Raw genomic sequence first — 46,912 nt, 5'->3', positions numbered from 1 at the left:
CAGTTGACCGGTACTAATAAGCCGAGGGCTTAACCACACCATATTTGATGGTTTGCGTCCACTGTGTGATTCACAGCAAACGAACAACCACCCCCTACCCGGGGCACATGCTTGCCGGGGTGGGGTTGCTGGTTCGGGGTTTGTTGGTAAGTGTTTCGGTGGTCATAGCGGTGGGGAAACGCCCGGTCTCATTCCGAACCCGGAAGCTAAGCCCTCCAGCGCCGATGGTACTGCACTCGGGAGGGTGTGGGAGAGTAGGACGCCGCCGGACTCAACGTGAAGAAATGGCCCACCCCTGACGGGGTGGGCCATTTCTGCATTCCCGATCTGGTACCCCCGCAACCCACAGGCACGGGCGGGCGCCGGCTGCACCGGAACCACCTTCTGCTTGCTGCCAGCCCGGCTTATGCCAGCCCGACTTATGCCAGCCCGACTTATGCCAACTCGACTTGTGCACGATTGCCTTGTCGGACCGGGCACGTGCCAGGCCCGGCCTGTTCAGCACCCGGCCTGTTCAGCACCCGGCCTGTTCAGCACCCGGCCTGTTCAGCACCCGGCCTGTTCAGCACCCGGCACCTCCAAGGCACCTTGCAGACCGACTTGCGGCGGCCGGCCTACGCGCGGACACCATTTCCGCCGCGGCCCACGCCGCAACCTCACACAACCCCCTCATCCCCCGCCCCCTACCTGCTCTCTTCCAAACCACAACTCCCCACGCTGCCGGTCGGCGCTGCGTGCGTGGGGAGGTGCGGTTCGGTCCGTGCCGCATCTCCGCACGCTGCCGGTCGGCGCTGCGTGCGTGGGGAAGTGCGGTTCGGTCCGTGCCATAACACCGCACGCTGCCGGTCGGCGCTGCGTGCGTGGGGAGGTGCGGTTCGGTCCGTGCCATAACACCGCACGCTGCCGGTCGGCGCTGCGTGCGTGGGGAGGTGCGGTTCGGTCCGTGCCACAACTCCGCACGCTGCCGGTCGGCGCTGCGTGCGTGGGGAGGTGCGGTCCGGTCCCCGCCATAACTCCGCACGCTGCCGGTCGGCGCTGCGTGCGTGGGGAAGTGCGGTCCGGTCCCTGCCGCAACTCCCCACGCTGCCGGTCGACGGTGGACGCGTGGGGAGGTTTGGTTTGGTGCGTGCCGTAGGTTCACACGGCTGGGCGCGTGGGGAGCTCTGGCTTGGTGCTTGCCGTACGTCGACACGGTGCCGAGCGGCGCTTGGATCGTGTGGGGAAATCGGCGGGGGCCCGCCGTAAGGCCACACGCGGCGGCCGCCGCTACTCGCGGGTCTGGGCCTCGGCGCGGATCTCGCGGAGCAGCGCGGCGGAATCCGCCTCCGAGCGGTTCGGGAACATTGCCAACGCCAGGCTGCCGTGGTCCGCCCAACCGCACACCGCCATGTTGCCGTCGCCCGAGGCGGTCGTCCCGCACTTCATCGTGCCGCCCAGGTCGCCGGTCGGCACCTCGTGCAGGCCGGTGACGGCGCCCTCCTCGTCGGAGATCAGCTCGAATGCGGTGTCCAGGTCGCTGCCGGGCGTCCAGATCAGCGTGGTGCCGCCGAAGAACAGTACGCTGCGGTTTGCGGCGGCCGGGTCGGTGTAGACGGCGCCTACCGTTTCGTCGAGGTCTACGTCGGCGGCTATCGCGTTGGTCAGGTACTCCGCGGTGGTCTGGGCGTTGGCGCTCTCATCCAGCTTGAGACCGGCGACCTGCGGCGGCACGGTGAGGGTGGCGTCCTTCTGTGACGTGATGCGCCAGGCGGTCCAGCCGATGACGGCCGCGCCGGCCAGGCCGAGGACCAGCAGAACACCGAGCACGATCAGCCGGGTCCGTGACACCGGGCCCTGCGGCTTGGCGTCGTCGTCGCCGGCCTCGGAGCCGGACAGCGCGAACGGCTCGTCGGCGACGTCGACCGGCTTGGGCTCACTGGGACCGGCGGTGCTCTCGGACATCCGGCGAGCGTAGCAACGGCACCCGAGACCACCGACGCGAATCCGCCGATGCGAGGAGTGGTAAGAGGGGCGGAGACGCCAGCGCAGGTCTCTCGGGTGGGCTCCGTAGACTTGTCGGGTGACCGATGCAACCGACACCCGTACCCCCGACAGCCGGCCGACCGGTGGCCTCTCCGCTCAGTATCAGCCGGGCGAGGTAGAGCAACGGCGGTACGAGCGTTGGGTAGAGGCCGGCTACTTCACCGCGGACTCCGCGAGTGAGAAGCCGCCGTTCACCATTGTCATTCCGCCGCCGAACGTTACCGGCTCGCTGCACATGGGGCACGCGTTCGAGCACACGCTGATGGATGCTCTTACCCGGCGGCGGCGGATGCAGGGGTACGAGGCGCTCTGGTTGCCGGGCATGGACCACGCCGGCATCGCCACCCAGAACGTCGTCGAGCGGCAACTCGCGGCGCAGAGCCTGTCCCGGCACGACCTGGGGCGGGAGAAGTTCGTCGAGCGGGTCTGGCAGTGGAAGGCCGAGTCCGGTGGGGCGATCCTCGGGCAGATGCGCCGGCTCGGCGACTCCGTGGACTGGAGCCGGGAGCGCTTCACCATGGACGAAGGGTTGTCGCGCGCCGTCCAGACGATCTTCAAGCGGCTGTACGACGACGACCTCATCTACCGCGCCGAGCGGATCATCAACTGGTGCCCGCGGTGCCTCACGGCGCTGAGCGACATCGAGGTGGAGCACACCGACGACGACGGCGAGCTGGTGTCCATCCGGTACGGCGAGGGCGCGAACTCGATCGTCGTGGCGACCACGCGGGCCGAGACGATGCTCGGTGACACCGCGGTGGCGGTGCATCCGGAGGACGAGCGGTACCGGCACCTGATCGGGACCGAGGTCGAGCTTCCGTTGACCGGGCGGCGCATTCCGATCGTGGCGGACGAGCACGTGGACCCGGCGTTCGGTACCGGTGCGGTGAAGGTGACCCCGGCGCACGACCCGAACGACTTCGAGATCGGCCAGCGGCACGGGCTGCCCAGCCTGACGATCATGGACGAGCGCGCCGTGGTCACCGTACCCGGGCCGTTTGAGGGTCTTGATCGGTACGAAGCCCGGCCGGCCATCGTGGCGGCGCTGCGTGAGCAGGGCAGGATCGTCGCGGAGAAGCGGCCCTACCAGCACTCCGTCGGGCACTGCGCGCGCTGCAAGACCACCGTGGAGCCGCGGCTGTCGCTGCAGTGGTTCGTCAACACCAAGCCGCTGGCCAAGGCGGCCGGCGACGCGGTGCGGGACGGCCGGGTGACGGTCGAGCCGGCCGAGTTCACCAAGCGGTACTTCGCCTGGGTCGACAACATGCACGACTGGTGCATCTCGCGTCAGCTGTGGTGGGGGCACCGGATCCCGGTCTGGTACGGCCCGAACGACGAGGTGGTCTGCGTCGGCCCGGACGAGGAGCCGCCCACCGGTGCGGGCTGGCGCCAGGACGAGGACGTACTCGACACCTGGTTCTCCTCGGGGTTGTGGCCGTTCTCCACGCTGGGGTGGCCGGAGCAGAGTGCCGACCTGACCAAGTTCTATCCGACCAGTGTGCTGGTCACCGGGTACGACATCCTGTTCTTCTGGGTCGCCCGGATGATGATGTTCGGCCTGTACGCGATGGACGGTGTGCCGCCGTTCCACACCATCGCGCTGCACGGCATGGTGCGCGACCAGCACGGCAAGAAGATGTCGAAGTCGTTCGGCAACGTGGTGGACCCGCTGGACTGGATGGACCGGTTCGGTGCCGACGCCACCCGGTTCACGCTGGCCCGGGGCGCCAACCCGGGCGCGGACGTGCCGGTCAGCGAGGAGTGGTGCCAGGGCTCCCGGAACTTCTGCAACAAGCTGTGGAACGCCACCCGGTTCGCGCTGATGAACGGCGCGACGGTGGCGGGTGAGCTGCCGCCGTCCGACGAGCTGTCCACGGTCGACCGGTGGATCCTGTCCCGCCTGCAGCACGTCACCGCGGAGGTCGACGAGCAGTTCGAGACGTACGAGTTCGCGAAGATCTGCGACACCCTGTACCACTTCGCCTGGGACGACGTCTGCGACTGGTACGTGGAGCTGAGCAAGCCGGTGCTGGCCGGTGGCGGCGAGGCGGCCGACCGGACCCGACGGGTGCTCGGGCACGTGCTGGACCACCTGCTGCGGCTCCTGCACCCGGTGATTCCGTTCGTCACCGAGGAGCTGTGGACCGTGCTGACCGGCGCGGAGACGGTGGTCACCGCGGCCTGGCCGGCGACCGAGACGGCGCGCATCGACGACGCCGCCGAGGAGGAGGTGGCGGCGCTGCAGAAGGTCGTCACCGAGGTCCGGCGGTTCCGTTCCGACCAGGGACTGCGGCCCGGCCAGCGGGTCACCGCCGCGCTGACCGGCCTGGGCAACGTGGGCATCGACGTACACGAGGCCCTGATCCGTTCGCTGGCCCGGCTGGACCGGCCGGCGGCCGACTTCGCCGCGACCGCGACGCTCGCGGTGACCGGCGGGATCACCGTCGACCTGGACACCCGCGGCACCATCGACGTCGGGGCGGAACGGGCCCGGCTGGAGAAGGACCGGGCGGCGGCCGAGAAGGAGGCCGCGCAGTGCCGGGCGAAGCTGGGCAACGAGGCGTTCGTCGGCAAGGCACCGGAAGCCGTGGTCGCCAAGATCAAGGATCGGCTGACCGCGGCCGAGTCGGACCTGACGAGAATTACCGCCGCCCTCGACGCGTTGCCTTCCACGTGAGTACCTATCCCGAGGTGATCGCCGCGCTCGACGGGCGCGGCTTCACCCGCATGGCGTTCGACCTGCAGAAGATCCGCGACCTGATGGACGTGCTGGGCAGCCCGCAGCGGGCGTACCCCTCGATCCACCTGACCGGCACCAACGGCAAGACGTCGACGGCCCGGATGATCGACAGCCTGCTCCGGGCGCACGGCCTGCACACCGGCCGCTACACCAGCCCGCACCTGGAGACCGTCCGGGAGCGGATCAGCCTGGACGGGGAGCCGGTGTCCGAGGAGCGGCTGGTCGCCGTGTACGACGAGGTGGCGCCGCTGGCCGAGCTGATCGACAAGCAGGTGGCGGAGCCGCTGACCTACTTCGACATGACCACGGCGCTGGCGTACGCGACGTTCGCCGACGCGCCGGTGGACATCGCCGTGGTGGAGGTGGGGCTGGGCGGCGAGGAGGACGCCACCAACGTCATCGAGGCCGGCGTCTGCGTGCTCACCCCGATCGGCCTGGACCACACCGAGTGGCTCGGCGACACGATCGAGGACATCGCCTGGGCCAAGGCCGGGATCATCCACAACGGGGCCACGGTGATCACCGCACTCCAGGACGAGGACGCGATGCGGCCGATCCTGGAACGCAGCGCGGACATGGGCGCCACGGTGGCCCGCGAGGGCAGCGAGTTCGGCGTGGTCCGGCGGGACATCGCGGTCGGCGGCCAGATGCTGGCCCTGCAGGGTCTCGGCGGCGTGTACGACGAGATCTTCCTGCCGCTGTTCGGCGCACACCAGGCCCAGAACGCCGCACTGGCACTGGCCGCGGTGGAGGCGTTCCTCGGCGCCGGCAAGGACCGGCAGCTCGAGGTCGACCTGATCCGCGAGGGCTTCGCCATGGTCGACTCGCCGGGCCGGCTGGAACGGGTCCGCAGCGCGCCGACGATCCTGCTCGACGGCGCGCACAACCCGCACGGCATGGCCGCCACGGTGAAGGCGCTGGAGGAGGAGTTCGCGTTCCGGCACCTGGTCGCGGTGGTCGCGGTGCTCGGCGACAAGGACGCCGAAGGGCTGCTCGACCTGCTGGAACCGGTGGTGGCCGAGCTGGTGGTGACGCAGAACAGCTCGCCGCGGTCGATGCCGCTGCAGGAACTCGCCCAACTGGCCACGGAGATCTTCGGTGAGCACCGGGTCACCGTCGCCGACACCATGCCGGACGCCATCGAGGAGGCCGTGGTGCTGGCCGAGTCGAACACCGACGGCGAGCACAGCGGCGTCGGCGTCCTGGTCACCGGATCGGTCGTCACCGTGGCCGACGCGCGGAAGCTGCTGAAGAAATGACCGAACCCCGGCCGTCGGGGCTGCGGAACCCCGAGGCAGCGGTACGCGGACTCGGCGCCGGGACGCTGATCCTGGAGGCGATCGTGCTGCTGCTCGCCATCCAGCCGATCCGGATCCTCGGCGGCGACCTCGGCGGCTGGGGAGTCGGCGCGGTCGTCACGCTGGCCGTGCTGGCGGTCCTCCTGGCCGGCCTGATGCGGCGCCGGTGGGCCTGGCACGGCGGCACCGCGCTGCAGGTCCTGCTGCTCGGCGCCGGGCTGTTCCACTGGTCGCTGACCGCGCTGGGACTGATCTTCGGCGCCGCCTGGGCGTACGCGATGTACGTCCGCCGTACCATCCTGGGCCCGCGCTGACGCCGGTCAGCGCGTGGCCCGCCACTCGGTGATCGCGACGGTGTGGCCGTCCGGGTCGAGGAACGCGGCGGCCCACAGCTCCAGCTTGCCGCCCCGGTTGACCGCACGCGGGCCGTGCTCGAACCGGACGCCCTTGGCCTGCAGGTCCTCGTGCACCGCGGCCAGGTCGCCGACCTCCAGGTTCAGGTGGACGAGGCGGCCGGCCTCGGGCGAGAGGCTGTGCACGGTACGCAGCACCAGACGGGTGTCCCCGGACGCCAGGACCGCGCTGTCCGCACCGCGGTCGATCTCGAAGAAGCCGAGCGTCTCCCGGTAGAACGCGATCGACCGGGCGAGGTCGGTGACCAGCACCGTGATGCCGACACCGTGGATCGCGCCGGCCGGCCCGGGACGGGCGGTGGGGTACGCGGTGATCAGCTCGTCGGCCCGCTCGTCCGGTTCGTAGCCGCGGCTCTCCAGGTCGGCCCACGGACCGCGCTGCCGGGGGGCGGTGCCGTTCTCCGAGGTGTCGCGCGGTGTCGCGGGAGGCTCGGAAGGGGGGTCGGCCGGGGTGTCGTCGCGGGACTTGCGGGTGGCGGCGAGGCCGGCGGCGGCCGCGGCGGCCACGGCGGCGGCTCCGGCAGCGGCGGCTCCGGCAGCGGCGGCCTTGGCGATGCCGCTGCGCTGTTCGGGGACGGCCGCGTGCGCTCCGGCCTGGTTCTCGGCTCCGGTCCGGCGGCCGGCCCCGGTGGTCGCCGCGGATCCGGCTTCGGAAGCGGACCCGGACCCTTCGGAGGCCGGGGTGGACGAGCCCGCGGAGGCCGGGCTGGACGAGGCCGCGGACGTGGGGGAGGGTGCGGCTTCGGGTGCCGGGGCGGACGGTGGGTCGACGGGTGCGGTGCCCGTGTCCGGGGCGTCCAGGCCGCTGATCGTCGGGCGCCGGCCGATCTCGTCGTCCGCGCCGGTCCGCGGGGCCGGCGGCGGGGGTACCGGCTCGGACGCGGCCGGTTCCATCACGAAGGCCGGCCGGGGGCCGGCCGGGGCGGTGTCGGCGGGCGGCGGCGTAATGATGCCGTCGTCCACGGCGTCCCGGGCGGCCGGGGCGGTGAACTCCGGCGGTGCCTCCGGATCGCCGTCCAGCGGTAGGTCGATCTCCTCGTCGGCCGGAGCCGCTGCGGCCGGCCGACCAACGTCGTCCGGCCGATCGACGTCGTCCGGCCGATCGACGTCGTCCGGCCGATCGACGTCGTCCGGCCGATCGACGTCGTCCGGCCGATCGGTGGCGGCCGGGCGGTCGGGTCCGCCGGTGCCGGTGCCGCGGTCGGGTTCGGGGGTGTCGCGTTCGGGTTCGGGGGTGTCGCGGTGCGATTCGGCTGCGGCGGCGCCGGAGGGTGCTGCGTGCGTACCCTCGTCGGGGTCTGCCGTGGGCCTGGTCGCGGTGCGGTGCGGGCGCGGGCTGGGCCTGGTGCCGGGCGGCCGGGACGGGCCCGGAGCGGCGTCCGGTTCGGCGGTGCGGGCCCGGTGCGGCAGCGGGGGCGGGGCCTCGTCGTGGTCGACGAACTGGCCCTCCAGCACCGGCCCGGCGGGCGTCTCCCGGACCACCACGGTCGAGTCGTGCGGTTCGTCCAGGTCCAGGCCGGCCGACGGCGGAGACGGTTCGTCCGGTCCGCGGCCCCAGTCCCGGTCACGGTTGGCCCAGGGCGGAGGGTCCACGTCGCCGAGCAGGTCGTCGTCGACGAAGTCGTCCGGGGACCGGTAGGGCGGGGGTGGCGGGGGATCGCCGTCGTCGCCGCGGTCGGATGCCTGGTCCCAGTCGATCCGCACCCGGCGCATGTCGTCCACGTCCACGCTGATCGGCACCTGGTCGCCCGGGCTCGGCCATTTGACCACCGGCACGCGCGGGTCGCGGACCAGGACCTCGGTGGTCGGCAGGCCGGGCGCCACCACGACGAGCTGCAGCTCCGCCCGGCCGTAGGCGGCGGCCGAGCTGGGTGGCGCGGACACCGCCTTGACCTGGGCGTGTCCGGCGACCCAGGCGCGGGCGCTGCGGCGGGCCACGGTCACCATGCCGAGCGCGACGGCCAGTGCCAGCATGGCCGCGCCCAGGGCGACGATCGCCCAGCTCGACAGGCCGAGACCGAAAACCATCACAAAGAACGCGATGGTGCCCAGCACGGCGGCGACGAGTTTGCGCGCCGGCGCGATGGGTCGGCCGGTTTGGTTCGCCACTGTGGACCTCCCGGGTGTCCCTGTCAGGCTATGGGGCCGCCCGGTCGTTGCGAAAGGGAGGCCGGTCCGGGTCCGACGCGAGGCGGCGGCGGGGGTGTGCGGTGGTTGCCGCCTGCCGCGGGACCGGTACCGATAGGCTGACAGCCCGCGTGTCCGTTTCGCTCCTCCAGGAGGATCTTCGGTGTCCACCCCGCCCAGCGAGCGGTCGCTCGTGCTTGTCAAGCCCGATGCGGTACGCCGCGGCCTGGTCGGCGAGATCGTCGGCCGGTTCGAGCGCAAGGGCCTCGTGATCGAGGCGATGGAGTTGCGCACGATGGACGCCCCCTGGCCGACGCGCACTACGCCGACCACGTGGACAAGGCGTTCTACCCGCCGCTCAAGGAGTTCATGACCAGCGGTTCCCTGGTCGCCCTGGTGCTGGCCGGCGACGGGGTGATCGACGTGGTGCGGGCGATGATCGGGGCCACCGACGGGCGCAAGGCCGCCGCGGGCACGATCCGCGGCGACCTCTCGCTGTCCAACCGGGAGAACCTGGTGCACGCCTCCGACTCGCCGGAGAGCGCGAAGCGCGAGCTGGCGCTCTGGTTCCCCGGCCTGGTCTAGCCCTCCAGCGCGGGCAGGTCCATCCTCGTGCTGACCGCGAGGCGGTTCCACACGTTGATGGTGGCGATGGCGACCAGCAGGTTGCCCAGTTCGGTCTTGTCGAACTGCTGCGCCGCCCGGTCCCACACCTCGTCCGGCACGCCGTGTTCACCCAGTCGGGTGACGGCGTCGGTCAACTCCAGGGCGGCGAGTTCACGCTCGGTGTAGAGCGCGGTGGCCTCCCGCCAGGCCGCCACGCCGAACAGCCGGCGGCTGGACTCGCCCACCTTCAGGGCGTCGGTGCTGTGCATGTCGACGCAGTAGCCGCAGCCGTTGAGGATCGAGGCGCGCAGCTTGATCAGGTGCAGCAGGGTGTGGTCGACGGTGCGGCGGGCGTGCGTCTCCATGCCCATGACCGCCTGGAAAGCCTCGGGTGCGACGTCGGTGAGCGTCAATCGCGACACGGTTTCTTCCTCCTGGTCCAGATCCTTCGGTGACACGGACAGGACGAGACGACGTCGGGCAACGTGACAGTGATGCCGTTCACAGCGTGTCCAGGCTGGCGCGGCGGCGGGACTCCGCCTCGAACACCGTGAGCAGCGCGGCGGCCAGCACGGCATACGCCGCGCCGACCGCCACCTCCCGCCCGATCGCGGGCAGGGCGGCACCGATGCCCCGGCCGGCGGCGAGCACCCGGGCGGCCTCGGCGGCGTGTGTGATCGGCAGGAACCGGCCCGCCGCCGCCATCCAGCCGGGCAGCGCGGCGGCCGGCACGTTCACGCCGGTGAACAGCAGCAGCACGGCCACCGACACGTTCGACACCACCCAGATGTCGCGCAGCCGCAGGCCGACCGCTCCCAGGGCCAGCCCGAAACAGGCGCAGGACAGCGAACCCACCGCCAGGGCCAGCGCCAGGCCGGGCAGGGCGCCGGGCGGGACGCGCAGGCCGAGCAGCAGCGCACCCCCGGTCAGCGTGGTCACGGCGATCAACAGCCCGTTCCCCGCGTACGGGACGGCGCGCCCCAGGAAGATCGCGGTGCGGCTGCGCGGCGACAACAGGACGTGGCCCAGGGTGCCGTAGCGGCGTTCGTTGCCGACCGCCATCGTGCCGCCGAACACGCACGCCAGCGACGCGGCCAGCACCGCGTTGCCGACGATGTAGAAGCGGTCGTCGGCCACCTGCAGCTGCCGGCCCAGGTAGGCGAAGAACAGCAGCTGGAACAGCGGGCCGACGAGCAGCGTGCCGACGAACATGCCGGGCGTGGTCCAGTTGAACAGGGCGCGGTAGGCGATCACCCCGCCGACGGTGAGGAGCCGGAGGCCACTCATGCCAGCGCCAGGGTGGCCGAGGCGCGGGCGCGCCGTTCCACGTACGTCAGCGCGAACGCCCCCAGCACCGCGCAGGTCAGGCCGATGCCGACGCAGAGGGCGGCGGACGGCCAGACCGGCCCGCCGCCGGTGGCCTCGCGCAGCGCCCGGGCCGCCCAGGTGGTCGGCAGGGCCGCGGCCAGTGGCCCGGTCCAGCCCGGCAGCACGGTGATCGGAACCAGCATGCCGGACACCAGCCACACCGGATACTCCAGCGTGTTGGCCAGCGCGTTGGCGTTGCGCAGCAGCACGAACGTGGCCGCCAGCAGCAGGCCGAACAGACCCAGCGACAGGATGCACGCCGGTGCCACCACGGCGAACGCGACCGGATGGGCGAAGTCGAGCCGGATGCCGTACAGCAGGCGTCCCCAGAGCAGCGTGGCGAGGATGGCGTAGGTGCCGGTCAGCGCGGTGGCGAGGGTGATCGGCACGAGCACCAGCGCGGGCCGGCGTGGCGCCAGCATGATCATCTCGAGGGTGCCCTGCCAGCGCTGGTTCTGGATCGCGGCGCCCGACCCGAACAGCACCGACGACCAGACCCCCATCATCCCGGCGCCCACCGCGGCGTCCAGCAGCCGGTCCCCGGCGCCGCCGGACCGGAGCAGGTACACCGCGAGGGTCGCCTGCACCACCGGCACGACCAGGCTGATCGCGATCTCGAGCGGTGACCGGCTGAGGTGCTTGGCGTGCAGGAGCGCGCCGACCGCGATCATCCGGGCCGTCCTCATGACGGCTGCACGATCGCCACGTACGCGTCCTCGAGCGTGGGTTCGCGGGTGCCGACCCGTCCGGCGGCCCGGGCCCGCAGCTCGGCCGGCGTGCCCAGCGCCTGGATGGCGCCGTCCGCGATCACCGCGATCCGGTCGCACAGTTCGTCGGCCTCCGCCATGTAGTGGGTGGTCAGCAGCACCGTGGTGCCGGCCGCGGCCAGGTCCGCGACGGCGCCGCGCAGTTCCCGGGCGGCGACCGGGTCCACCCCGATCGACGGCTCGTCCAGGAACAGCACCTCCGGCCGGTGCAGCAGGCCGCGGGCGATGTGCAGGCGCTGGCGCATGCCGCGGGAGTAGCCCTCGACCCGCTCCCGCTCCCGGCCGGTCAGGCGGACCAGGTCGAGCAGTTCACCGATGCGCCGCTTCTGCTCGCGCGGCGGGACGCCGTACAGCTCGGCGAAGTAGCGCAGGTTGTCCAGCCCGGACAGCCGGTCGTACAGGCCACGGTCGCCGCCGAACACGTACCCGATGCGGCGGCGCACCTCGCGGGTGTCGGCGACCACGTCGTACCCGCACACCCGGGCCCGGCCGGAGGTCGGGATGAGCAGCGTGTTGAGCATCTTGATGGTGGTGGTCTTGCCGGCCCCGTTCGGGCCGAGCAGGCCGAACAGCTCGCCCCGCTCGATCGAGAAGGAGATGCCGCGCACCGCGTCCACCTCGGTGCGGCGGGCCCGGGCCCAGCCGGTGCGGCTGCGGTAGGTGCGGCGTAGATCCTCGGCTTCGACGGCGATCCCCATGCCGCGAACGGTAGGGACCGGGACCGGCCTAGGAAACGGATTCGGCGGCTCCCGAATCCAGCAGGGTGACCAGCGCCGTGCCGGTGGGCTCCAGGCCGTACAGCACCCGGCGCCCGGCCCGGCGGCGATGCACCACGCCCGCCGCCTGCAGCGCGGCGAGGTGCTCCGACACCGTGCTCGGGGCCAGGCCGAGCGCGGTGGCCAGGCCGGTGGTGGTGGCCGGGGTGGTCAGCGCCCGCAGCACGGTGGCCCGGCCGCGCCCGATCAGGACGGCGAGCCGGTCCGCGCGGTCCGCCGGCACCGGCGCCGGCCCGTCGGCCAGCACCGCGGCGCCGCGCGACTGGTACGTCACCATGACCACCTCGGGGTGGTCGCCGGAGCACATCAGCGCGCCGCGGGAGAAGATCAGCGGAACCAGCAGCAGCCGCTGGTTCACCGCCTCCATCGCGTGCTCCAGCGGTTTGACGAGCGTCAGCACCGGCCGCTCCCAGCGGATCCGCTCGTGCAGCCGGGACAGCAGGGCGTCCGGGCCGTCCGCGGCCAGGGCCCGGGCCCGGAGCAGCACCTCCTCGTCCAGGGCGGCGCGCATGGTCGGCCAGTACGGCGCGAGGGCGGCGTCCCAGTAGGCGGCGAGCCCGTCGGCGAGCCGGTCGAACGCGGCCACCGGGTCGGTACGGAACGGGCGCAGGAAATCCGGTTCGCCGTCCGGATAGTGCTTCGTGAACTGCTCCTCCACCAGGTCGGCGGGCGTCTCCCGGAGCGCGTCCAGTTCGTCGGTGATGGTGGGCAGCGCACCGGGCGGGATGCTGGAGAACAGGTCGGGCGAGACCGCGCCGAGCCGGAAGTACAGCTGCACGGGCGCGGTGGCCGGGTCGGTGCGCAGGATCCGCCGGGCCCGCGCGGCCCAGCCGTCGTACGGCCACGGCACCACGTCCGGGTTGCGCTGCAGCAGGGCCAGGCCACAGACCAGTTCGTTGAGCGGGCTGATCGCGATCCGGGTGCGCGCCAGGGTCGGTTCGTCGATCTGGATGCGGATCACCCGTACGAGTTTAGGCATCGTCCACCTGCCGACGGTCCGCCTGTCACGTGCGGCCGGTACTCCGTACCCATGACGTCCATCGACAGACGAACCTTGTTGCGTGCCGGCCTGGCCGGCGGTGTGGCCGGCACGTTCCTCTCCAGTCCCGCGTTCGGCTGGAAGCCCAGCGGGCGGCCGGTGCTGACGCACGGCGTGCAGAGCGGCGACGCCACCGCCGACGCGGCGGTGGTGTGGACCCGGGCGGACCGGCCCGGCCGGCTGTGGGTGCAGGTGAGCCGGCGCCCCGACTTCCGCGGCGCCCGGCTGGTCCGCGGCCCGGTGGTCACCCCGGACACCGACTTCACCGGCAAGTTGCCGCTGCGGAACCTGCCGCCCGGCTCGCGGCTGTACTACCGCGCCCGGGTGGAGAGCCTGGACCGGCCGGGACTGTTCAGCGAGCCGCTGGGCGGGGAGTTCCGGACCGCGCCGGCGCACCGGCAGGACATCCGCTTCGTGTGGACCGGCGACGTGGCCGGCCAGGGCTGGGGCATCGACCCGGCGTACGGCGGCATGCGGCTGTTCGCCGCGATGCGCGCCCGGCGGCCGGACTTCCTGCTGCACAGCGGCGACACGGTGTACGCCGACGGGCCACTGCCGGCCACCGTCGCGCTGCCCGACGGCCGGACCTGGCGGAACCTGGTCACGCCGGAGAAGTCCAAGGTCGCCGAGACGCTGGCGGAGTACCGCGGGCAGTACGCGTACAACCTGCTCGACGAGCACTACCGCCGGTTCGCCGCCGAGGTGCCGCAGGTCAACCAGTGGGACGACCACGAGGTGACCAACAACTGGTACCCGGGGGAGATCCTGGACGACGCCCGGTACACCGAGAAGCGGGTGGACGTGCTGGCCGCGCGGGCGCAGCGGGCGTACCACGAATGGTTGCCCACCCCGCAGGCGTCCGGGCCGCTGTACCGGCGGCTCGCCCATGGCCCGCTGCTCGACGTGTTCGTGCTGGACATGCGTACCTTCAAGGACCCCAACGACGGCAACACCTACCCGGACCCGGACCGGGGCCTGCTCGGCGCGCGCCAGCGCGACTGGCTGATCCGCGGCCTGCGGTCCAGCCGCGCCACCTGGAAGGTGATCGCCGCGGACCTGCCGATCGGGCTGGTCGTGCCGGACGGCGCGGCCGCGCAGGAGGGCATCGCGCAGGGCGACCCGGGTGCGCCGCTGGGCCGGGAGCTGGAGATCGCCACCGTGCTGCGCGCCGCACATCGGCACGGCGTCACCGGGATCGTGTTCCTCACCGCCGACGTGCACTACACCGCCGCGCACCACTACGACCCGGCCCGGGCCGCGGTCCGCGACTTCACCCCGTTCTGGGAGTTCGTCTCCGGGCCGGCGCACGCGGGCGCGTTCGGGCCGAACGCGCTGGACGGCACGTTCGGGCCGAAGGCGGTGTTCGTCAACGCCCCACCGGCCGCGAACACCTCCCCGGCGGACGGTTTCCAGCACTTCGGCGAGGTGAACATCGACCGGGGCGGCAGCCTGCGGGTCGACCTGCGGGACCGGGACGGCGCCGCGTTGTGGAGCACCACGCTGCCGGCGCCGTAAGTCGGATGAAGGAATCCGGGGGTGGCCGGTATCGTTGTGCCCTGCAGGCGACGAACCGGCCATCACCGGGGAGCCTCCGGAAGAACGGACCCCTGTCCTTGTGAAGACGGGGTCCCAGTAGAACCGGGCGGACACCGGACCGCGCAGCATCCGGCGACGAGCGGGCGGGATTCCCCGTCAAGCGAGGTGGTACCGCGGGCGTGAGCTCGTCCTCGCAGTCGAACCTGAGCTGCGAGGAGAACGATGGCCTACCCGAAGCACACCGACGCCGCCGGCGTACCGGCGAGCCCCGACCTGCCCGCCGTCGAGCGCGCCGTGCTGGAGCACTGGCAGGCGGACAAGACGTTCGAAGCCAGCGTCGACCAGCGCCCGGCCGGGCAGAACGGCAGCAACGAGTACGTCTTCTACGACGGGCCGCCGTTCGCCAACGGGCTGCCGCACTACGGGCACCTGTTCACCGGGTACGTCAAGGACGTGGTCCCGCGCTACCAGACCATGCGCGGCCGGCACGTGGAGCGCCGCTTCGGCTGGGACTGCCACGGCCTGCCCGCCGAGGTGGAGGCGGAGAAGCAGCTCGGCATCACCACCAAGGCGCAGATCGTGGCGCTGGGCGTGGAGCAGTTCAACGACGCCTGCCGGACGTCGGTGCTCGCGTACACCCAGGACTGGGAGCGGTACGTCACCCGGCAGGCCCGCTGGGTGGACTTCGCCGACGACTACAAGACGCTCGACCCGGACTACATGGAGTCCGTGATGTGGGCGTTCAAGACGCTGCACGACAAGGGCCTGGTGTACGAGGGCTTCCGGGTGCTGGCGTACTGCTTCCGGTGCGAGACGCCGCTGTCGAACACCGAGACCCGGATGGACGACGTGTACCGGGACCGGACCGACCCGGCGCTGACCGTGCGGTTCCGCCTCGACACCGGGGAGGACATCGCGGTGTGGACCACCACGCCGTGGACGCTGCCGTCCAACCTGGCGCTGGCCGTCGGCCCGGACATCGAGTACGCGGTGCTGGAGAAGGACGGGCAGAAGCTGCTGCTCGGCGCCGGCCGGGTGGGTGCCTACGCCAAGGAACTCGAGGGGTACGAGCAGACCGGCACCGTGCTGGGCCGCGACCTGGTCGGGCGCCGGTACACGCCGCTGTTCGACTACCTCGTCGAGCCCGGCGGCGAGAACGCGTTCCAGGTGCTCGGCGCGGACTTCGTGACCACCGAGGACGGCACCGGCGTGGTGCACATGGCGCCGGCGTTCGGCGAGGACGACCAGCTGGCCTGCAACGCGGCCGGCATCCCGACCGTGGTCACGGTGGACGACCACACCCGGTTCACCGCGCTGGTGCCGGACTACCAGGGCGTGCAGGTCTTCGACGCGAACAAGCCGATCATCGCGGCGCTCAAGGAGCGAGGCGTGGTGCTGCGGCACGACGGCTACACGCACTCGTACCCGCACTGCTGGCGCTGCGACACCCCGCTGGTGTACAAGGCGGTGTCGTCCTGGTTCGTCGCGGTGACCCGGTTCCGGGACCGGATGGTCGAGCTGAACCAGCAGATCACCTGGACCCCGGCGCACATCAAGGACGGTTCGTTCGGCAAGTGGCTGGCCAACGCGCGGGACTGGTCGATCTCCCGGAACCGGTTCTGGGGCTCGCCGATCCCGGTGTGGAAGTCGGACGACCCGCAGTACCCCCGGGTGGACGTCTACGGGTCGATGGCCGACCTGGAACGGGACTTCGGTGTGCGGGTGACAGATCTGCACCGTCCGCACATCGATCAGCTCACCCGCCCGAACCCGGACGACCCGACCGGCCGGTCGGTGATGCGGCGCGTGCCCGAGGTGCTGGACTGCTGGTTCGAGTCCGGGTCGATGCCGTTCGCCCAGGTGCACTACCCGTTCGAGAACAAGGACTGGTTCGAGCACCACTACCCGGGCGACTTCATCGTCGAGTACATCGGCCAGACCCGTGGCTGGTTCTACACCATGCACGTGCTGGCCACGGCGCTGTTCGACCGGCCGGCGTTCCGCAACTGCCTGAGCCACGGCATCCTGCAGGGCGAGGACGGCCGGAAGATGTCCAAGAGCCTGCGCAACTACCCGGACGTGTACCAGGTCTTCGACACGCACGGGTCGGACGCGATGCGCTGGATGCTGATGTCGTCGCCGGTGCTGCGCGGCGGCGACATGCCGGTCACCGAGGTGGCGATCCGGGACGCGGTGCGGCAGGTGCTGCTGCCGCTGTGGAACGTCTGGTACTTCTTCAGCCTGTACGCGAACGCGGCCGGCTACGAAGCCGGGTTCCGCAGCGACTCCACCCACCTGCTCGACCGGTACGTGCTGGCCAAGACCGGTGAACTCGTCGCGGACGTCGAACGGCAGATGGACGAGTACGACATCTCGGGCGCGTGTGCGTCCGTCCGGTCGTACCTGGACGCGCTGACCAACTGGTACGTGCGGCGCTCGCGGGACCGGTTCTGGGCCGGCGACGCGGACGCGTTCGACACCCTGGCCACGGTGCTGGAGACGCTGTGCCGGGTGGTGGCGCCGCTGGCACCGCTGACCGCCGAGGAGATCTGGCGCGGACTCACCGGCGAGCGGTCGGTGCACCTGACCGACTACCCGTCGCCGTCCGGCTACCCGGCCGACCACGAGCTGGTCGCGTCGATGGACGCGATCCGCGACGCGGCGTCGGCGGCGCTGTCCCTGCGCAAGGCGCGCGGGCTGCGGGTACGCCTGCCGCTGGCGAGGCTGACCGTGGCGACCGGGCCGGCGGCGTCGCTGGCCGCGTTCCGGGACCTGCTGTCCGATGAGGTCAACGTCAAGGACGTGGTGTTCACCGACGACGTGGCGACGTACTGCGAACAGGTGTTGACCGTGGTCCCGCGGGCCCTCGGCCCGCGCCTCGGCAAGCAGGTGCAGCAGGTCATCAAGGCGGTCAAGTCCGGCGACTGGGAACTGGTCGACGGCGCACCGGTGGCCGCCGGCGTGACCCTGCAGGAGGGCGAGTACGAGCTGAAGCTGGTGGCCGCGGACGCGGAGAACTCGGCGCCGCTGCCGGCCGGTGCCGGTGTCGTCGTGCTGGACACCGCGGTGACGCCGGAACTGGCCGCCGAGGGCCTGGCGCGCGACGTGATCCGGGTGGTGCAGCAGGCCCGGCGCGACGCCGACCTGGACGTGTCGGACCGGATCGCGCTGACCGTCGCGGCCTCCGGGCCGGTGACCGCGGCGGTCGAGGCGCACCGGGACTTCGTGGCCGCCGAAACGCTGGCCACGTCGCTCACCCTGGGCGACGCGACCGGCGGGTTCGCCGGTGAGGTCGGCGACGGCGAAACGGTAACGGTGACGGTCACGCGCGTGTGATACGTGCCTCCCGGCCCGGACATTTGCCGCCCAAGCGGTGAATGTCCGGGCCGCCGCACCAAGATCAACGCGGATTTCCGGGGTCGCGTCCGATAACCTCACTTCGCCCCCCACGTTCAGTCCCCGACCGGAGGAACCCGTTGCCGCTGCTCTACTCAATCGGCAAAGTCACTGTCGGCAAGGCACTGATGTCCGGCTGGCGGCCGCACGTCGAGGGACTCGAGCACATCCCCGCGACCGGCGGCGCCATCTTCGCCGGCAACCACCTCTCGGTCGCCGACGAACTGTTCCTCGGCGCGGTCGTACCCCGGCACATCGCGTTCTGGGCGAAGGCCGAGTACTTCGCCGGCAGGGGCATCGGCGGCATGTTCACCAAGGGACTCATGCACGGCCTCGGCGCGATCAAGGTGGAACGCGCCGGTGGCCGCGCCGCGCTCACCGCGTTCGACGGCGCCATCCCACTGCTCCGCGGCGGTGACATGGTGGCCGTCTACCCCGAGGGCACCCGGTCGCCCGACGGCCGCCTCTACCGCGGCCGGACCGGCGTGGCCCGGCTGGCGGTGGCGGCCGGGGTGCCGATCGTCCCGGTCGGCATGCTCGGCACCGACAAGGTGCAGCCGATCGGCCAGCCGTACCCGAAACTGCGGCGCAATGTGATCACCGTCCGCTTCGGCAAGCCGATCGAGACCACCGGCCGGGCCGACGACCGCACCTCGCTGCGCGCGCTGACCGACGAGGTCATGGCGGAGATCCAAAAACTGACCGGCCAGGAGTACGTGCCCCGCTACGCGCCGCCGCGCACCACCACACCGCCGACCGCCGAGTAGGCGCGTTCAGCCGCGGGTCGGTGTCGCATCGTCGGCCGGTAGGGATGCGGGTCGGTGTCGCATCGTTGGCCGGCGGGTTGGCGCGTTCAGCCGCGGGTCAGCACCGCATTTCGCAACACGCCGGTCAGTTCGGCGCTGTCCGCCACCGACCGTCGGGTCAGCAGCACCGTGGCGAGGCTGCCGTGGTCGGCCCAGGCGCACGCCACCACGACCCCGCCGCCGGCTCGGCCGACACCGCAGCGCTCGTGCACCCCGGACTCACCGGCGTCGAACCGGGAGACGTCGCGCAGGTCGTACGCGGCCACGAGCCGGTCCACCTCCGCCTCCACGTCGGACTGCGGATGGAACCGGAACCCGGTGGTCACCGCGATGGTGACCCGCTTGCCGTCGGAGTCGCGGTACACGCCCGCGTACACGTCGCCGGAACCGGACTCCCGCAGCCCGTCGGCGAGCCGGTCGGCGGCGCGGCGGCTGGCCCGGTCGTCCCGCAGGCTGAGGTCCGCCACGGTGTCCGGCAGCACCGCCGACACCGGGTGCTGCCCGGCGGCCGGCCAGGTGAAGTAGGCGGGAATGCCGCAGCAGCAGGCGATGCCCGCCAGGGTGAACAGGGCCAGGCGGCGGGGCCAGCGGCGGCGCCGGCGTGGTGGCGGCGGGAGCGGGCGTTCGGCCGTTGGGCGCCGGGTCACGGGAGGCGGGGCGGGCGGGCCGACCCGGCCGCGTTTGCCGCGCGGGGCCGGGGCGCCGCGGCGGGTAGCCGGCGGGGCACCGCGGAACGCCGGGGGCGGGCCGGGTGGCGACTTGGCCGGTGGGCCGCCGCGGAACCCGGGTGGTGGGCCGCCCCGGAACCCGGGCGTTTGGCCGCCGCGGGACGTGGCCGGCGGGCCGCCGCGGAACGCGGGTGGGGCGCCGCCGAAGGCGGGTGGGCCGCCGCCGAAGGCGGACGGGTCGCGTCGGTACGCCGGGAGTGCGCCGGCCTGGGACGCGGGTGCCGGCGGGCCGTCCGGGCGGGGGGTGACCGGGAGGCGGTTCACCGAGGGGGCCGGTTGCGGCTTGGCGCGCCGGAAGCCCCAGCGGCGCTTCGGTGGTGGTGGCTCGGTCGGGGGCGGGGCGGCCAGGGGGAGTGCGGCCGGGTCCGGCCGTGCCTCCTGGGCCGGTGTGGTCGCGGCCGCCGGCCCGTCTACCCGGGTCTTGGGCGGCCCGTCCATCCGCGTCGGGGGCGGCCCGTCGATCCGCGTCTTGGGCGGCCCGTCGATCCGGGTCTTGGGCGGCCCGTCGATCCGGGTCGGGGGCGGGGCGTCCGGTCGGTCGATCCGGGTCGCCGGCCTCGGGTCTGGCTGGCCGGCCCAGGCGGGGAACGGCGGCTGGTCCATCCGGGTCGGGGGGAGCGGCTGGTCCGTCCCGGACGGCGGGAGCGCCTGGTCGAGCCGGGTCGGTGGCATCGGTTCCAGCGGCGTCAGCAGGTCCCACGGGGTGTCCTGTCCGGCCCAGGGGTCGACGGCCGGCGTGGTTCCCCAGTCGTCCTCCGGCTCGGGGTCGGGTGGCGCTGTCCGGCGTAGTGACCACCAGGGCCGCTTGGGGGCAGCCGCCGGCACCGGGGCCGACCCGGCCCAGCGCACCGGCGCGTCCGCGGTCACGGCGGCGATGCCGTCCGGCGGCGTGGCGTCGCGCACCGGCCCGTTGTCCCTGGCCGGCCCGTTGTCTCTGGTAGGCCCGTTATCGCTGGTCGGCCCGTTGTCTCTGGTCGGCTCGGTGTCCATGGCCGGCCCGGCGTCGCCCGACAGACCGGTGTTCTTGGCTGGTTCGGGGGCGCGAGGCGGCCCGCCGTTCCGGGGCGGCTCGGTGTCACCCGGCGGGGTGGCCGCGGCAGACGGCGTCGGGTCACCCGCCTGGGTGAAGCGGTCCGGTGGCGCGGCACCGGTGTCGGCGGGGACGGCCGGGACGCTGCCGCCACCGGGCGGGGTGTCTCCGGACCGGGCGCCGGTGGCGCCGGGATGGGCGGTGTCGCTTCCGGTACCGGCGGCGGACCCGGTGGGGACGGCCGGGGTCCGCGCCTCGGCGGGCCGTGCGGCATCGGCCGGCGTTCGCGCGCCGGTGCGCCCGGCCGGGCCGGCCGAATCGACACGGGTGGGCTGGGTGTTTTTCCCGGTATCGACACGGGTGGGCTCGGTGTTCTTCCCGGTATCGACGGGGGAGGGCCCGGCGTTCTCCCCGGTGTCGATGTTCTCCCCGGTGTCGATGCGGGTGGGTTCGAGGCGGGCCGCGGCATCGATCCGGGTGGGCTCGACCGTGGCCCGGACGTCGGCCCGGCCGGGTGCGGCGCCGGTGGCGCCGGCGGCAGGGGAGGGCCCGGCCGCCGGAATGTCATCCGGCTGCTGGTCGGCCATCCGTCGATCTCCCTCCGACGCCCCGGATCGGGCGTCTTCCCCCAGGCTAGAAACGCTCCGCCACCCGGGCGTCGAAGCCGTGTTCCGGATTGCCGGACAACCGGGGCGATGTGGGAAACGCTCCGGCGTCGTATCGTGACTTCGAGATGAAGACGAGACTGCGAAACGCCGTCACCGTGACCGGGAACCCGGCCGGGCCGCCGATGATGTTCGCGCACGGGTTCGGGTGTGATCAGAACATGTGGCGGTTCGTGGCTCCGGCGTTCGCCGACACGCACCGGATCGTGCTGTTCGACCAGGTCGGCAGCGGCAATTCCGATCTTTCCGCGTTCGACGAGCGGCGGTACGCCACGCTGGACGGCTACGCCACCGACGTGCTGGAGATCATCGACGACTACGACCTGCACGACGTGGTGTTCGTGGGGCACTCGGTCAGCGCGATGATCGGTGTCCTGGCCTCGGTGCGGGAGCCCGAGCGGTTCGCCCGGCTGGTGCTGGTCGGGCCGTCCCCGCGGTATCTCGACGACGAGGGTTACGTCGGCGGTTTCGGGCATGCCGACATCGACGAGATGCTGGAGTCGCTGGACAGCAACTACCTCGGCTGGTCCAGCGTGATGGCTCCGGTGATCATGGGGAATCCGGACCGGCCGCAGCTGGGTGCCGAGCTGACCAACAGCTTCTGCCGTACCGATCCGGAACTGGCCGGCAAGTTCGCCCGCGTCACGTTCCTCTCGGACAACCGCGACGACCTGCCGAAGGTACGTACCCCCGCACTGATTCTGCAGTGCAGCGACGACGTGATCGCACCCGAGGCGGTCGGCGAGTACGTGCACCGCCACGTTGCCGGCAGCACGTTCGTCAAGTTGCACGCGACCGGCCACTGCCCCAATCTGAGCGCACCCGAGGAGACCGTCGCGGCCATCAAGGCTTGGCTGTAACCGCGGCGGGGAGGCTGATGAGTGAGCCTGACGTGACGCATGACGTACGGCTGCCGTGGGAGGAGGATCCCGGGGAGTTGTACGACCACGCCCCGTGCGGTTATCTCACCACGCTGCCGGACGGCACCATCGTCAAGGTGAACGAGACGTTGCTGAGCTGGACCGGTTACACCCGCCGGGAACTGATCGGCCGTCGCCGCTTCCGGGAACTGCTCACCCCGGGCGGCCAGATCTACCACGAGACGCATTACGCGCCGTTGCTGAGCATGCAGGACGACGTGCACGAGATCGCCTTCGACATGATCTGCGCGGACGGCCGGCGGCTGCCCACGCTGGTCAATTCCGTGCTCGGCCGCGACCCGGCGGGACTGCCCCGGGTGATCCGCACGACGATCTTCAACGCCACCGAGCGCCGCGGGTACGAACGCGAGCTGCTGGCCGCGCGCCGCGCCGCGGAGGCCTCGGAACGCCGGGTCCGGGTGTTGCAGCAGATCGTCGCGGACCTGGCCGCGGCGCCGACCCAGGCCGAGGTGGCCGAGACGGTGGTCCGCGCGCCGGGGCCGGCGTTCGGCGCCACCAGCAGCAGCGTCTGGCTGGTCGACGAGCACCGCGAGGTGCTGGCCGCGGTGGCCGGCACCGACCCGGCCACCGGCACCGGCGACCTGGCGCTCGACTCGGCGCACGTGGTGGCGGAGGTGGCCCGCCGCGGCGACCTGCACGTGATCGGGTCGGTGCGGGAGGCCGAGGAGCACTTCGACGGCATGGCCTCCGAGATGGTCCGGGTGGGCCGCAGCACGGTGGTGCTGCTGCCGATGACCACCGGGTGCCCGGACGACCCGGCCGCCGCCGAGGTGCTGGGTGTGCTCGGCTTCAGCTTCGCCGCGCCCAAGGAGCTGACCGACAGCGAGCTGCGGGTGGTCCGCCTGCTCGGCCAGCACGCCGGGCAGGCCCTGGACCGCGCCCGGCTGTACGACCAGGCCCGGCGCCGGGAGGACCGGGCGGTGTTCCTGGTGGAGACGACGCACGCGCTGGAGGGCACGCAGCGGCTCACCGAACGGGCCCGCCGCCTGGTGGACCGGCTGGTGCCGGAGATCGCCGACTGGGCCCGGGTGTGGTTGCAGGTCGGCGCGGACGGCCTGACCGAGGAGGCGGGTGGCCCGGCGCCGGACCCGGACCGGCTGGCCGGGCAGATCGCCGCGGTCGCGGTGTCCGGCGAACCGGATCGGGACGCCGCGGGCCTCGGCTGCGTGATCCAGCCGCTGGTGGTGCGCGGGCGGGTGCTCGGCACGCTGGCGTTGCGGCCGACGGCGGCGCTGCGCCGGGTGTCCGAGGGGGCGTTCCTGACCGATCTGGCCGACCGGGCCGCGCTGTCGCTGGAGAACGCGCGCCTCTACGAGCAGGAGCGGATCGTCGCCCGGACGCTGCAGCGCAGCCTGCTGGCGCACGAGACGCCGCAGGATCCGCGGTTCCTGCTGGACACCCACTACCAGGCGGGTGCGCGGGACCTGGAGGTCGGCGGCGACTGGTACGACTCCTTCCTGATCGGCCCGGACCGGCTCGCGGTGGTGGTCGGCGACGTGGTCGGGCGGGGCATCGAGGCGGCCACCACGATGGGGCAGCTGCGCAGCGCGATCCGGGCGCTGGCGTCCGCCGAGGCCGGTCCGGCCCGGGTGCTGCAGGGACTGGACCACTTCGTGGAGCGGGCCGAGAACGCCCGGATGGCCACGGTGGTGTACGCCGAGATCGCGCTGGACTCCGGCGAGATGACGTACGTGTGCGCCGGTCACCCGCCGCCCCTGCTGTACGAACCGGCCCGCCCGCCGCGCTACCTGCTGGACGGCCGTTCGGCGCCGCTCGGCTCCCGCTCCGGGCGCACCGAGCGGATCGAGCAGCGCATCCGGCTGAATCCGGGCAGCCGGCTGCTGATGTACACCGACGGCCTGATCGAGCGGCGCACCCGGCCGCTGGACCGGGGCCTGGAGGTGCTCGCCACCGAGTACGCCCGCCGCTGCGACGCGCCGATGCCGGGGCTGACCGCCGGGCTGACCGACCTGCTGGCGGGCCGCGAGCACGCCGACGACGTCTGCCTGCTCTGCGTCGCGCTGGGCGCCGAGCAGCGCCTGGAACGCTCGATCGGCGCCGACCCGGTGCAGATCGGGCTGCTGCGGCAGGATCTGCGCGGCTGGCTGGCCACCAACTCGGTCGGCGACGAGTGTGCGCAGGCGGTGCTGCTGGCCTGCTCGGAGGCGGTGGCGAACGCGATCGAGCACGGCTACCGCGACGACCCGTTCGGGGTCGTCGACGTCACCGCCACGGTCTCCACCGAGGCGGTGGAGATCCGGGTGTCCGACCGCGGCACCTGGCGGGACGCCCACGTCGATGTGGCCCGCGGCCGCGGCCTGCAGCTGATCCGCCAGGTGATGGATCACGTGGCGTTCGACCGCAGCGACGGCACCACGGTGACGATGCGGCGGATCCGGCGGGACCAGTCGTGACCGGGCAGGTGACGTCCGAGCGGATGGGCCGTGCCGAGCTGATCCGGCTGGCCGGTGACCTCGACGTGGCCACCGCGCCGACGATGGGCCGGGAGATCGTCTCGTGTGTGCGGGGTGCCGGCGCCGTCCTCCTCGATCTGACCGCGGTCGCGTTCCTGGACAGCGCCGGGGTGCGCCTGCTGGACGCGCTGGTCGCCGACCTGGACCGGCTGGGCACGCCGATCCGCCTGGTGGTGGGCGAACGCGGCCCGGCGCGGATGACCCTGCAGCTGTGCGCGTTCCGTGACGATCTGCTCGCGGTCGACGTCGCCGAGGCCGCGGACGGACTGACCGGGTAATCGGCGTACCCTGGAGCCCCATGAGCGTCACTTCGGTCTTCCCGCAGCTGGAACCGCTGCTGCCCCGGGTCAGCAAGCCCATTCAGTACGTGGGCGGCGAACTCGGCGCCGTGGTCAAGGACTGGGACGCCACCACCGTGCGCTGGGCGTTGATGTATCCGGACGCCTACGAGGTCGGACTGCCCAACCAGGGCGTGCAGATCCTGTACGAGGTGCTCAACGAGCAGCCCGACGTGCTGGCCGAGCGGACGTACGCGGTGTGGCCGGACCTCGAGGCGCTGATGAAGGCGAACGGCGTCCCGCAGTTCACGGTCGACGCGCACCGCCCGGTGCGCGCGTTCGACGTGTTCGGCATCTCGTTCGCCACCGAACTCGGCTACACCAACATGCTGTCCGCGCTCGACCTGGCCGGCATCCCGCTGAACTCGGCGGACCGCACCGCCGATCACCCGATCGTGCTGGCCGGCGGCCACGCCAGCTTCAACCCGGAGCCGATCGCGGACTTCATCGACGCCGCGGTGCTGGGCGACGGCGAGGAGGCGGTCCTGGAGATCACCGGGATCATCCGGGACTGGAAGGCGGAGGGCCGCCCGGGTGGCCGGGACGAGCTGCTGCTGCGCCTGGCGCGCACCGAGTCGATCTACGTGCCGCGCTTCTACGACGTCGACTACCTGCCGGACGGCCGCATCCAGCGGGTCGTGCCGAACCGTCCGGACGTGCCGTTCCGGGTGGCCAAGCGCACCACGATGGACCTGGACGCCTGGCCGTACCCGAAGAAGCCCCTGGTCCCGCTGGCCGAGACCGTGCACGAGCGGTATGCGGTGGAGATCTTCCGCGGCTGCACCCGGGGCTGCCGGTTCTGCCAGGCCGGCATGATCACCCGCCCGGTGCGGGAGCGGTCGATCACCACGGTCGGGCAGATGGTGAAGGAGGGCCTGGAGTTCTCCGGGTTCAACGAGGTGGGCCTGCTGTCGCTGTCCAGCGCGGACCACTCGGAGATCGGTGACATGTGCTCCGGCCTGGCCGAGCAGTACGCCGACACCAACGTCTCGCTGTCGCTGCCGTCGACCCGGGTGGACGCGTTCAACATCGACCTGGCGCAGGAGCTGTCCCGCAACGGGCGCCGCACCGGTCTGACGTTCGCGCCGGAGGGCGGCTCGGAGCGGATCCGCAAGGTCATCAACAAGATGGTGACCGAGGAGGACCTGATCCGGACGGTCGTCACGGCGTACTCGAACGGCTGGCGGCAGGTGAAGCTGTACTTCATGTGCGGCCTGCCCACCGAGACCGACGACGACGTGCTGCAGATCGGCCGGATGGCGCACGAGGTGATCAAGGCCGGCCGGATCGCCGCGGGCACCAAGGACATCCGCTGCACGGTGTCGATCGGCGGGTTCGTGCCCAAGCCGCACACCCCGTTCCAGTGGGCCCCGATGGAGCGGCCGGAGGTCATCGACGCCCGGCTCCGGATGCTCAAGCAGGAGATCAACTCGGACCGGTCGCTGGGCCGGGCGATCGGCTACCGGTACCACGACGGCGAGCCGTCGCTGATCGAGGGACTGCTGTCCCGCGGTGACCGCCGGGTCGGCGCGGTGATCAAGCGGGCCTGGGACAAGGGCCAGCGCTTCGACGGCTGGAGCGAGCACTTCTCGTACGCCCGGTGGGTGGAGTCGGCCGCCGAGGTGCTGCCGCAGTTCGGTGTCGACCTGGACTGGTTCACCACCCGCGAGCGCGAACAGCTCGAGGTGCTGCCCTGGGACCACCTGGACTCGGGCCTGGACAAGGACTGGCTCTGGCAGGACTGGCAGGACTCGAAGAGCGAGTTCGAGCAGGACGACTGCCGGTGGACGCCGTGCTTCGACTGCGGCGTGTGCCCGTCCATGGACACCGAGATCCAGATCGGTCCCACCGGCAAGAAGCTGCTGCCGCTCACCCCGGTGAGCGGTCTGCGGGCACCCGCGCACACCCATTAGGGGCGTGGACGGTTGAACGGGTGTGATCCCGTTCAACCGTCCCTTCCTCGCCGACCGTGAGCTGGAGTACCTCACCTCGGCCGCCGCGTCCGGGCACACCTCCGGCGACGGCCCGTTCACCCGGCGCGCGACCGCGCTGCTGACCGCGTTGACCGGCGCCCGTGCCGCGCTGCTCACCACGTCCTGCACGCACGCGCTGGAACTGACCGCGCTGCTGCTGGACCTGCGGCCCGGCGACGAGGTCATCATGCCGTCGTTCACCTTCGTCTCCACCGCGAACGCGTACGTCCTGCGGGGTGCCGTGCCGGTGTTCGTGGACTGCCGCCCGGACACGCTCAACATCGACGAGCGTGCCGTGGAGGCGGCGGTGACGTCCCGTACCCGGGCCGTGGTGGTGGTCCACTACGGCGGCGTGGCCTGTGACATGGACGCGATCGGGAAGGTCGCCCGGCACCACCGCATCCCGGTCGTCGAGGACAACGCGCACGGGCTCGGCGCCACCTACCGCGGGCGGCCGCTCGGGTCGCTGGGCGCGATGGCCACGCAGAGTTTCCACGCCACCAAGAACGTGTCCTGCGGCGAGGGCGGCGCGCTGCTGATCAACGACGAGCGGTACGCGGAACGCGCCGAGATCCTGCGCGAGAAGGGCACCGACCGGAGCCGGTTCTTCCGCGGCCAGGTGGACAAGTACCGGTGGATGGACCTGGGGTCCAGCTATCTGCCGTCGGACGTGCTGGCCGCCGGGCTGACCGCCCAGCTGGAGGCGTTCGACACGATCCAGCGGCGGCGGCACGCGGTGTGGGACACCTACCAGGCCGCCTTCGCCGGCCTGGACGTGGTGCGGCCGACCGTGCCACCCGGCTGCGAACACCCCGCCCACCTGTACTACCTGCTGGTTCGGGACCTGGCGGAGCGGCAGGCGCTGTTGCGGCACCTGGCCGACCGGGGCGTGCAGGGCACGTTCCACTACCAGCCGCTGCACGGTGCCCCGGCGGGGGAGCGGTACGGGCGTACCGGGCCGGGCGGGTGCCCGGTGACCGAGGACGTGGCGGACCGGCTGGTCCGGCTTCCGGTGCACGCCGGTCTGACGGACAGCGACGTCGGGCGGGTGGTGGACGCGGTGACGGCGTACCGGTTCGCCGGATGCTGACCCGGACCGGTGACCAGGAGCGGCCCACCGCACCCGCCCCGGTGGTGCCGCGGGTTCCGCGCCGCCCGCTGCGGCTGGTGCCGGGGGCGCTGGTGCTGTGCGCGGCGGTGGTGCTGCTGCGCGGCGCCGACGTGGGTCTCGGCGTGCAGGCGCGGTTCGCCGGCCACCTTCTGGTCGTGGTGCTGATTCCGGGCGTCCTGCTGTGGCGGTCGCTGCGGGGCGGGCCGGGCCCGCTGCCGGTGGATCTGGTCGGCGGTGCGACGCTCGGCTACGTCCTGGAGATCGGCTGGTATCTGCTCGGTCGTGCGGCGGGCTTCCCGTACCTGCATGTGGTCGCGGCCGGTGCGGGCATCGTCGCGTTTCTGGCGGTGCCGGGGCTGCGCCGGTACTGGCGGGGCAGCGGCCGGCCGGCCGACGTCCGGTGGTCGATCTCGGTGGCGGCGCTGTGCCTGGCGCTGGTCGGGTGGGCGGCGGTGACCTACTGGGCGCCGCACGGGCTGGCCTGGCCCGGATCCGCCCACCCCTACCCGGACATGGTGTTTCACCAGTCGCTCGCCGCCGAGCTGCGGCACCACCTGCCGCCGCAGAGTCCCTCGGTGGCCGGGGTGCCGCTGTCGTACCACTGGTTCGTGCACGCCGACTGGGCGGCGGCGAGCTGGTCGACCGGGATCGAACCGCAGCTGCTGACGTACCGTCTGGGTCTGCTTCCGGTGGTCGTGCTGTTCGTCGTCGGGATCGCCGCGGTGGCGCAGCGCGTGTTGCCGGGCCGGTGGTGGACCGGCCCGCTGACGGCGGTCCTGGCGCTGGGCGCCACCGCGCTGGACCCGGCCGGCTGGTCGGTCACCGAGGTGCCGGTGGCCGCCATCCCCGCGACCATGTGGTTGAGCCCGAGCCAGACGCTGGGCGGGCTGCTCTTCGCCGGGGTCCTGCTGAGCCTGGTGGATCTGCGCGACCCCGGCGGACGGTCCCGGGTGGGCTCCTGGGTGGTGTTCGGGCTCGCCGTGCTGGGCGCCACCGGTGCCAAGGCCACGTACGCGCCGTTGCTGGTCGCCGGCCTGCTCAGCGTGCTCGCCGTCGGCCTGCTGCGGCGCCGGTTCGAGACCTGGGCCGCGGCGGCGGCCGGGCTCACCGTGGCCGCCTTCGCCGTGGTCGCGCTGACCATGTTCCGGGGCAGCGACGCCGGGGTGTTCCCGGCGCCGTTCGCGTCGGTGCGGGGTTCGGCGGCGGCCGGCGGGCACCTGGGCCTCGGCCTGGCCGCCTGGGCCCTCGCCTGGTCCGCGGTGGCCGCCGCGGTGGTGCTGCTGGTCCGCCGCCGGGGCTGGACCGACCCGATGCTGGTGCTGTCCGCGGGTCTCGCCACGGGTGCGCTGGCGGTGGTGCTGTCGACGCAGCAGATGGGCGGCTCGGAGACCTACTTCCTCACCTCGGCCCGGCCGTACGTGGCGCTGCTCGTGGTGGCCGCGCTGGTGGCGTGCGTCCCGGCCGGGGGAGTGCGCCGGCCGGACCGTCTGGTGGTGGCGGCGGCCCTGGTGGGCGGCGCCGTCGTCACGATGGCCGCCGAATGGCTCAGCCCGGTCCGGCCGGTGTCCGGTGGCCCGCTGGCGGTCCTGTGGCCGTACGCGCTGCCGCCGGCCGTCGCGGCCCTCGCCGCCCTGCTGCTGCACCGGCCGCGCGCCACCCGGTCGGTGGCGCTGCTGTCCGGCGGCGCCGTGCTGATCGGCGCGGTGCTGCCGACCTCGATCGGCTACGCGCAGAGCACCCTGCAGCGGCTGCAGGCCGGGTCCGCGCCCCGGTTGTCGTCGGCGTCGCCGGTGCCCGCGGCGGTGCCGCGCGGCGCGGTGGCGGCCGGCCGGTGGCTGCGCGAGCACTCCGGACCCGACGAGCTGCTCGCCACCAACAGCCACTGCCGCTTTCGGGCGGGACCGTGCGATCCGCGTCAGTTCTGGCTGGCCGCGTACGCGGAACGGCGGGTGCTGGTGGAGGGCTGGGGGTACACGCCGCCGGCCAACGAGATCGCCGCCGCGCGCCGGCTGAGCGTGGCGCGGGTTCCGTACTGGGATCCCGCCCGGCTGGCCGAGAACGACGCGGCCTTCGTCCGGCCCAGCGCGACCACCGTGGGCCTGCTCCGCACCCGGTACGGGGTGCGGTGGCTGGTGGTGGACCGGACCCGGGCACACGACCGGGCCGGTCTGGACCGGGTGGCGCGGCTGCGCTACCGGGCCGGTCAGATCGCGGTCTACCAGGTCCGGTAGCCGGCTCAGGCCGGTCGCGGGCGCCCGGTCCGCTGCACCAGGTCGACCAGCTCGGCGACCGTGGCCACCTGGGCGACGTCGGCCTCGTCGACCGCCACGCCCAGGTCCTTCTGGATCGCCAGCGCGACCTCCAGCAGGGCCAGTGAGTCGAGGCCGACGTCGGTCAGCGCGACGTCGGCCCGCAGGCGGTCCCGGGGAATGCGGCCGGTCTCGGCCAGGATGTCGACGACGTCGGAATCGGTGCTCATGGCGGTCTCCCGTGGGTTCTTCCGGTGGGTGGTCAGGCCGGCGTGACGGACGGCCAGCGCAGCGCGGTGGAGCCCCACGCCAGCCCGCCGCCGAACGCGGTGAGCAGCACGAGTTCCCCGGGCCGCAGGGTGCCGTCGGCGACCGCGTCGCACATGGCGAGCGGAATGGAGGCGGCGGAGGTGTTGGCGACCCGGTCGATGTTCAGCACCACCCGGTCCTCCGGCAGTTCCAGGTCCCGCGCGACGGCGCGCAGGATCCGGGCGTTGGCCTGGTGGCCGATCAGGTGGTCGACGTCGGCGGGGGTACGTCCCAGCCGGGTCAGGACGGTGCGTGACGACTCGGCCATGTGCTTGATCGCGGCGCTGAACACCAGCCGGCCCTGCATGGTGAAGTACATGTCCGCCGCCTCGGCCGGGCGTCCCGCCGAGCGCTGCTGCGACCCGCCGCCGGGCACCGTGATGAGGTCCGCGGCGGTGCCGTCGCTGCCCAGGTCGAAGGCGCCCAGGGCACCCGGCTCGGCCGGGTCGCCGGAGCGCAGCACCACGGCACCGGCGCCGTCGCCGAAGAGCGGCGTGGTGGTCGGGTCGTCCGGGCGCACGATGCTCGAGTAGGCGTCCGCGCCGATCACCAGGGCCCGCTCGGCCATCCCGGCGGTGATCATGGCGGCGCCGGTGGCCAGCCCGTAGACGAAGCCGGCGCACACCGCGTTGACGTCGAACGCGGCGGCACCGCCGAGTCCCAGCCGTGCGGCGACGCCCGGCGCGGTTCCCGGCATCGGCCGGTCCGGGGTGACCGTGGCGACGACAACGACGTCCACCGCGTCGACGCCGGCCGACCTGAGCGCCCGCACGCCGGCCTGGTACGCCAGGTCCCCGGTCGAGGTGCCGGGGTCGACCACGTGCCGTTGCCGGATCCCGGTCCGGCTGTGGATCCACTCGTCGGTGACGCCGAGCCGGGCGCCCAGCTCCGCGTTGGTGACGACGGAGGGTGGCAGCCAGCCTCCGATACCGGCGAGTACAGCGGTCATGGCCGGTCCAACGATCGAGGTGGCGTTGCGTGGCGACGGCGCGTACCGGCCGGTGCCTCGTTGACCTGCAGAGGCGAACCGGAGGAGAGAGCATGCTGCGACCCGCCACCGAGCACGACGTGGAGACGATCCGGACCTGGCGTAACCACCCCGAGGTGCGGCGGAACTTCCTCTACCGGGCGGAGATCACCGCGGCGCACCACCGGCAGTGGTGGGACCGGGTCTCCGCGGACCCGGCGGAGCGGGTGCTGATGTACGAGCACGCCGGCTCCGCCTGCGGGGTGGTCACCATCAACGATCACGACCCGGTCGAGCGCCGGGCCGAGTGGGGCTTCTTCCTGGACGTGGACGGCCTGCGGAGTCGCGGCACGCTGAGCGCCGCCTGGATCGGGCTGGAGCGGGCGGCCGTGCGGTACGCCTTCGACGAGCTGCGGCTGTCCGTGCTCGGCGGGCGCACGCTGGCGGACAACCGGGCGGTTCTGGAACTGCACCGGCGCACCGGGTTCGTGACGGTCCCGGAGCGCTGCTACACCGCCATGGTCGACGGCCGGGAGTGCCGGGTGGTGTGGATGGAACGGCTCGCGGAGCGGGCTCCGGCCGGTCAGTGACTGGCCGATTGCGGGCTGACCTGCCCGGGGACGCTGGGCTCCGAGCCGGCCGCACCGCCGGGCCGGATGACGTACGTCGGCAGGCCCAGCCCGCGGGAGTGGATGCGCCCGATGTACTCGCCCAGCACCCCGGTCGCGATCATCTGGGCCGCGGAGAACAGCGCCACCATGGACGCCAGGGTGGTGAAGCCGGCGACCGTGGTCTCGCCGCTGAAGTACAGGTGGAGCACCCGGCCGAGCAGGGCCAGTCCGAGCACGCCGACCCCGATCCCGAGGTACGTGACCAGGCGCAACGGGCCGGTGGAGTAGCCGAACGCCATGTTCAGCGTGTGCCGGATCAGCATCCGTACGGTGTAGTTGGACCGGCCCACGGCCCGCTCGTCCATCCGCACGGTGACCGCGGCGATGTCCGTGGTGCACCAGGACAACGCCACGTCGAGGCTCACCTGGGACCCGTGCAGCTGGGTGAATCCGGTGCGCAGGAACGTCCGGAAGGCACGGAACGCGCTGAGCCGGTGCGCCTTGCCGACCCGCATGGTCCGCTGCAGCGTGGCCTTCACCAGCCGGGAGGCGAGGCTGCGGGCGACGCCGTGTTCCTCGTCGGCGGCCACCCCGTAGACCAGGTCGACGTCGTCGGTCAGTGCGCCCAGCAGGGCCGGGATCTCCTCGGGCCGGTGCTGCAGGTCGTCGTCCATGGTGACCACCACGTCGTGCCGGGCCGCCCGTACGCCGGCGAGCAGCGCGTTGTGCTGACCGTAGTTGCGGTTCAGCCGGAGCGCCCGGACGTGCCGGCTGCCCCGGTCGAGGCCGGCCGCGGTGGTCCAGGTCTCCCGGTCGCCGCCGTCCACCACGAGCACGATCTCGAAGTCGGTCACGTGGGCCGGCAACACGTCGTGGATGCGGGCGGCCAGCGCGGGCAGCGTGGCGGCGGACCGGTAGCAGGGGACGACGACCGAGACAGACACGAGACGACTTCCTTGTCGAGGCGGCGCGGGTGACGACGGTGCTGTCAGGTACAACGCGATCGACCGATTTGCGTGATGTAGGGCGACTCTGCCGTGGTTCGGTCGTTGGCCAGTGCGCGTGTTCCCGCCGCCTCCGGCGCCGACAGGAAGGGGCCCGATGGACGCCAGCGACATTCATCGCATCGCCCAGCTCGAGGATCACCACTGGTGGTTCCAGGAGCGGCGGGCCATCCTCGCCCGCTGGGTCCGCGCCCTCGCCCGGTCCGGTGTGGTGCCCGGCGCCGCGCTCGACATCGGCGCCGCCGCCGGCGGTAACACCCGGGTGCTGCGCCGGCACGGGTGGCGCCCGATCGCGCTGGAGTACAGCGCGGACGGTGCCGACGTGGCCCGGACCCGGGGGCTGACCGTGCTGCGCGGCGACGCGACCAACCTGCCGCTGCGCGCCGGGACCGTCGACCTGGTCACCGCGTTCGACGTCATCGAGCACATCGAGGACGACTACCTGGCCGTCGCGGAGATCCGCCGGGTGCTGCGCCCGGGCGGGACGCTGCTGGTCACCGTCCCGGCGGACATGCGGCTGTGGTCGGCGCACGACGTCGCCGCGTACCACTTCCGGCGGTACGACCGGGACGGCCTGACCCGGGTGCTCACCAAGGCCGGGCTGCAGATCGACGAGCTGTGGAGCTGGAACGTCCTGCTCCGCCCCGCGGTGGCGCTGACCCGCCGGCGGGCGGCCGGCAGCCAGCTCGCGCCGGTGTCCCCGCTGCTGAACACGGCGCTCCGGGCCGCGGTGCTGGCCGAGCGGATGCTGCCGGTGCGGTCAATGCCCGGTGTGTCGCTGATGCTGCGCGCGCACCGGCCGCGCTGACGTGCTCGCCGCCCTCGCCGCGGACCGGCGGGTCCGCTACGTCTTCGCCGGCAGCACCGGCGCGCTGCTGTTCTACGCGCTCTTCACCGTCGGCTGGCTGACCGTCTCCCGCTGGGTGCCGTACCTGGTGATCGCGACGGTCGCCAGCACGCTCACCGCGATCGGCACCTACCCGCTGTACCGCTCGGTGGTGTTCCGGGCCACCGGGCCGCTGCTCGCCGGATTCCTGCGCTTCTACCTGGTATGCCTGTGGGCGCTGGTCTTCAGCCTCGGCGGCCTGTGGGCGCTGGTCGAGGTGGGCGGCCTGCACCCGCTGCTGGCGCAGGCCGTGATCATCGTGCTGGGCCCACTGATCAACTACCAGGCCAGCCGGCTGTGGGCGTTCCGCCCGCTCAGCGGTTCCTGAGCGGCTCCCACCAGTCCGGCCGGTCGCGGTACCACCGGACCACGTCGCCGAGCCCGGTCTGGAACGGCACCTCCGGGGCGTACCCCAGGGCCTCGATCTTGCTGGTGTCGACCGAGTAGCGCAGGTCGTGTCCGGGCCGGTCGGCCACGTGCCGGACCATCGACCAGTCCGCGCCGCAGGCGTCCAGCAGCAGGCGGGTCAGCTCGGCGTTGGACAACTCGGTGCCCCCGCCAATGTTGTAGACCTCCCCGGGCGCGCCCTTGGCCAGCACCAGGCGGATGCCCCGGCAGTGGTCCGCGACGTGCAGCCAGTCCCGCCGGTTCCGGCCGTCGCCGTAGAGCGGCACCGGCTGCCCGCGCAGCAGGTTCGTCACGAACAGCGGGATGACCTTCTCCGGATACTGGTACGGCCCGTAGTTGTTGGAACACCGGGTGATCCGCACGTCCATGCCGTACGTCCGGTGGTAGGCGCGGCACAGCAGGTCGGCGCCGGCCTTCGCGGCCGCGTACGGCGAGTTCGGCAGCAGCGGATCGGTCTCCGGCCAGGACCCGGAGGCGATCGACCCGTACACCTCGTCCGTGGAGACCTGCAGGAACGTCGTCACCCCGGCGGCCCGGGCGGCGTCCAGCAGATGCTGCACGCCGAGCACGTTGGCCCGCAGGAACGCCGCCGGGTCGGTGATCGAGCGGTCCACGTGCGTCTCGGCGGCGAAGTTGACCACCACGTCCACCCCGGGCAGGACGGTGGCCAGCAGGTGCGGATCGGCGATGTCGCCGCGGACGAACTCGTACCCGTCGTACCCGGCCAGGTTCGCCAGGTTGCCCGCGTAGGTGAGCTTGTCCAGCACGGTGACCTGGGCGTCCTCGTACCCCGGGCAGCCGCCGCCGGCCAGGTCCCGGACGAACTGCGATCCGATGAAACCGGCACCGCCGGTGACCAGGACCCTCATCCGCGCAGCCGGACCGTGCTGTGGTCGCCGATCACCAGCTGGTGGGTGTTCGGGGTGGCCCGCGCCGGGGTCACCTCGACGCCCTTGCCGATCAGCGACGCCTCGATCCGGGACACCCCGCGCACGGTCGAGGCGTTCATCACGATCGAGTACTCCACCTCGGCGTCCTCCACCGTGCACCGGTCGCCGATCGAGGTGAACGGGCCCAGGTAGGAACCAACGATCTTGGTGTCCGCGCCGATCACCACCGGGCCGCGCAGCACCGACGCCTCGACCACCGCACCGGGCTCGATCACCACCCGTCCGGTGATCTCGGTACGGTCGTCCACCGTCCCGCGGATCCGGGTCTGGATCGACTCCAGCACGATGCGGTTGCACTCCAGCATGTCGCGCACCCGGCCGGTGTCCTTCCAGTAGCCGGTGATCAGGTGCGAGTGCACGTGGTAGCCGTTGCTGATCAGCCACTGCACCGCGTCGGTGATCTCCAGCTCGCCGCGGGCCGACGGGCGGATCGCCCGGACCGCCTCGTGCACCGCCGAGGTGAACAGGTAGACCCCGACGATCGCCAGGTCGCTGGCCGGCTGGTCGGGCTTCTCCGCCAGCCCGACGATCTGCCCGCTGCGGCCGAGCTGGGCGACGCCGTACGAGCGCGGATCGTCCACCGGGGTGAGCAGGATCTGGGCGCTGTAGTCGCCCTCGGTGAACGCCGCGACCAGCTCCTGGATGCCGCCGACCAGGAAGTTGTCGCCCAGGTACATGACGAAGTCGTCGTCGCCCAGGAAGTCCCGGGCGATCAGCACGCAGTGCGCCAGGCCGAGCGGCGCCTCCTGCGGGATGTACGTGATCCGCAGCCCGAACTGCGCGCCGTCGCCGACCACCTGCCGTACCTCGGCCGCGGTGTCGCCGACGATGATGCCCACGTCGACGATGCCGGCGTCGCGGATCGCCTCCAGCCCGTAGAACAGCACCGGCTTGTTGGCCACGGGGAACAACTGCTTGGCGGACGTGTTGGTGAGCGGCCGCAGCCGGGTGCCACGGCCGCCGGCGAGGACGAGAGCTTTCATGACCGGCTCAACGACCAGGCGGTTCGGCGGTCGCCGGTGGGGCAGGGGATGATGGGCCGCACGGACTCACGAAGGAGCGCCACGATCGCCAAGAACCAGCCCGTCGGCGGCCAGGCCCCGGTCGTCCAGCGGATCAGGATCCGGTACGCCAAGCGCGGCCCGCTGCGGTTCACCTCGCACCGGGACTTCGCCCGGGCGTTCGAGCGCGCGCTGCGCCGGGCCGCCGTGCCGATCGCGTTCTCCCAGGGCTTCACCCCGCACCCCAAGATTTCGTACGCGAGCGCCGCACCCACCGGCGTGGCCAGCGAGGCGGAGTACCTGGAGATCGGCCTGCAGGCCCCGGTGGACCCGGACGCGCTGCGGTCGGCCCTGGACGCCGCGCTGTCGCCGGGCCTGGACGTGCTGGACGCGGTGGTCGCCGGCCCGGGCAGCCTGGCCGACCGGATCGACGCCTCACACTGGCACCTGGAGCTGCCGGACGTGGACCCGGCGGTCGCGCAGAAGGCGGTCGACGCGTTCCTCGGCGCGGAGGAGGTGCTGGTGGAACGTATGACCAAACAGGGCCGCCGGTCGTTCGACGCGCGGCAGGCGGTGGCCCGGATCGCTGTGACGAACCAGTCTGGTGCACCTTCCGGGGCCGCGGCTGCACGGTGTGCGATAATCGACCTTGTCGTACGGCAGGTCACGCCCGCCGTTCGACCCGATGACGTCCTTTCCGGCCTGCGCGTGGTGGCTGGCCTGGAGCCGCCGGTGCCGCCTCGTGCGACCCGGCTGGCGCAGGGCACGCTCACCCCGCAGGGGGAGATCGTCGATCCGTTGGATGTGGATCGCGAGGACGCTTCCATCGGGGGCGCCAGCTGATTCCGGCCGGCGTCCGCCTGGCAGACTTCGGCAGCCGGTCCGCACGGGACGGGCCCGAAAAACTTGCGGCGACCCTGCGTGGCAGCGCTCACCCGCGCCCGGGGCCGCCAGAACTGGAGAGCGCCCGATGCTCGATAACGAGCCCCAGGGCGGTGAACGGGACGGAGTGAACGTTTCTCCGCCCGGCGATGCCGCCACCGAGAGCACCACACCCGTGCGCCGCACCCGGGCGCGCAAGAAGGCCACGCCCCCGGCCGAGCCGGGTACCGCCCCGGTCGAGCCGGGTGCCGCCATCGAGGCCGACGCGGCGGCCGACGTGCCCGCCGCTCCGGCCCGGCGGCGGCGGAAGGCGACCGCTCCGGCCGCGGCTCCGGCCGCCGGACCCGAGGACGCCGAAGCGGCCGCCGACCCGGTGATCGCCTCGGTCACCGAGCCGGCCGCGCCGGGCCAGGCCACCGAGCCGGCCGCGCCGGTCAAGGCCACCCGTAGCCGCCGCAAGAAGGCCGTTCCGGCCGCCGCGCCGGTCGAGGAAGCCGCCTTGCCGCTCGAGGAAGCCGCCGCGCCGGCCGAGGAACCGGTCACTCCGGCCGAGGACGAGAGCGCGACCGAGGACCAGACCCCGGTCCCCGTGGCGGAGGTCACGCCCGAGCCCGGGACCACCACGCCGGTGATCGGTGTGCTGCCGCTCGACGACGAACTGGTCGAGGAGGAGCCCGCCCCGCGCCGGCGCCGCAAGGCCGCCGTGCCGCCGGTCGTGCTGTTCATGCCGCCGGAGCCCGACGCGATCCCCGAGCCCGCACCGGCGGCCCGCCGGAGCCGGCGGTCCGCCGCGCTGGACGAGACGCCGGTCGACGAGACCGCCGCCGAGACCACCGCGGAGGAGCCGGTCGAGGCCCCGCGCAAGAGCCGCCGTCGGCGGCGCGGCGCGGCCGAGGAGCCGGTCGAGGCGGACCAGTCCGTGGAGACCGTCGACCCGGCCGTGGACGAGCCGGACGACGCGGCCGACGAGGTCGCGGACGGCGCCGAGGACGACCTGGACGACGACGACTCGGCCGCCGGCCGGCGCCGTCGCCGCCGGGGACGCCGGGGCCGTGGCCGCGGCAAGGGCGGTGCCGAGGACGGCGACGACGCCGAGGGCGAGACCGAGTCCGCGGAGGCCACCGCGGAGGCCGAGGCCGAGGACGACGACGAGTCCGACGACGGTGACGGCGTCACCCGGCGCCGGCGTCGTCGCCGCCGCAAGGGCGGTGCCGGCGACTCCGAGGCCGGCGGCATCGAGGACGGCGTGCACACCGTGGTGCGGGTGCGCGAGCCGCGCCGTACCGACGAGGTGCAGGGCGTCTCCGGCTCGACCCGGCTGGAGGCCAAGCGCCAGCGCCGCCGGGACGGCCGCGAGCAGCGCCGGACCCGCCCGCCGATCCTGAGCGAGTCGGAGTTCCTGGCCCGCCGTGAGGCCGTGGACCGCGTCATGGTGGTCCGCCAGAAGCCGGACCGGATCCAGATCGCCGTGCTCGAGGACGGCGTCCTGGTCGAGCACTACGTCTCCCGGACCACCTCCGGGACCATGGTCGGCAACGTCTACCTGGGCAAGGTGCAGAACGTCCTGCCGAGCATGGAGGCGGCCTTCGTCGACGTGGGCCGGGGCCGCAACGCGGTGCTCTACGCGGGCGAGGTCAACTGGGACGCCACCGGGCTGGAGGGCCGGGCCCGCTCGATCGAGCAGGCCCTGAAGTCCGGCGACTCGGTGCTGGTGCAGGTCACCAAGGACCCGATCGGGCACAAGGGCGCGCGGCTCACCAGCCACGTCGCGCTCTCCGGCCGGCACCTGGTGTACGTACCGAACGGCAACGCCTCCGGGATCAGCCGCAAGCTGCCGGAGAACGAGCGCAAGCGGCTGCGCGACGTGCTGAAGAAGCTGGTGCCGGACGGCGCCGGGGTGATCGTGCGGACCGCCGCCGAGGGCGCCAGCGAGGACGAACTGGCCCGCGACGTCAAGCGGCTGCAGGCGCAGTGGGAGGACATCCAGGCCCGGGCCGCCGAGGGCAACGCCCCGCGGGCCCTGTCCGAGGAGCCCGACCTGGTCATCCGCGTGGTCCGGGATCTGTTCAACGAGGACTTCCGGGAGCTGATCGTCGAGGGCGAGCAGGTCTACACCGAGGTCGAGAGCTACCTGAATTCGGTCTCTCCGGACCTGGTGGAGCGCCTGCACCGGCACACCGGGGTCAACGACGTGTTCGCCGAGAAGCGGATCGACGAGCAGATCCTCAAGGGCCTGGACCGCAAGGTCTTCCTGCCCTCCGGCGGTCACCTGGTGATCGACCGTACCGAGGCGATGACCGTGGTGGACGTCAACACCGGTAAGTACACCGGTGCCGGCGGCAACCTGGAGGAGACCGTCACCCGGAACAACCTCGAGGCGGCCGAGGAGATCGTCCGGCAGCTGCGGCTGCGGGACATCGGCGGCATCGTGGTGATCGACTTCATCGACATGGTGCTGGAGAGCAACCGCGACCTGGTGCTGCGCCGGCTGACCGAGTGCCTGGGCCGGGACCGGACCAAGCACCAGGTCACCGAGATCACCTCGCTGGGTCTGGTGCAGATGACCCGCAAGCGGATCGGCGCCGGCCTGCTGGAGGCGTTCACCGAGACGTGCGAGGCGTGCAAGGGTCGCGGCCTGCTCATCCACACCGAGCCGGTGCCGGAGAAGCGGGCGCAGGGCGCGGTGACCCAGGTGAAGGCGGTCGCGGCGGCGGCCCGCACGGAAACGCCGCCGGCCACCAAGTCGCGGCGCCGTCGCGGCGGCGGGGAGAGCGCGCCGGTCGAGACGCCGGTCGAGGCACCGGCGGCCGTGGTCGAGGCACCGGCGGCGACGCCGGTGGAGACTCCGGACGCGCCGGCCGAGGAGAGCGGACCGGCGGCGGTGGCCGCGGGCCTTCCCCCGGACGCCGGTTCCGGCGTCGTCGTCCCGGCCCCGCCGGCGCCCGCCGGCAACGACGGTGACGACTACGACATGAGCGGGTACGACCTGTCCCGGTACGAGACGGACACCGAGGCTCTGCAGATCACCGGCGTCGACGACCCGGACGCCGCGGACGACGACGAGGACGACGAGCCGGTGGGTGCCGGTGCCGGCGGCCGGCGGCGGTCGCGGCGCGGGGGAGCCCGGCGCCGTACCCGCCCCTGATCGGATGCTCCGGACGGCTCGGTAAAGAAAGTTAACTACCGAGCCGTCCGTCGTCATCGATGTCGGTTACCCTTCGGATCCCACCCGAGTCCGAGGAGTACCACCGCCATGCGAGCACTGCCCGCCGTCGCCGTCCTCACCGGCGCCCTGGTCCTGGCCGCCGGCTGTTCCGGCGACCCGGCACCGAGCGCGACCGCGGCTCCGCCGCCGGCCGCTCCCGGCTCGCCGGGCTCGCCGGCCGTGCCGGGTGCGCCCGCGCCGACCGGCTCCACGCCCGGCGGTGGATCGGGCAGCGCTCCCCGCGGCGGCACCCGGAACGCCGGCGACGCCGCCCTGGCCGGCAACACCGGGGCCATCTGCGCCCAGGCCGAGAAGACCGGCGGCGCCTTCGCCGCGACGTTCGCCCAGGACCTCAAGCTGCTCATCGACGCGGCGTCCGCGGACGACCCGGACCTGGCCGCCAAGGCCGAGGAGAAGACCCGGCGCGACGTGCAGAACTACTCGTTCGCGCTGAAGGACCTGTCCCGGCTCGCCGCGGACCGCGCGGTGGCCAAGGCGCTCGGCGACATGAGCAAGCAGGTCACCGCGCTGGAGGGTGACGTGCGCAAGCTCGACGACCGCAAGCTGGCCGCGCTGCGCGGTAAGCTGGATCAGGCATGCGGCACCGGGTAGGGCCCGGTTTGGGTTCCGGCACGCCGATGAAGTAGTCTTGCCGACGGTGCTTTTCGCGGCGCCGTGTTCCTGTGCGCTCCTTTCGGAGGCAGCCGGGAGCCCAGTTCCATCCGCCAGCAGCGTCACGGCTGCGTAAGTCTCAGGGAGTCCGCGTCCATGTACGCGATCGTCAAGACCGGCGGCAAGCAGTACAAGGTTGCCGAGGGCGACGTGATCGAGGTCGAGAAGCTCTCGGGCGAGCCGGGCGACGCGGTGACGCTCGCCGCGGTGCTCCTCGTCGACGGTGACGACCTGGTGACCGATGCGGCCAAGCTTGCCAGCGTGGCGGTGTCCGGCGAGATCGCCGAGCACACCAAGGGTCCGAAGATCCGGATCCACAAGTTCAAGAACAAGACCGGCTACCACAAGCGCCAGGGGCACCGTCAGCCGCTGACCCGCGTCAAGGTGACCGGCATTTCCAGCGGGAAGTAGGCGCAGCCATGGCTCACAAAAAGGGTGCTTCCAGCTCGCGTAACGGCCGTGACTCCGCCGCTCAGCGGCTGGGCGTCAAGCGGTTCGGCGGCCAGCTGGTCAACGCCGGCGAGATTCTGATCCGTCAGCGCGGCACGAAGTTCCACCCGGGCGAGCTTGTCGGCCGCGGTGGCGACGACACGCTGTTCGCGCTCGCCACGGGCAACGTGCTGTTCGGCACCAAGCGTGGCCGCAAGCCGGTCAGCTTCGTGCCGGCCTCGGATTAGTTTTCACGTCACCGCGGGCCGCGGCCCGCGGGGGCCGCGGCCCGCTGTGTGTTTTGCGTTCCGTGTTGTGAGGAGTCCACGTGACCACGTTCGTCGACCGCGTCGTACTGCACCTGCAAGCGGGGGACGGCGGGCACGGCTGTGTCTCCGTGCACCGGGAGAAGTTCAAGCCGCTCGGCGGTCCGGACGGCGGCAACGGCGGGCACGGCGGCAGCATCACGCTGGTGGTCGACCCGCAGCAGCACACCCTCCTCGACTTCCACTTCCGGCCGCACGTCAAGGCGCCGAACGGCACCGGCGGGTCGGGCTCCAACCGGGACGGTGCGAACGGCGCCGACCTGGTGGTGACGGTGCCGGACGGCACCGTCGTGCACGGCGTCGACGGCGAGGTGCTGGCCGACCTGGTCGGTGCCGGTACCTCGTTCGAGGTGGCCCGCGGCGGGCGCGGCGGGCGCGGCAACGCCTCGCTCGCGAACACCCGCCGCAAGGTCCCCGGCTTCGCCGAGCTGGGCGAGCCGGGCGACCGCCTGGACGTGGTGCTGGAACTCAAGAGCGTCGCCGACGTCGGGCTGGTGGGCTTCCCGTCGGCCGGCAAGTCGTCGCTGATCGCGGTGCTGTCGGCGGCCAAGCCGAAGATCGCCGACTATCCGTTCACCACCCTGGTGCCGAACCTCGGCGTGGTGCAGGCCGGCGACCAGACCTTCACGGTCGCCGACGTGCCCGGCCTGATCCCCGGCGCGGCCACCGGCAAGGGCCTCGGCATGCAGTTCCTGCGGCACATCGAGCGCACCTCGGTGCTGGTGCACGTGCTGGACGCCGCGGCGCCGGAGATCGAACGCGACCCGATCGCCGACCTGGACGCGATCGAGGCGGAGCTGGCGGCGTACGGCGGGCTGGAGGACCGGCCCCGGATGGTCGTCCTCAACAAGATCGACATTCCGGACGGCCGGGACCTGGCCGAGATGGTCCGGCCCGAGCTGGAGTCCCGCGGCTACCGGGTGTTCGAGGTCAGCGCCGTGACCCGGGAGGGACTCAAGGCGCTCACGTTCGCGCTCGCCGAGGTCGTCGCCGCGCACCGCAGGGACACCCCGGTCGCCGAACCGACCCGCGTAGTGCTGCGCCCCAAGGCCGTCGACGACAGCGGATTCACCATCGAACAGGACGCCGACGGGGTGTTCGTGATCCGCGGCTCCCGCGTCGAGCGGTGGGTCCGGCAGACGAACTTCGACAACGACGAGGCGATCGGTTACCTGGCCGACCGGCTGGAGCGGCTCGGCATCGAGGACGCGCTGGCCAAGAAGGGCGCCCAGCCCGGGGACGCGGTCCGGATCGGTGACCGCGAGTTCGACTGGCAGCCCAACGCCGGCGAGTACGTCACCGGCCCGCGCGGCTCCGACGCCCGCCTCGAGGAGGGCACCGGCCGGATGACCGCGGCGCAGCGGCTGGCCGCCCGCAAGGCCCGCCGCCGGCGCCCGGACGACGAGCTGCTGCACATGTCCTCGGACGGCACGATCACCTCCGTGGCGAACAGCGCCCGGCCGGTGCTGATGGAGAGCGACACGGACGAATAGGGTCCCGTCCAGCTCGGCGCAACCCGGCGGAAACGCCCGTCGCCTACCGTGACCGGGTGCAGATCGAGACCCGCGCCGCCACCGACGCCGAACTGGCCGCCCTCGTCACCGCCCAGCAGCGGGAGCTGGCCGAGTCCGGCGACGAGGTGACCTATCCGGCCCATGACGACGTGACGTACCTGGTCGCGGTGGTCGACGGGCGGGCGGTCGCCTGCGGCGCGTGGCAGCCGCTGGACCACGACACCGCCGAGCTGAAGCGGATGTACGTGCGCCCGGCGTACCGGGGGCGGGGCATCGCCCGGCAGCTGGTCGTCGCGCTCGAGGAGGAGGCGTACGCCACGGGCCGGTCGGTGATCCGGCTGGAGACCGGCACCTACCTGCCCGCGGCGATCGCGCTGTACCGCTCGGCCGGCTACCTGCCCATCCCGCCGTACGGCGAGTACGTGGGCAACCCGTTCAGCGCCTGCTTCGCCAAGCGCCTGCCGGCCGCCTCACTCCAGTAGCCCGATGGCGCGGCGGGCCCGGCGTACCGTGTCGCCCGCGGCCGCCCGCACCCGGTCCCGGCCGTCGGCCAGCACCGACCGGACGTGGCCGGGGTCCGCGGCCAGCTCGGCGTGCCGGGCCCGGATCGGCGCGAGCACCGCCTCGACCGCGTCGGTGACCTCGCGCTTCAACGTGCCGTAGGACGCCGTCTCGTCCGGCGCTCGCCCGCCGCACGCGGCCAGGATGGCCAGCAGGTTCGACACCCCCGGCTGGTTCCGCGGGTCGTGGCGGACCCGGCCGACGGTGTCGGTCACCGCGCGGGCGACGGTGCGGCGGACCACCTCCGGCGGGTCGAGGAGCCCGATCCGCCCGGCGCCCGGGCCGGAGCTCTTGCCCATCTTGGTGGCCGGGTCGGCGAGGTCCATGATCCGGGCGGCGGTCTCCGGGCGGACGCCCTCCGGCACCACGAACGTCTCGCCGTACCGGGAGTTGAACCGGCTCGCCACCGCGCGGGCCAGCTCCAGGTGCTGGCTCTGGTCGTCGCCGACCGGCACCTGTTCGGTGTCGTGGACCAGGATGTCGGCGGCCATCAGCACCGGATAGGTCAGCAGGCTGAGCCGCACCGGTCGGCCGCCCGCCGAGCGCTCCCGGAACTGGATCATGCGCGCCGCCTCGCCGTGCCCGGTGGCGCACTCCAGCAGGTAGTGCAGTGCGGTGTGCTCGGGGATCTGTGACTGCACGATCAGCGCGGTGCGGTCCGGGTCCACGCCGGCCGCGAGCAGCACGGTGGCCTGCTCCAGCGTGAGGTCGCGGACCCGGGCCGGATCGTGCTCGACGGTCATCGCGTGCAGGTCGGCGATCATGGCCACCGAGTCGGCGGTGTCCTGCGCCGCGACCAGCGGGCGGATGGCGCCCAGCAGGTTGCCCAGGTGCAGGCGGCCGGTGGGTTTGAAGCCGGTGAGGCGCCGGGTGCGGGTGAGAGTGGTCGGCACGTCGGGGTCCTTTCAGAAGAGGTACGGACCGCCTCGACGCCGACGCCGGAGTGCGTGCACAGCACGACGGCCGCCTGCGAGAGGCGGCCGCCGGGAAGGGAGAGGTGCGCGTGGAGGGAGGCCGCCCGTCAGGGCGACCACCACAGCAGACTCGACATGCGCACGGTACGAGCCTAACAGCCGCCGGCGTGACGTCGACCGGCATTATGGTCGGCATGCCGAGCCTGACCCGCGCCGAGGCCGCCGCCCGGGCCGCCACCGTCCACGTCGACTCCTACGACCTCGACCTCGACCTCACCGCCGGCGCGGAGACGTTCCGGTCCCGGACGGTGCTCCGGTTCGCCGCGACTCCCGGGGCGTCCACGTTCGCCGACTTCGAGCCGGCCGAGCTGATCTCCGCGACGCTGAACGGGGTGGCGCTGGACCCGGGCGCGCTCAGCGAGCACCGGCTCGCGCTGACCGGCCTGGCCGAGCGGAACGAGCTGGTCGTCGAGGCCCGGATGGCGTACTCGAACACCGGCGAGGGCCTGCACCGCTTCGTCGACCCGGCGGACAAGCAGGTGTACCTGTACGCGCACATGTTCCTCGACGGGGCCCGCCGGATCTTCCCGTGCTTCGACCAGCCGGACCTGAAGGCGCCGTACACGCTGGCCGTCACGGCGCCGGACGACTGGCTGGTGGCGGCGAACGCGGTACCGGCGGGCCCGGCCGAGAGCGGGCGGTGGCGGTTCGCGCCGACGCTGCCGCTGTCCACGTACCTGATCACGCTGATCGCCGGGCCGTACCACGCGTGCACCGACGTGCACGGTGACGTGCCGCTGGCCCTGTACGCCCGCGGATCGATGGCCCGGTTCCTCGACGCCGAGGCGGAGGAGCTGTTCACGGTCACCAAGCAGTGCCTGGACCGGTACGGCGAGATCTTCGGCATCCCGTATCCGTTCGGCCACTACCAGCAGGCGTTCGTGCCCGAGTTCAACTTCGGCGCGATGGAGAACCCGGGCCTGGTGACGTTCCGGGAGGAGTTCGTCTACCGGTCCGCGGTCACCGACAGCGAGCGGGAGACCCGGGCCAACGTCGTCGCGCACGAGATGGCCCACATGTGGTTCGGCGACCTGGTGACCATGGCGTGGTGGGACGACCTGTGGCTGAACGAGTCGTTCGCCGAGTACATGGGCACCCGGATCACCGCCGAGGCGACCCGGTTCACCCGGACCTGGACCACGTTCGCGATGCACCGGGTGGCCTGGGGCATGCGGTCCGACCAGCGGCCGTCGACCCATCCGGTGGCGCCCACCGACGTCGCGGACACCGCGGCGGCCCTGTTGAACTTCGACGGCATCTCGTACGCCAAGGGCGCCGCCGTGCTCAAGCAGCTCGCCGCCTGGCTGGGCGACGAGGCGTTCCTGAGCGGCCTCAACGAGTACTTCGCCACCCACCGCTTCGCCAACGCGACGCTCGCCGACCTGCTCGGCGCGCTCTCCAAGGCGGCCGGCCGGGACCTTTCCGGCTGGGCCGAGGCGTGGCTGCGCCGGGCTCAGGTGAACACGCTGCGGGCCGAGGTGGACCACGCCGGCGACGGCGGCTACGCCCAGGTCGCGATCGTGCAGACGGCGCCGGAGCGGTACCCGACGTTGCGCCCGCACCGGCTGGCGATCGGACTGTACGACCGGGCCGGCAACGGCGCCGTGGAGCTGCGCCGCCGGCTGGAGCTGGACCTGGATCCGGCCGACGGCGGACGCACCGTGGTGCCGGAGCTGACCGGCGAGAAGGTCGCCGATCTGCTGCTGCTCAACGACGGTGGGCTGACCTACGCCAAGATCCGGCTGGACGAGCGCTCGACCGCGGCCGTACCGCTGCTCCTGCCGCACCTGGACGACTCGCTGGCCCGGGC

Annotated in this window: 37 protein-coding genes, 1 rRNA gene and 1 pseudogene (1 of these 39 only partly in view); 25 read left to right on the top strand and 14 right to left on the bottom strand. The window is 72.8% G+C overall.

The features are described 5' to 3' along the window. Positions 1 to 154 precede the first annotated feature (154 nt). Positions 155 to 271, top strand: a 5S ribosomal RNA gene (gene rrf / locus LDL48_RS34545). Positions 272 to 1,266: 995 nt separating this feature from the next. Here the strand turns inward: rrf and LDL48_RS34540 are convergent. Next, positions 1,267 to 1,941, bottom strand: coding sequence for a hypothetical protein (locus LDL48_RS34540; protein WP_225259337.1), 675 nt, complete (start codon positions 1,939 to 1,941; stop codon positions 1,267 to 1,269). 118 nt (positions 1,942 to 2,059) lie between these two features. On the opposite strand from LDL48_RS34540, the gene LDL48_RS34535 reads away from it, so the two are divergent. From LDL48_RS34535 to LDL48_RS34525, 3 genes are read left to right on the top strand one after another with little or no spacing between them, the layout of a single operon-like run. Continuing rightward, on the top strand, positions 2,060 to 4,699 hold the full coding sequence (locus tag LDL48_RS34535) for a valine--tRNA ligase (protein WP_225259336.1): 2,640 nt from the start codon (positions 2,060 to 2,062) through the stop codon (positions 4,697 to 4,699). Positions 4,700 to 4,749: 50 nt separating this feature from the next. Beyond that, positions 4,750 to 6,021: a bifunctional folylpolyglutamate synthase/dihydrofolate synthase gene (locus tag LDL48_RS34530; RefSeq protein WP_225259345.1), complete on the top strand. Its 1,272-nt coding sequence runs from the start codon at positions 4,750 to 4,752 to the stop codon at positions 6,019 to 6,021. Beyond that, positions 6,018 to 6,374 carry a DUF4233 domain-containing protein gene (locus LDL48_RS34525; RefSeq protein WP_225259335.1) on the top strand — a complete coding sequence of 119 codons (357 nt, stop codon included), beginning with the start codon at positions 6,018 to 6,020 and terminating at the stop codon, positions 6,372 to 6,374. Before LDL48_RS34530 ends, LDL48_RS34525 begins: the two co-directional genes overlap by 4 nt. A 6-nt stretch (positions 6,375 to 6,380) precedes the next feature. On the opposite strand, the gene LDL48_RS44770 is transcribed toward LDL48_RS34525, so the two are convergent. Further along, on the bottom strand, positions 6,381 to 8,582 hold the full coding sequence (locus LDL48_RS44770; protein WP_308016526.1) for a VOC family protein: 2,202 nt from the start codon (positions 8,580 to 8,582) through the stop codon (positions 6,381 to 6,383). Between the two features lie 181 nt (positions 8,583 to 8,763). Between LDL48_RS44770 and ndk the strand changes: the two are divergent. Next, positions 8,764 to 9,185: pseudogene (ndk, locus tag LDL48_RS34510) on the top strand (nucleoside-diphosphate kinase). Here the strand turns inward: ndk and LDL48_RS34505 are convergent. The 5 genes from LDL48_RS34505 to LDL48_RS44765 form a co-directional block, all read right to left on the bottom strand. Beyond that, complete coding sequence (locus tag LDL48_RS34505; RefSeq protein ID WP_225259334.1) at positions 9,182 to 9,628, bottom strand: carboxymuconolactone decarboxylase family protein; 447 nt, start codon at positions 9,626 to 9,628, stop codon at positions 9,182 to 9,184. The pseudogene ndk and the gene LDL48_RS34505 sit on opposite strands and share 4 nt — an antisense overlap. Before the next feature lie 79 nt (positions 9,629 to 9,707). Continuing rightward, on the bottom strand, positions 9,708 to 10,493 hold the full coding sequence (locus LDL48_RS34500) for an ABC transporter permease (RefSeq protein WP_225259333.1): 786 nt from the start codon (positions 10,491 to 10,493) through the stop codon (positions 9,708 to 9,710). Then, positions 10,490 to 11,260: an ABC transporter permease gene (locus LDL48_RS34495; protein WP_225259332.1), complete on the bottom strand. Its 771-nt coding sequence runs from the start codon at positions 11,258 to 11,260 to the stop codon at positions 10,490 to 10,492. The genes LDL48_RS34500 and LDL48_RS34495 overlap by 4 nt, the downstream gene beginning before the upstream one ends. Beyond that, positions 11,257 to 12,039 carry an ABC transporter ATP-binding protein gene (locus LDL48_RS34490; RefSeq protein WP_225259331.1) on the bottom strand — a complete coding sequence of 261 codons (783 nt, stop codon included), beginning with the start codon at positions 12,037 to 12,039 and terminating at the stop codon, positions 11,257 to 11,259. Before LDL48_RS34490 ends, LDL48_RS34495 begins: the two co-directional genes overlap by 4 nt. 28 nt (positions 12,040 to 12,067) lie before the next feature. Further along, complete coding sequence (locus LDL48_RS44765) at positions 12,068 to 13,078, bottom strand: ArsR/SmtB family transcription factor (RefSeq protein ID WP_225259330.1); 1,011 nt, start codon at positions 13,076 to 13,078, stop codon at positions 12,068 to 12,070. Between the two features lie 69 nt (positions 13,079 to 13,147). On the opposite strand from LDL48_RS44765, the gene LDL48_RS34480 reads away from it, so the two are divergent. The 3 genes from LDL48_RS34480 (at position 13,148) to LDL48_RS34470 (ending at position 18,855) form a co-directional block, all read left to right on the top strand. Beyond that, positions 13,148 to 14,671: an alkaline phosphatase D family protein gene (locus tag LDL48_RS34480; protein ID WP_225259329.1), complete on the top strand. Its 1,524-nt coding sequence runs from the start codon at positions 13,148 to 13,150 to the stop codon at positions 14,669 to 14,671. Between the two features lie 243 nt (positions 14,672 to 14,914). Continuing rightward, positions 14,915 to 18,028 carry an isoleucine--tRNA ligase gene (gene ileS / locus LDL48_RS34475; RefSeq protein WP_225259328.1) on the top strand — a complete coding sequence of 1,038 codons (3,114 nt, stop codon included), beginning with the start codon at positions 14,915 to 14,917 and terminating at the stop codon, positions 18,026 to 18,028. 140 nt (positions 18,029 to 18,168) lie between these two features. Then, positions 18,169 to 18,855, top strand: a complete 687-nt coding sequence (locus LDL48_RS34470) for a lysophospholipid acyltransferase family protein (RefSeq protein WP_225259327.1) — start codon at positions 18,169 to 18,171, stop codon at positions 18,853 to 18,855. 86 nt (positions 18,856 to 18,941) lie between these two features. On the opposite strand, the gene LDL48_RS34465 is transcribed toward LDL48_RS34470, so the two are convergent. Then, positions 18,942 to 21,239 (bottom strand): hypothetical protein, encoded by a 2,298-nt coding sequence (locus LDL48_RS34465; RefSeq protein ID WP_225259326.1) that lies wholly within the window; start codon positions 21,237 to 21,239, stop codon positions 18,942 to 18,944. A 146-nt stretch (positions 21,240 to 21,385) separates the two neighbouring features. On the opposite strand from LDL48_RS34465, the gene LDL48_RS34460 reads away from it, so the two are divergent. From LDL48_RS34460 to LDL48_RS44290, 6 genes are read left to right on the top strand one after another with little or no spacing between them, the layout of a single operon-like run. Next, complete coding sequence (locus LDL48_RS34460) at positions 21,386 to 22,177, top strand: alpha/beta fold hydrolase (protein WP_225259325.1); 792 nt, start codon at positions 21,386 to 21,388, stop codon at positions 22,175 to 22,177. A gap of 17 nt (positions 22,178 to 22,194) precedes the next feature. After that, complete coding sequence (locus tag LDL48_RS34455) at positions 22,195 to 24,672, top strand: SpoIIE family protein phosphatase (RefSeq protein WP_225259324.1); 2,478 nt, start codon at positions 22,195 to 22,197, stop codon at positions 24,670 to 24,672. Continuing rightward, positions 24,669 to 25,010 carry an STAS domain-containing protein gene (locus LDL48_RS34450; RefSeq protein ID WP_225259323.1) on the top strand — a complete coding sequence of 114 codons (342 nt, stop codon included), beginning with the start codon at positions 24,669 to 24,671 and terminating at the stop codon, positions 25,008 to 25,010. Before LDL48_RS34455 ends, LDL48_RS34450 begins: the two co-directional genes overlap by 4 nt. Before the next feature lie 20 nt (positions 25,011 to 25,030). Continuing rightward, positions 25,031 to 26,983, top strand: a complete 1,953-nt coding sequence (locus LDL48_RS34445) for a TIGR03960 family B12-binding radical SAM protein (RefSeq protein ID WP_225259322.1) — start codon at positions 25,031 to 25,033, stop codon at positions 26,981 to 26,983. A 22-nt stretch (positions 26,984 to 27,005) separates the two neighbouring features. Next, on the top strand, positions 27,006 to 28,133 hold the full coding sequence (gene rffA / locus LDL48_RS34440) for a dTDP-4-amino-4,6-dideoxygalactose transaminase (protein WP_225259321.1): 1,128 nt from the start codon (positions 27,006 to 27,008) through the stop codon (positions 28,131 to 28,133). Further along, positions 28,127 to 30,385 (top strand): hypothetical protein, encoded by a 2,259-nt coding sequence (locus tag LDL48_RS44290; protein ID WP_272493120.1) that lies wholly within the window; start codon positions 28,127 to 28,129, stop codon positions 30,383 to 30,385. The genes rffA and LDL48_RS44290 overlap by 7 nt, the downstream gene beginning before the upstream one ends. A gap of 5 nt (positions 30,386 to 30,390) precedes the next feature. Here LDL48_RS44290 and LDL48_RS34430 read toward each other — a convergent pair whose 3' ends face one another. Next, a complete protein-coding gene (locus LDL48_RS34430) occupies positions 30,391 to 30,633 on the bottom strand; it encodes an acyl carrier protein (RefSeq protein WP_225259320.1) in 243 nt (80 codons plus the stop codon). A gap of 32 nt (positions 30,634 to 30,665) precedes the next feature. Next, positions 30,666 to 31,661, bottom strand: coding sequence for a beta-ketoacyl-ACP synthase III (locus LDL48_RS34425; protein ID WP_225259319.1), 996 nt, complete (start codon positions 31,659 to 31,661; stop codon positions 30,666 to 30,668). A 92-nt stretch (positions 31,662 to 31,753) separates the two neighbouring features. Here LDL48_RS34425 and LDL48_RS34420 point away from each other — a divergent pair, with 92 nt between their 5' ends. Then, on the top strand, positions 31,754 to 32,269 hold the full coding sequence (locus LDL48_RS34420) for a GNAT family N-acetyltransferase (RefSeq protein ID WP_225259318.1): 516 nt from the start codon (positions 31,754 to 31,756) through the stop codon (positions 32,267 to 32,269). Here LDL48_RS34420 and LDL48_RS34415 read toward each other — a convergent pair. After that, the gene (locus LDL48_RS34415; RefSeq protein WP_225259317.1) at positions 32,263 to 33,234 is read right to left on the bottom strand and encodes a glycosyltransferase family 2 protein; all 972 of its coding nucleotides are present in this window, start codon (positions 33,232 to 33,234) and stop codon (positions 32,263 to 32,265) included. The two genes, LDL48_RS34420 and LDL48_RS34415, sit on opposite strands and share 7 nt — an antisense overlap. A 157-nt stretch (positions 33,235 to 33,391) precedes the next feature. Between LDL48_RS34415 and LDL48_RS34410 the strand changes: the two genes are divergently transcribed. After that, the gene (locus LDL48_RS34410) at positions 33,392 to 34,102 is read left to right on the top strand and encodes a class I SAM-dependent methyltransferase (RefSeq protein ID WP_225259316.1); all 711 of its coding nucleotides are present in this window, start codon (positions 33,392 to 33,394) and stop codon (positions 34,100 to 34,102) included. 1 nt (position 34,103) lies between these two features. Beyond that, a complete protein-coding gene (locus LDL48_RS34405; protein ID WP_225259315.1) occupies positions 34,104 to 34,508 on the top strand; it encodes a GtrA family protein in 405 nt (134 codons plus the stop codon). On the opposite strand, the gene rfbB is transcribed toward LDL48_RS34405, so the two are convergent. Both rfbB and LDL48_RS34395 read right to left on the bottom strand, forming a co-directional pair. After that, the gene (rfbB, locus tag LDL48_RS34400; protein WP_225259314.1) at positions 34,495 to 35,457 is read right to left on the bottom strand and encodes a dTDP-glucose 4,6-dehydratase; all 963 of its coding nucleotides are present in this window, start codon (positions 35,455 to 35,457) and stop codon (positions 34,495 to 34,497) included. The genes LDL48_RS34405 and rfbB overlap by 14 nt on opposite strands. Next, positions 35,454 to 36,521: a glucose-1-phosphate thymidylyltransferase gene (locus LDL48_RS34395; RefSeq protein ID WP_225259313.1), complete on the bottom strand. Its 1,068-nt coding sequence runs from the start codon at positions 36,519 to 36,521 to the stop codon at positions 35,454 to 35,456. The genes rfbB and LDL48_RS34395 overlap by 4 nt, the downstream gene beginning before the upstream one ends. 51 nt (positions 36,522 to 36,572) lie before the next feature. Between LDL48_RS34395 and LDL48_RS34390 the strand changes: the two genes are divergently transcribed. From LDL48_RS34390 to LDL48_RS34360, 7 genes are all read left to right on the top strand, one after another. Then, entirely contained in the window at positions 36,573 to 37,382 is an 810-nt protein-coding gene (locus tag LDL48_RS34390; RefSeq protein ID WP_225259343.1) for a TIGR03936 family radical SAM-associated protein, read from the top strand. Positions 37,383 to 37,509: 127 nt separating this feature from the next. After that, positions 37,510 to 40,566 carry an Rne/Rng family ribonuclease gene (locus LDL48_RS34385; protein WP_225259312.1) on the top strand — a complete coding sequence of 1,019 codons (3,057 nt, stop codon included), beginning with the start codon at positions 37,510 to 37,512 and terminating at the stop codon, positions 40,564 to 40,566. A 108-nt stretch (positions 40,567 to 40,674) separates the two neighbouring features. Further along, positions 40,675 to 41,238 carry a hypothetical protein gene (locus LDL48_RS34380; RefSeq protein ID WP_225259311.1) on the top strand — a complete coding sequence of 188 codons (564 nt, stop codon included), beginning with the start codon at positions 40,675 to 40,677 and terminating at the stop codon, positions 41,236 to 41,238. Between the two features lie 156 nt (positions 41,239 to 41,394). Next, a complete protein-coding gene (gene rplU, locus LDL48_RS34375; protein ID WP_225259310.1) occupies positions 41,395 to 41,709 on the top strand; it encodes a 50S ribosomal protein L21 in 315 nt (104 codons plus the stop codon). An 8-nt stretch (positions 41,710 to 41,717) separates the two neighbouring features. Beyond that, complete coding sequence (gene rpmA, locus LDL48_RS34370) at positions 41,718 to 41,975, top strand: 50S ribosomal protein L27 (protein ID WP_225259309.1); 258 nt, start codon at positions 41,718 to 41,720, stop codon at positions 41,973 to 41,975. Positions 41,976 to 42,055: 80 nt separating this feature from the next. Next, on the top strand, positions 42,056 to 43,546 hold the full coding sequence (gene obgE / locus LDL48_RS34365) for a GTPase ObgE (RefSeq protein ID WP_225259308.1): 1,491 nt from the start codon (positions 42,056 to 42,058) through the stop codon (positions 43,544 to 43,546). A 56-nt stretch (positions 43,547 to 43,602) separates the two neighbouring features. Then, positions 43,603 to 44,049 (top strand): GNAT family N-acetyltransferase, encoded by a 447-nt coding sequence (locus LDL48_RS34360; RefSeq protein ID WP_225259307.1) that lies wholly within the window; start codon positions 43,603 to 43,605, stop codon positions 44,047 to 44,049. On the opposite strand, the gene trpS is transcribed toward LDL48_RS34360, so the two are convergent. Further along, the gene (gene trpS, locus LDL48_RS34355; protein WP_225259306.1) at positions 44,038 to 45,021 is read right to left on the bottom strand and encodes a tryptophan--tRNA ligase; all 984 of its coding nucleotides are present in this window, start codon (positions 45,019 to 45,021) and stop codon (positions 44,038 to 44,040) included. The two genes, LDL48_RS34360 and trpS, sit on opposite strands and share 12 nt — an antisense overlap. 215 nt (positions 45,022 to 45,236) lie before the next feature. On the opposite strand from trpS, the gene pepN reads away from it, so the two are divergent. Next, a protein-coding gene (pepN, locus tag LDL48_RS34350) for an aminopeptidase N (RefSeq protein ID WP_225259305.1) crosses the window boundary here: on the top strand, positions 45,237 to 46,912 show its 5' portion. It continues 832 nt past the right edge of the window; the window shows 1,676 of its 2,508 coding nt (coding positions 1–1,676); the start codon lies at positions 45,237 to 45,239; its stop codon lies beyond the right edge, outside the window.

Source organism: Jidongwangia harbinensis (assembly GCF_020216025.1).
GTDB lineage: Bacteria > Actinomycetota > Actinomycetes > Mycobacteriales > Micromonosporaceae > Actinoplanes > Actinoplanes harbinensis.
Note: the sequence above shows the minus strand (reverse complement) of the source record. Positions and strands in the feature narration are given on the sequence as shown.

Bases quoted from the DNA above. Each gene is read 5' to 3' on its own strand.
- LDL48_RS34540 (WP_225259337.1), bottom strand. From the start codon at position 1,941: ATGTCCGAGAGCACCGCCGGTCCCAGTGAGCCCAAGCCGGTCGACGTC.
- LDL48_RS34530 (WP_225259345.1), top strand. From the start codon at position 4,750: ATGGCGTTCGACCTGCAGAAGATCCGCGACCTGATGGACGTGCTGGGC.
- LDL48_RS34525 (WP_225259335.1), top strand. From the start codon at position 6,018: ATGACCGAACCCCGGCCGTCGGGGCTGCGGAACCCCGAGGCAGCGGTA.
- LDL48_RS34500 (WP_225259333.1), bottom strand. From the start codon at position 10,493: ATGAGTGGCCTCCGGCTCCTCACCGTCGGCGGGGTGATCGCCTACCGC.
- LDL48_RS34495 (WP_225259332.1), bottom strand. From the start codon at position 11,260: ATGAGGACGGCCCGGATGATCGCGGTCGGCGCGCTCCTGCACGCCAAG.
- LDL48_RS34490 (WP_225259331.1), bottom strand. From the start codon at position 12,039: ATGGGGATCGCCGTCGAAGCCGAGGATCTACGCCGCACCTACCGCAGC.
- LDL48_RS34480 (WP_225259329.1), top strand. From the start codon at position 13,148: ATGACGTCCATCGACAGACGAACCTTGTTGCGTGCCGGCCTGGCCGGC.
- ileS (WP_225259328.1), top strand. From the start codon at position 14,915: ATGGCCTACCCGAAGCACACCGACGCCGCCGGCGTACCGGCGAGCCCC.
- LDL48_RS34465 (WP_225259326.1), bottom strand. From the start codon at position 21,239: ATGGCCGACCAGCAGCCGGATGACATTCCGGCGGCCGGGCCCTCCCCT.
- LDL48_RS34460 (WP_225259325.1), top strand. From the start codon at position 21,386: ATGAAGACGAGACTGCGAAACGCCGTCACCGTGACCGGGAACCCGGCC.
- LDL48_RS34455 (WP_225259324.1), top strand. From the start codon at position 22,195: ATGAGTGAGCCTGACGTGACGCATGACGTACGGCTGCCGTGGGAGGAG.
- LDL48_RS34445 (WP_225259322.1), top strand. From the start codon at position 25,031: ATGAGCGTCACTTCGGTCTTCCCGCAGCTGGAACCGCTGCTGCCCCGG.
- LDL48_RS44290 (WP_272493120.1), top strand. From the start codon at position 28,127: ATGCTGACCCGGACCGGTGACCAGGAGCGGCCCACCGCACCCGCCCCG.
- LDL48_RS34430 (WP_225259320.1), bottom strand. From the start codon at position 30,633: ATGAGCACCGATTCCGACGTCGTCGACATCCTGGCCGAGACCGGCCGC.
- LDL48_RS34425 (WP_225259319.1), bottom strand. From the start codon at position 31,661: ATGACCGCTGTACTCGCCGGTATCGGAGGCTGGCTGCCACCCTCCGTC.
- LDL48_RS34420 (WP_225259318.1), top strand. From the start codon at position 31,754: ATGCTGCGACCCGCCACCGAGCACGACGTGGAGACGATCCGGACCTGG.
- LDL48_RS34410 (WP_225259316.1), top strand. From the start codon at position 33,392: ATGGACGCCAGCGACATTCATCGCATCGCCCAGCTCGAGGATCACCAC.
- rfbB (WP_225259314.1), bottom strand. From the start codon at position 35,457: ATGAGGGTCCTGGTCACCGGCGGTGCCGGTTTCATCGGATCGCAGTTC.
- LDL48_RS34395 (WP_225259313.1), bottom strand. From the start codon at position 36,521: ATGAAAGCTCTCGTCCTCGCCGGCGGCCGTGGCACCCGGCTGCGGCCG.
- LDL48_RS34390 (WP_225259343.1), top strand. From the start codon at position 36,573: ATGGGCCGCACGGACTCACGAAGGAGCGCCACGATCGCCAAGAACCAG.
- LDL48_RS34385 (WP_225259312.1), top strand. From the start codon at position 37,510: ATGCTCGATAACGAGCCCCAGGGCGGTGAACGGGACGGAGTGAACGTT.
- LDL48_RS34380 (WP_225259311.1), top strand. From the start codon at position 40,675: ATGCGAGCACTGCCCGCCGTCGCCGTCCTCACCGGCGCCCTGGTCCTG.
- rplU (WP_225259310.1), top strand. From the start codon at position 41,395: ATGTACGCGATCGTCAAGACCGGCGGCAAGCAGTACAAGGTTGCCGAG.
- rpmA (WP_225259309.1), top strand. From the start codon at position 41,718: ATGGCTCACAAAAAGGGTGCTTCCAGCTCGCGTAACGGCCGTGACTCC.